The sequence below is a fragment of the Sphingobacterium micropteri genome (assembly GCF_014692515.1).
In the GTDB taxonomy this organism is placed as follows: Bacteria; Bacteroidota; Bacteroidia; order Sphingobacteriales; family Sphingobacteriaceae; genus Sphingobacterium; species Sphingobacterium micropteri.
Genome location: NZ_JACOIK010000011.1, coordinates 114,246 through 171,916, shown reverse-complemented (window position 1 = coordinate 171,916; position 57,671 = coordinate 114,246). Strand labels below are relative to the sequence as shown.

The following is a 57,671-nucleotide window of genomic DNA, read 5'->3' as shown; positions in this document are numbered from 1 at the left end:
ATTTATATCTTCATCTTCCTTGGCATTTTATTGTGGCGCTATAAAATCAGTATATGGCGCGTGTTGGTGTATATCAAAGAAGAGCTCCTCATTGTGTTAGGTACTTCATCGTCCGAATCCGTCCTACCTGCCATTATGGAAAAACTCGAACGAGCCGGCTGCAGTAAGCCGCTTGTGCGACTGGTCATCCCGACAGGCTATTCGTTCAATCTGGATGGAACAGCGATTTATTTAACCATGGCCGCAATTTTCCTATCGCAGGCAATTGGTCAACCTATGGCCTGGAATGAACAATTATTTTTGCTGTTTATACTGACCTTCACCTCTAATGGAGCTGCCGGCGTTACGGGAAGCGGCTTTGTTATCTTAGCCGCGACATTGCCCATCGTGGGACATATCCCGGTAGAATCCATTGCCATCGTATTCGGAATAGATCGTTTTATGAGCGAAGCTCGTGCGCTGACCAACATCATCGGAAATACTTCCGCTGCATTCATTATGGCTAAATGGGAAAAAGAAGTGGACGAAGAGCAGCTGGAACAAGCGCTGTCTAAAAAGTAGTAAATCTACTCCACCCCGACCTTAAAATCCTGAAATACCAGTGCTGCTTCCAGCAACTGACCATCTTTGTTTTTCACCCCTTTCAATGTAGAGGTCTTCCCCTTTTCCAATAGACTTTTCATTTCTTTTTCCTCTAGAAAAACCCCATTTAATGTACGCCAGATCTTAAAATCACATCCTCTGGCATAATGGTCACATTGTGCCACCTTATCAAACAAAAGCATATTCCCCGAGGCGCATTTCGGGCACTTTATTTTTCCTTTTTGCTGCGGCTTTATTTCCTCCTGTTGTATAGCCACGCGCAATTGAAGCAGCTCTTTCGTGATTTTCACGGTATAATCCTTAATATGCTTCATAAAAATAGCATACGACACTTTATTGGCACGCATCTCTTCGAGTTTCTGCTCCCACTTTCCAGTCAATGTAACCTTCGCTATCGACCGATCTTTGATTAGCTGATAAACCGAAAGCCCTTTTTCCGTAGGTATGAGCTTCTTTTTATCACGCTTGATATAATCTCGCTGAAACAGTGTTTCTATAGTTGCTGCCCGCGTAGCCGGTGTACCTAAACCACAATCCTTCATAGCCTGTCGCATTTCGTCATCCTCTATTTCTTTACCAGAAGTTTCCATCGCTTTCAAGAGTGATGCTTCTGTATGTATAGGTTTCGCCTTTGTAAAACGCTCCGCTAATTCCAACGACAAAATCTCAAGCAATTCTTCCGCTGCTAACTTCGGCAACTGCGCATTCTCATTATCTTGATCATCTATATTCTTGTCATCATCGGGAATCTCTACTTGCTCTGCAGACAAACGCCAGCCATACTGCTTGATAACCGTGCCTTTAGCAATCAACTCCACGCCGTGCGCATCCATTGTTACGGTTGTAATATCTTTCAAGCACACATCCGAGAAACTCTCTACCATACGCTTTGCAATCATATTATAAATATGCTGTTGTTCTTTGCGCAATGGCCCGGGTTTTTCCTCCGTCACCAACAAAGCGTGGTGGTCTGTCACTTTCTTATCATCAACCGATCTTTTATTTAATTTCGCGCCGATTAGGTTACGGCTTATCGCTGCAATTTCTTCGTCCGCGGTATTAGCAAGATGCTGAAAAAGTTCCGCTATATTTTCAAAAACATCTTCCCCGATATAACGAGATCCGGTACGCGGATAGGTAATCACTTTATTCTCATACAACGTCTGCGCAATACTCAATGTCTGATCAGCCGAATACCCATATTTTTTATTGGCATCCTGCTGCAGCGATGTCAAATCAAATAGCAAAGGCGGCTGTTCTTTTGTTTCCTTAGCCTCTACTTTAATTACTTTAGCCTCCGTTCCCACAGCGAGTTTTGCTATAGCCGTTTCTGCCTCCTCCTTTTTATCTATTTTAGCAGAGGTTGCCTTAAACCTGATATTATCTTTTTCGAAACCTGCCTGTATTTTGAAGAAAGCTTGCGGCTTAAAATTCTTGTTCTCCATATATCGGGAACAAATCATCGCTAAAGTGGGTGTTTGTACCCGCCCTAAAGATAAGAGCCCCCTGTTTCCCGCTGCCAATGTCAACGCCTGTGTGGCGTTTATTCCAATCAACCAATCCGATTCCGCGCGTGATTTGGCAGACATGTAAAGACTATCGTATTCCGTTCCGTCTTTCAGATTAGCAAACCCCTCTTTTATAGCCCTGTCTGTCTGGGAAGAAATCCAAAGTCTTTTAAAGGGCACTTTTGCCTGGAGATAATAGTATATATTCCGAAAAATCAACTCTCCCTCACGCCCGGCATCCGTCGCCACGATAATCTCCTCCGCCTGCGCAATTAATTCCTTAATAATATTCAATTGCTTACTCGCTCCGGCATCGTCTATCTGCTTCCCATCCCTTTTTATTTTCTTTACTTCCAAACGAAATTCAGATGGTATAATCGGCAGATTAGACACTGTCCATGTAGGGTAACCGTACGCCTGTGGTGTACACAATTGTATCAGATGGCCGAAAGCATATGTAAAAGCATAACCATTACCTGTAATATATCCATCTTTCACTTCCTTTGCCCCCATCACACGAGCCAAATCCCTAGCTACAGATGGCTTTTCCGCTATAACAACTTTCATCAAACTATACCGTTAAATTTATTTCAACGAGGGAATCGATATACCTTTTATTTTACGATACAAATCTACCGCATAAATATCGGTCATCCCCGAAACGTAATCCAACACCGTCCGGATTTTCGCATATGTATCGGTTTGTACCGTGTGGAATTGAGCAGGAATCATCGCCACGATTTTTTTATCAAAATGTCCTTTATCTTCTTTTAAATAGGCTGGAATAAACTCTTCCAACAAGGCATTCATCACCTTAAACCCCGCGATTTCAATTTGCACCACAGTGGAAGCATTGTAGATACGATCTACGGATATTTCCGATATCTTCTTCATCTGTCCCACAATATTTCCATCCAATGCATCCATCAGAGCCATACCAAAAGTACCGTTCAAAAACTTCTCCTGATTTTTCGCAAATACGGTGGCACAACCATGGATTAATGTATTAATAGCTTTCGCCCGCAAGAGTTCGATACGGCTGCCTGTATCCGCCAGCGCATCCAGCCGGCTACGTAAATCTTCGTCTCCACACAAGGGCAACAAAAGATCTTCTACCTCATTATACGAAAGTATTTTTAAATGATGCGCATCTTCCAAATCGATGATATTATAACATATATCATCTGCTGCTTCCACCAGATATACTAGCGGATGCCGTAAATATCCGTTTGGATTTGTAGGATCGGCCTGTAAGCCCAGTTCCTCGGCGATTTTTTTGAAAGCGGCTTTCTCCGTATCAAAATAACCGTACTTCTTCCGGTGATGGTTACCTCTCACGTGCCCTTCTGCTGCCGAACAAGGGTATTTAACAATGGACGCCAGCGTGGCATAGGTCAATGCAAATCCTTTTTCATCTTTCCCGTGAAACGCATGGGTCAATATGCGCAACGCATTGGCGTTGCCCTCAAAATGTGTTAAATCTGCCCATTCTTCGGCACTAACCTTATCTTTATATACCTGTCCATGTCCCTCCGTAAAATAGGAAGAAATGGCTGCCTCTCCCGAATGTCCAAAAGCCGGGTTACCCAAATCATGTGATAAACAAGCCGCAGAAACGATGTTGCCCACCTCTTGCAAAAACGGATTTTCCTGATCGATGTCCGGATTCTCTTTTTTCATAATATTATAAAAAAGACGTCCTAACGACCGCCCCACACTTGCCACCTCCAAACTGTGTGTCAACCTATTGTGCACAAACACGGCTCCCGGCAATGGGAAGACTTGCGTTTTGTTTTGCAATCTTCTAAACGGTGAAGAAAATATCAATCTATCATAATCCCGTTGAAATTCCGAACGCGCATCGATTTGATCACTCACTTCGCGATGTTCATATCCCCAACGTTTTGCAGACAATAACTGTTTCCAATTCATGTAAAGTATACGTTTTACGTTTGGTAACAAAGATAAGGTTATCGAGCGGTAAGACATAGACTCATTTCGATAAAGTGAAGATGGGATTTCACTCCCACCATGCTAACATAGTACCCACATTTTTCAACAATTTGGCCTCTTCCGGACAAAAGCTGATCATACCTTTACTTTCGTAAAGTAACACCCCCGCTTCGCGTATAGCAGCAAATGCGGCCTCCCTATCCTTTCGGTAACATACCGTAGTTGTGATACGTCGGTCTGCCGGCAAACAGCTATAGTCTTTTACCTGAAAGCCATACCAGAGGCTCATCTGTGCGACGAACTCCCGTAAGGGGACGTCCTTATATGTCCGTACAGCTTTCGTCCAGGCCAATACAGCTTTCGTATCTGTAGTCGCTTCGTACCTTAACGTATCCTTAAATACGCCGGGGGATATTGCATACGTCCATATCGAACCCTGTGCTCCATAACAATCCAACGAGACTTTCTCCTCGCTGTCGCCGGTGTGTAAGCTCAACTCTCCTTTTAGCGTTGCTGCTCTCGTGAGATTATCTAAGCTCAACAGCGCAAAATCTCCATAATTCGATTTTACCACGCCATTGCTCGTACCGATCAGCAAAGGCACCGCTTTCATTTTATCCGGCCGTTGTACATAGGCTTCTCCCTGTACCTTTATCTGCTGAGCTTTCTGCTTTTCCGGTGCATACTGTAAGCTCGACTGCGCATTTAACCTTATACGCGTGCCATCCGGCAGCTCGACCATGGCTTGTTGTTGCGCGCCTGTTGCTACCGTTATAGCCCGTTCCGATCCAGTACGTTTCATCACGTTCGCAGATTCCCGTAGCTGAAACACCCCATCTTTCGTTTTGAGAACTTGCACATCGGCTGTTTGCAACACCTCCCCATGCTTTCCTCCTGCTACCTGCATCTCTGCAGTATCCCCCCATCGAAGGGATACCACGGATTCCGTAAGCGGAACGTCCGCATCGGTGGTTAGCCCGGCACAAGGACCATGTAGAAAATCCGGAATCTGCTCACGCCGCGTGGCATACCAATAGGTAAGCAGCGTCACGACCGGTATCAAAACCGCTGCTGCCCATCCCAACTTGCGCCAAATAGGCCGTTTACCGCGACTACGTTGTTCCGCAGTGCGGATAATAGCTGCAATATCCGGCTTCCATCCACCGGTGGAGATAACAGGCCGTTCGTCCTCCTCCATACTTAAGAGTACATCGGCAATCATCTCCTGTATCTCCTCATGCGCATATAACCTCCTGCAAGCATCCAGCTCCCCCGCCTCCCGAGGCGTAAGGATTCCCTTTATCTGCTTTCGGATAAGTTCTTTCACATATTTCTTCTTGTAGATCATCTGTTTACACCTAAATTTTCTTAAACAAATAATGAGAGCACGTTTTTCAACATCCTGCGTAACTTCTTCGTCGCCCGATAAATTGTATTTTTGACCGTCTGTTCGGTGAGATTGAATTTCTGCATCACTTCTTGATTGCTTAGCTCGTCAAATCTGGCTGCCCTAAAAATTTCCCTTTCCCGGGGAGGTAACGTATCCAATGCTTCGTTAATGAGGCCTTCTATTTCCTTTGCTCTGAGTTTACGGTCTGCATGCTCCTCTCCCACCATTTGCAGATACTCATCTTCCCATGCTTGATTATTGTGTTTGCGTTCTTTTCTTAATAAGTACAAGGCCTGCTTTTCCGCCACGCGCTGCATCCAGAAGAAAGGTTTGTCCAACCGTGCTACGATCTCTTTTTTCTGCCAGACGACTATCAAGGTTTCCGAGATCACGACGTTTGTAAATTCGGTGTCCTGTTGAAAGTAGACTTGCACGTATATTCTCAACGCCTCACTATACCGTGCTTGGATGGCCGCAAGGGCTTTCTCCGGCTGTACGAGCAATAAGCGGAAACAGGTAGTATCGTTATGTGGGTTGCTTTTCCCCATCTCTTCATTTTAGCACAATTCTCAAAAAAAAATATCTTTTTGAAAATCAGATCATTATAAAAAATATTACTTTTCAATAGGTACGAAGCCCGCTGTTTTGCAAGTCATATATAGAAGACAAAAAGAAAAAGATTTAATTAGTTCAACCAAAGGTAAAGTAAAAACCAGACAAAAACAAGAAAAAATAAGAATAAATTATTGACTTACAAATAGTTGCAATAAAAAAGCAGCCTGAATTTGTTATGCCTTCCACGTAGCAGTACGTGACTATTAGATGAAGAAATAAAATGAAAAATTAGCTCTATGAAAACAAAAACACATATCATCACCCTGATCAGCATTGCACTGCTATTGTTGTGGATTCCGGCAAGCTTGGATAAGCTAATATATTTCCAAGCATTCAAATCCGGCATCCTCCGTCAACCATTTTCGGATACATTGGGTCAAATGTTGATTTATACATTACCTCTTTTAGAGATCATAGCTGCCATATGCATAGTGAATGGTAGGTTTCGGTTGGTGGGTTTTGGGCTGTCATCGCTATTGATGGCAGCCTTTACCGGCTACATCGGTATCGCCCTACTGGGCGCATGGGAGAAACTACCCTGTGGCTGTGGCTCGGTGATTAGCGGGATGAGCTGGACGCAACACCTCTGGTTCAACCTATTTTTCCTTGCGCTCAGTATATGGGGTTATTTTTTACAACGAGGTTTACATCGAAGCAGCGGCTCCGGGTTAGGCGCTGCAGAGGGCTTGTCGGCCAAAAGACAACATAAAAACAATTTATTAAACATTCTAAATTTAAAAAGATGAAAAAATTCATCCTTAAAAATGCAATGGCTTTAGTAGCTTTAGCCATTGCAACAGGTAGTTACACGTTAATGTCGTTTAAACCGGCACTAGAAACACAGGAGTTCGGACGAGAAATCCCAAATCCCAGTCAGCCCGATCAATTCAATTGGGTCCCGCTGGAAGGACTTGAAGAAGGTGTCGACTATGACTGCAACGCCTCCGACGAAATCTGTAAAGAAGCATTTGAGTCACATCAAATCGATCCGCTTACCAATGCTCCTTATCCGAATGAGACATCTGTGTCATCAACACCAGGAACCTTTGATATGTAATAGTAACATACTATAACCTATCAAAGGTTAACCCCTCGCTTTTCAATCAAGTAGATGACCAAAAGTGAGGGGTTGAGCTATTCCATCTTACCTTTCATTCTGTTCCATATCATTGTAATCCAACTCCATTGCCTTTGGAATAGGGAAAATATAACGTGCCGAATTCGGCACCAATATGATTTCCTTTCCCTCCACCTGTCTATGTAAATATGTTTCGGTACGAGGATCTTTATTTAAGCGCTTCAGATCCGACCATCTCAGATTTCGAAAAGCCAGTTCCTTTCTTCTTTCCTTCAAAACTTCAGCTAAAATAGATTCATCTTCAATCCTATTAGGATCGGGCGCTGCATTTTCAGGATACCTATGCGTCCATAACAATGCTAAATCACGCTTAGCCTGATCATAGTCGCGCCTACGGGCGGCACATTCGGCTCTTATTAAATAAAGCTCCGCCGTCGTGATTCCATCAAATAGCGAAACTCTCCGATTATAAGTTCCGACAAATGAATGATGCCCATTATCCTGTTCAGCAAAAAAGACCTGCTTCCGTAAGTCCATATCGTCGTATAAGTTGTACAATTCCGGAGACACGTAAACAATCGATCTAAAGGACCAACTCGCCATCTGCGAAAAAAAGACAACTTCGGGATTATCATTATCGGGATAGGGACTTGGTATCGGTTTCGCTGCAGATAAGTTCAACGTATTGTAGTCCAACAATACCTCTGTCTCCTGCAACACTTTGTCAGCATATTCATAAGCTTGCTCAAACTCGTTCATAGCGATGTACACCCTTGCCAATAGTGCATTTACCGCATTTCTATCCGGCAGGCTTTTTCGTAAATTGACTTCCGGTACATACACTAAGGAAAGTAAAAGATCAGACACAATCTGATCATAAACGGTTTCCAGATCGGCACGTCCCGAAAGATCAGTTATGCTGGCAGTCAACTTAATTGGTATACCCATTTTTTTCTGCGCGTTTTCATCATACACATCAGCAAAATTTCTCACCAGATTAAAGTGGCCAAGTGCTCGGTAAAAAAGTGCTGTACCCAAAACCCTCGCCCACTGTAGTTCATTTTCCCCGTTCCTTTCAACCTTATCGAGCCCCTCTATAACTACATTGCTATAAAATATCGATTCGTAAGGGTTCTTCCAGTCGCCAATGTACTTTGCGTCTTCAAATAAATCCGGCTCCCATACATAGACATTTTTTTCAATCTTCGTCAGCCCCGTTCCTTTTAGCATATCATCTGTTAGATATACATTGTCTGTCCCCAGTATGCCCAGGCTAGGCGTATTCAGCACATTTATAAATTCGTTGCTGATCAATGCCTCATAATCATTCAAAGCACTTGGAATCAGCAAAGACCTATCCGGCTTAACATCTAAAAAATCAGAACTACAGCCTTCTAGAAGGAATAGTGTTAAAATGAACCCTACTAATCTATACCTTTTCCTATAACATGTTTTTACATTCATCATAACCCAATTTTTGTCCCTATCGATATTTGGAAGGGAAATGGAACATTATTGTTATCCGGTTCTATATTTCTCGAATTTTTCACCCACAACAACCCTAAGTTACTGAACTGCATAAAGTACTGGATTTTAAGTCTTCGATTCCGTTTCAAACCGTAATTATCCGCATAGGCGACCCGTATGTCGCTCAAACGGATATGATCTCCTTTCTCAACCAGTTGTGATCCATAAGTGTAAAAGCGGTCCCGATACAGATCTCCGTTAGCGTCGGGCATGCTCATCACGTAGGTGTGCTGCTCGTCACCAGGTTTCTGCCACCTTTCATATATATCCCCATGACCACCCAGTCCATAATTAAATCCGTAGGAAATTGATTTCATCCGCACATAATACCCAAACCGGTAAGTGATATTTACCGATGCCGACCACTGCCGCCATAAAAATGTATTTCGAAATGCCCCAAACACCGTAGGGAAGGACGGTCCGTTTAATGTTGCATTTTCTAGCGTAGTTCCGGCAATAATATTTCTGTAGTCATCCGAAATCTCTCCATCAAGATATCCCCTCGGGTTACCGTTGGTCGGATCGAGGCCTGCCCATGGAAAACTGTAGATTGCGAATCGGGAAGCTCCCTCAATTGGAAAAGCAGTAGTACCATACTCAATGGCATTGGCCATGACCGAAGGCTTTAGTAAATAACGCGTAATCTTGTCTCTTGCATGAGAGAAAAGTAAGCCTGTTTTCCATTTAAATGCACGGTCTATATTGACGGTATTCACAATCAGCTCTAAACCATTTCCTGCCGTCGAGGCTGTGTTTCCCCTATAAAAATCCACCCCGCTAGAGGGCGCATAGGGACTATCTCCGATCAGATCCAGACCGTTCTTTATGTAATACTCTGCCCCAATATCCAATCGGCCACCGGCCGAAATCCACTGCAGCCCAAAATTGGCGTTCTTTACCCGTTCCCAACGCAGATCTGCATTAGGCGGATTGATAATCTCCGCCCGATTGAGATACGTGGCTGAAGCGGCGAGATAATTTGCCGTAATCTGGGATGACAGCGTATTATCCATATTTCCATTGTAACCAAAAGAAGCCTTAACCCTCCAGATACCTTTCAATTCGTCTGAAAGCCAAGGTTCTTTATGGACATTCCACACTGCACCGATCGAAAAGAGAGGCACTCCCTTTAAATTAGCGCTTACGCCAAAGACATTGCTTTTATCTTTCCGTGCACTGGCCGACAAGGTAACCCGTCCGTCAAACGAATAATTCAAATTTGCATAGTACGACAGGTTCCGGTTCTGTCGATACCGCAGTGACTGAACGAAAGGAATTTCATCCGTTCTACGTGGAAAATACGACATTGCATATGCTTTCGTATAATCTACCACCTGATTAGACATATACTCTTCATCATAACCATAAAACCTCTGCCTACCATTGCGCATGGTACGATCGCGCATTTCCCACCCCAGCATCACATTGATTTCATGCTTACCAAGTGTATTGTCATACTCTAGATTACCACGCAGCGAATTCGACCGGTTCCTTTCGGTGCCTTCATCCAATATGCCGCTACGAGGGATTGGAAAAGTAGGTAATCCGGAATCAGCCAGTTGTGCAAACTTATTGATCAGATCACGCGCAAAATAACTATTGACCGAATAATGGGTTTCTTCTCTTCCGTTATCCGCAGCGTATTGATAAAGCACCTTTAAGCGGAGGTTTGGCAACAGCTTATAAGCAGCACCTAGATTAAACTGGTAATTTTCGGCCATCTTGTTTCGGTCACCGTTTTCCAGTTCATCCAACGGGCGGTACTGCCAGTCCAATAACCCCATATTTTCTGCCTGATCTAACCAAGGTTTCCTGTAAAAACCATATATGGCACGGTGTTTACCGTCGCTGTCTACCAGTCTTTCGTATGGAGACAGCCCCGTATAGATGGAATGACCATCCATTATCTGTTTATGAAACACACCGAAAATATCTGCCTGCACCGTCAGCCTCTTTTCAAAAAAACTAAAAGCGTTGTTGGCGCGAAGTGTCAATCGATCATTAGAAACGCGCAACTGCTGTGGTAGATTACGGTCATAACCTGTCGAAATCGAATACACATGCTGCTCCCCACCCCCTCGTATATTAAGGTTACTTCGCGATGCCACAGTTTTTCTAAATAAAAACTTGCTTATATCCCTTCGTATATCATGCTGCTTCAACCGATCTATACTGCCTTCCAATTTATCCAGACTTATTTCTTTCTCCCGGTGGGCAATCAGGAGTTCCACCACTTCGGACAGGGGAAGCCTGTCTAGATTACTTTCGGTCGCCGTATACCCTCCTTCCTCGAAAACACGTCTCTCCGTATCGATGTAATCACTGACCGACATAGTCGGCGTATAGAAAAGATCAGGTTTATTTCCAACTGTCATATTGCTCTGGAAAGCAATGTCCGGACGTTGCCCGAAAGATCCTTTTTTTGTCGAGATTACAATTACGCCATTGCCTGCCCGTGTCCCCCAGATTGCTGCTGCCGCTGCATCTTTCAACACCGAGATCGTTTCTACATCTTCGGGATTGATGTCATTGATATCCCCTTCATACGGAAAATCATCAACCACAATGAGAGGAGACATATTCCCGTGGATCGAACTAACGCCCCGTATGGTCATGTTGGGATGCCTATCCAGAAGGTTAAGTCCCGGCACAACGTCCTTTAAACGATCCAGTACATTACTCCCCACATTCAGTTCCAGTTGTTCACTATCGAGGTAATAGGCAGATCCGGTCAGCTTATCCTTTCTAATTTTCTGATATCCCGTAGATATTTCTACTTCCTGTAAAACATTGTTACTTTTTTTTAACTGGAAGGCCATACTATGTCTTTCCGCAGTAAACACCCAAGAAAGAGGCTGAAAGCCAACTTTTGAGATCATTATGGTATCACCAGCAGTTCCTCTAATCGAAAACTTTCCCCCGTGATCCGTCTGTACCTGTGTTCTGATGCGACCGTTAATAATGTTCACATTCGGGATCGCTTTACCCTCTTCATCCTTTACGGTTCCTTCCGCTATCTGTTGAGAAAAAACAGTGTTGCCTATCAGCATGAGCAGGAATACGATCCATATTACCCGTATCATGACTGCCCCCCTTTCCTCATACGCGCTTTTAATAGTAAGCGAATATTCTCCCCGTTAATTTCAGAACCATCCGTTATCGCCAAAACCCGTCCTTCACGGTCCAACCAAACCGTATGTGGTAACGATCGATGTGGAAATAGATGGCGGTAGGTGTTATCCTCGATGACCATCGGAAGAACGGTCTCCCTATTCTTGAAAACTTTGGCTACAATTGCCCGGATATCTGTTGCCTTCTGGTACGTAATCGGGATAATCTGTATATGTTCTCCGAATTCGCGTTGGATACTGTCCAGCTTAGGCAGTGCCTCTACACAGGGGCTACACCATGCAGCCCAAAAATCGAGGATAACCAATTTTTTATCCAAGCTAGAAATATCAATTTCACCATCGGAAGGATGGAACAATGCCGAACTGATTCCCTGCGGTATGGTATCGCCGACCTTTAGGTTTGAATCGGTCAGATTGATTTGGCTGTACGATAATAATGGGATCAGCAATGTTATCAAGGGTATCATTTTCATCGTTCGGTCCCTCCTACTAATTTTTCCCAATCAAAACCTCGTATCTGTTCATAGTTACCCGCCTCCAACGGAAGATGGACCGGTTGCTGTCCCGAATCGCTGATGACGAGCATATCGATAGCCTCTATCCCTTTCTCAATCCGTAATCCGTAGGCTTTTAAAGCCTCGTTCAGTTCCGAAACGTTTGATAAAGATGCCTTGATATCTATATCTATTTCACCCGTTATAGCGACCTTATTTATCAGTGGAGGTTCGTTCTGCAAATAATAATGCAAACGTTCCACAAGATAATCTATACCATAGCTGTTGGACATCGAAAAATGGAGTGGAGAATAACTAACTTTTGGATTACCCCCTTTATTCATCAGTGCATCCGTGTTTCCTTCGGCTACCAATAGAAGACATTCCACCGGGCGCTTCTCTATCGATACGTTGTATTGCGGGAAATATTCCGACATATCCCGCTTCATCCTTTTATATATACTTTTTCTTCCTAACGCGAAAGGTGACACCGCCTCATACGTAAACCCATTGCCAGATCTTAACCAATTCTGGTAAGCAGCTCCTCTATCTTTGGTATTTTGGAGCTTCATGGGATCTTTGACCTCAAGCAGTGTTCGGTTACGCGGCATCATGCGCTTGCCATCAAAAGATGCCATCTGGAAAAGACTGAGCAATGTACAATTGTAGCAACCGATCCGATAGGCTTGCATATCATCCAGTCCAGTTCTGGACGCAGCGAATGCCGGCGATGCCAGTATTCTCCTACCTTTTATCCCTTCCTGATAACCCGTTAGCATAGTTTGCATGATCGGCCTGACCTGCCCCATTCCATTGCCTTCACTTCCGAGAGGTCTGTTGATATTATGCTCTAGTATATACTCTACTTTGGGAGTGAGAATGTCAGCTATCTCTGTTTCTAAATTTTCGGTTTGCCCTTCGGCAGTCCGCGGTTCCGCGGACTGCGCCCAGGCGTCTGATAGATCAAACAACATGAAACAAATCAATGCCAGCACAAAAGGCATTGATTTGTTCGTCATTGCCGCTACCACTCTCCTACTTTTACTGTACCGCTGATCTACGCCAGAGGTACATGCATTTAGTATATCTTTAGTAGCTCTCCAGTACCTTTTTAGTACTTCTTTAGTACCTTTTCGGTACACTCCCCGTACACTAACAGTACACTCGCGGTACATTAACCGCACATTTCTTGTGTCATTGTTAGCTGTTTCTTGGGTGTTTGTTGTGTCATCCTTGGGTGATCCTTGTCTATAACCTGTTCTTAGGCTGGGTCGTGCTAGGCTCAAGCTTGGGTCATCCTTGGGTCGTTGTTGGGTGATCCTTAGGTCATCCTTAGGTTGTTCTAGGGTCGTTGTTAGGTCGGAGAACTGTAGCGATCTTCGCGACCAAATTACACTAAAGTGTGTCTTTTTGGGAACACTTTTTGACTTCCCGTGAACCCTTTTTGAGCATTGTATTTCCCTTTTTTGCCAAACGGTGGTACGTTTTGCTGACATGGGAACACCAATCGCGAAATAGGGATCACGTTTTACCAATAAGGGATCACCAATAGCAACATACTGTTCACTTTTCACAAATGTGTGATCCCTTTTCTCTAAAATGGAATCACGAGTGGCTACATACCGTTCACTTTTCACTAAAGTGTGATCACGTTTTCCTAAAAAGGAATCCCGTATTTCTAATAAGGGATCACAAGTAGCAACATACTGTCCACTTCTCACAAAAATGTGATCCTTCTTCCCTAAAATGGGACCATGTTTTTTCAACATGTAGTCACATCTTCTGAACAAGGGAATAGATTTTATCAATAAGGGATCGCGAAAAAGTAAAAGGGGAACACCTATTTGTGCACTGTAACACCTATTTAGTAAAAGGGTAACACTTTCCTCCAAAAAGGGATCACGTTTTTCAAAAAAGGGACCACGAGTTAGAAAAAGGTTCCCCCCTATCTTCAACTTGTGAACCCCTTTTCTGAGAAAGGGTTCACAAAACGCTAAAATCCGTTCCCATATTTGGGGCGTATCGGCGGGAACTGTTCCAAAATTTGCCGAAGGTACTATACAGGAGTGCTGCTCCTTCCAGTCCGATTTAGAGGGCATGGCGCGCCCATTAGCACAAAATTGCTGCATGTTTTAATCGGTTTTATGATTAGTAATAATTTGAAAATCAAAAGAACCGACCTCCTCTCCTTCCGAAAAAAGGAGAAATATGCGCAAAATCATTTTGCAGGATTGGAAAGTAAACGCTATTTTTATTGTGCGACGAATTAAAATGCCATTACTGACCGAAGAAACCATGCAAACAACTGTGCATATTTTGTTTTTGGAGGTCGGTATAGCAGAAAACATCAAGGTGAAATCCGTCCTTAGGGACGAGCGGGCGATGTAGACCACTTTGCGTTTGATCGCGTACCTTGCCCCTCACCTTTTGCTAACTGCTTAGGCTCTTTATTCGGGCGCGCGGATAATGTTCTTTGTTTGTTGTTTACGGGATTGGTGAAGTAGCACCTCGTTGAGGTGGCTTTGGGTACTGATGTTGTGGTTTAAAATCGCTCGTTTCATAATCTTGAAGTTTATGTAGAACGATGACACTGAAGGCCTAAGGAAACTATGGTAAAAACCAAAGGGTGAACCTTAAAGCTTCCGACCTGGCATCGCCAAACGCCAACCTAACCGAAGTTAGGGTTCCCCGAAAGACTGACATAAGGTTCACCCTCTGGTAATGTGTACAAATATACAGATTACGCAGAGATATGGCGAACCTACGGTCATCTCGTGGGAATTTTGGCGATTTCGGTACGAGAGTGACATCGTTGCTAAGTAGACTTTTCAGTCTACGTTAGATATCGCTATCAACTAATTACTAAGCAAATATAACAAACACTTTACAAAATATCAAAATTAAATTTTAAAATGTGTATTCATGAATTGGGAAATTGAGTTATCTAAATTAATAGAGAGAAGTGGATACTCACATATTGAGATATATGCTAGGACAAATATACCTGTCGCTACAATAAGCAATATCAGTAATACAAAGCATAAGTATCTCACCTGTGAACAGTTTATACTATTCAAACTCCTTTTCGAAGAAACACATCATGGGCTTCTGAACAAGCTCTTTGGAAAAGACGCTTTTAGTAAAGTTAAGACGATAGAAAAGTATGGAGAATTAACAAAAATGGGATTATATTTTAGGGATAAGTACCAGTATGAAGTTTTTCCGAAAAAGAAATTAGTAGATTCTACAGACATAAAATCGAGTAGAATTGATTACTTATTTACTAACTCTTTTGAAAACATAAGAATAGATGAAATCACAAAACTTGAATTAGCATCTGGTGAAAAGATCGGCACTCTTTCTAAGTTATTTTTTTCTCACGTCCAATTAAACTGTGAAAAAGAGTATGAAAGATTATTAAGGGAACAAAGAAAGAAAAATATTGAGGCTAACGAAAGACGGAAAAAGACTGAGAAATAGAACGTCAAGCATGTAAGTTACAGATGCTACGTTATAATAAAAGGATTAAAAAAGAAGAAACTGAACCGATAAACCGACTTGCAACCGCAATAAACAAATATTAATTATAAATAATTAGTGCCGCAGCCGCTAATTAAGGAAAACTGTAGAAAGGTTTGAGGGGAAGGAATCGGTAAGTTAGAATAAATGAGGCTTTTTCATCCTCAACAACACGTAGTTTTTTAGTTTTATAACCGGGATATATTAAAAAAATGCATAGTATCTATATTTTAGGTTTTTTTTAATTTACACACCTAAAGATAAAAGAAATACTCAATTAAAACTTAATAAGAAAAAAATGATAAAAGAATGGACATTGTCAAATTTTAAATCTGTCAGTAAGAAGACAACTTTAAACTTTGAGCCTCTTACAATTTTTGCAGGCGCAAACAGTTCAGGTAAAAGTACAATTCTACAAAGCATATTGTTAACTACACAAACAATACAAAGTCCGATTTCTTCAAGATCTGTAATACTAAATGGTCATATATCCAAATTCGGAAATTTTAAAGACCTATCCTCTCACGGTCGCAAAAAGAAAGAAATAGAAATAGGCTTCAAGCTAGAACCAACCACAGAACAGGAGTTTGAAGACGAAACAACCTTCCGCTTCTTCTACTTTGATAACGAGATAAAAAATGTAGAACTTTCGTACAAATTCTTGGCTGGAATCGAGCAACTTGAACAATTAAATCCAACATTAGAAAGTGTAGAGATAAAATCCTCTGATACAGAAAATAAAAGAACGAAAATATCGATTAAAAAATCAAAAAAGACCAATGAGGAAAAAATTCAAGATTACAAAATCAAATCATTTGCTCCATCAGAAAAAAAATCTTTAGATTATGACATTAACATATCTCCTATTAAAAGTCTTGGCCAATATTATCTATATAAGATCCCAAACGAGGGTAAAATCATTGGGACAAACTTAGTTCACTTCATACCAAATAGCATAACATTTATTGATAATGAGTTAGAAAATCAAATAGATTATCTTAGGGCTTTTCTCGAAGGAAAAAATAACAGATTCGAATCAGAGGATTTACATTTCACAGAGGAGATATTTACGACCGAATTTAAGAATTTAATCAACAGTGTTTTGGAAGATTTTGTAAGTGAGACACGTTTCTCTGAAATAGCTACAAAAAAAATAATTTCTGATTTCAGAAGTAGGGTATCTACTTTAAAAAATAATTTTAACAGTGAAAATCTTTTCAAATGTTTAAAATATAAATTCACACAGCGCTACCTATCTACAGCTTTTAATGACCGAAAAGATGAGTTAGATAGTTTGTTTTCAACCATTGATACCAGCGGGTACATTTCTGCTAACTCTGTCCCGCTACATTTACCAGAACTAGGATATATAGAAAATCAATTTAAGAAAAAACTTAAATACCTTGGTCCTTTACGAGATGAACCAAAATCAATATACCCATTAGAAGGCTATATTGACACATTAAATATAGGATTTAAAGGAGAAAACACTGCGGCTGTTCTAGAATTACATAAAAACAAAGAAATAAAATATGTACCATCTAGAGAGTTTTCCTCGAGTAGCATTGAAAAAGAGATAAAAACTGCTTCACTTCAAGCAGCAGTATTGGATTGGTTAATTTATTTAGGTGTTGCTACTCAACTTGAAACTAGAGATATGGGAAAGTTAGGACACGAATTAATGGTATCTATCGATACAGGCCAAGAATTACAAGATCTCACTCATGTTGGGGTAGGTGTAAGCCAAATCCTACCCATTTTGGTTCTATCATTTCTGGCGGGAACCGACTCAACTCTTATATTCGAACAACCAGAATTACACTTACACCCTAAAGTCCAAACTAGACTTGCAGATTTTTTCATCTCTCAGAACATATTAAAAAAGCAATGTATAGTAGAAACTCATAGCGAATACTTAATAAATCGTCTGAGATATTTAATAGCACGCTCAGAAGGCGATTCTTTAAGTAAAGATGCAATATTATATTTCGTCGAAAAAGAAGGTGCAGATTCGATTTACAAAGAGATTAGAATCAACAAATATGGAGTTATTCCAGAATGGCCAAAAGGTTTCTTTGATGAAAGCGAAAAACTTTCATCCCAGTTATTAGAGGCTGGTTTAAAAAAAAGAAGCAAAGAAAAATAACATGAACTTTTATTTTGACCCAAGTGTGTTAACTCTAGACAAAGAGAACACAACAAAAGACCAGTTAGAAGAGTTTATATATTCTTTGATAGATTACAAAAAGATAATGGATTTAAGCTGGGGTGCTTTTTACAAACCTGAATCAACATTCGAGCTTCTTTTCGAACATAATCTTTATCCTCTAGTCGATAATATCAAATATCTGACAAAAGCATACAACATCGACTATATTCAGCCGGAGGAGATAGACAAAATCATTAGTTCAATACTAAACAAAACGTTGTCATATGAAGACCATTTGAATGTAAAAGATGTTCTATATGATGATACTCGCTTCGAAGAAAACAAGACTAGTGCTGAAGGTCTTAACTTTACTACAGTATTACAAAAAATGGCCCTGTGTATAATATTGAGTGCAGAGGCCAATAATAAAGAACTATGCAATTATATCATATTAAGCAAACTTAGTGTCATAGATTTAGATGTTACTATCTCGTTATGCGATGGCGAAGAAGACTATGAACCTCCTTCTTCGGTAAAAACAGAAATAGTTTCCTATCCAAACTTTCATGCTTTTATAACAACATTTGACGCAGTCAACATTTGGACAAATAGTATTAGTGAAATGTGTTTTAGAATTGCTTTAGCAATTCAATTGAAACAAACAGATGTACGTACAGATTTTTATGAATACACCCGCTCTACCGATATTTTAGTCATGAAAACTTTTTTGAGTTCACAGAAATCTTTAAATTTTCAAAATGACAAAAGTAAAGCTCGGATGCTACTCCGATCTTTAACCGAAGAGATACTTAAAACAAACTTGTCTGCAACCCATGAAATCAGAGAAAGCAAAGGAGGAGAGAGCAAACAACTTAAATGGAAAGAATATTGTGCATGGAGGAGAGATATTGACCATGAGTTCCATTTACATTATTGGACGAAAGGTAAGAAAATGGTTTTTACAGATGTTGTACATCACAACAATTATAATATCAGCAAATTTAAAGAAAACTAAGAAAACTTCTTCTACCGTCAATATAATATAGGTGATGGTAGAAGTTCAATAATGTTTGGGAGTGTAAAACAACCTGTGTCAATGGCTCAATTACCGCCCCGCGGTGCGGTAATTGAGCCATTTTTCTTATTGCAAATCTAACACCATTCTTCCCGGAAACCAAATAGCTAATTTCTGTGCCGTTGTTCCCCAATTGGCCAGTGGCATCGTCCATTTCTTCTTAATGTTTTTATGCGCTAAATAGATCAGTTTCAATAATGCCATATCTGAAGTGAATGCACCTTTAGTTTTGGTGACCTTACGGACTTAGCAATGGAACCCCTCGATCGTGTTGGTTGTGTAGATCAATTTTCGGATGGATTTATCGTATCGGAAATAGTTGGTCAAACGTTCCCAGTTACGCCTCCAAGAGTCGATCACCACGGAATATTTTTCCCCCCATTTATCCTGAAGTTCATCCATCCGCAGTCCGGCAAGATCCAATGTATCGGCACGGTAGACAGGCTTTAGATCGTTCATAAACTCCTTTTGGTCCTTACTGGCCACGTACTTTAAGCTGTTACGGATCTGGTGTTACTACACAGGCCTGTACTTCGGTCTCGGGAAAAACACTCTGTATCGCTTCTGAAAACCCTTTTAGATTATCGATGCAGGCAATTAAGATGTCCTCTACGCCTCGGTTCTGTAAGTCGGTCAGTACGCCCAGCCAAAAGCTAGCCCCCTCATTCTCCGAAACATACATACCTAACAGATGCTTATGTCCGTTTCGGTCAATACCAAGAATATTGTATACAGCCCGAGAAACAAAACGATAGTCTTCTTTCACCTTGTAGTGCATGGCATCCATCCAGACAATCGTATAAAGGGAGTCCAGGCTTCTTGATTGCCATTCCTTGACCTCAGGAATGATCTTATCGGTAATGGAAGAAAGTGTACTGTTGTTGATGCCCGTATCGTACATCTCCTTAATGTGATTGGAGATATCCCGAAGACTCATACCAAGACCATACATCCCTAAAATCTTCTTCTCTAGACTCTCAGCTAAAATCGTTTCACGCTTCTTGATCAGCTGCTGCTCGAAGGTAGATCGGCGATCGCGGGGAGTATCCCCATCTCGATCGTGCCCTCAGAGGTGCGGATCGACTTACTGGACTTACCGTTGCGTCGGTTGCCGCTGGAGCGCTCAACTTCGTCCATATATTGCTCTCCATCTCAGCTTCTAAAGCGGCTTCTAAAAATTTCTTCATTAAAGGAGCAAAAGCTCCGTTCTTGCCATAAAGTGATTCACCACTGCGTAACTGTTCCAGGGCTTTGCCCTTCATGGACTCAAAATCAAAATCGTTTTCCTTAATACTCATAATTACTATGTCAAAAATAATACTTCTATTTATTATCCTTGACAGAGTCTATTTTACAGTCTCTAATGTTTTAAAGAAAAACCATCAATGAACGTTTTTGACAAATAACGAAGAGTCTATTTGATAATCCTTTATTTTTTTTTCAAGGGTATTTATTACACAACCTAATAATTTGGCGGCCTGTTGTTTACTTCTGGTAACCTTTAGCACTTTAATAATATGAAGTTTCTCAACAGTTTTTAAATCCATTTTTTGATTATCAACGGGAACCAATAGCCTATGAGGGAGTGCCCTTGCAATAACTGTTTCGGAATTAAAAACATACAAGCTCTCTATAAGATTTTCCAGCTCACGAACATTACCAGGAAATGGATAGTTCAAAATGATGCGCAGTGCTTCTTTATCAAGAACGAGCTGCTTCGACCGTTTAAAGGTTATCTTTTTAGTTTTTAGAAAAAAATCAATCAATTCTTTTCTTTCGCTTTCCTTCCGTTCCCTTAAAGGTGGTAAAATAAGTTCCGTTATCGCAAGTCGATAATATAAGTCCCAACGGAATTTTCCTTCTGCACACAAGGATGATAAATCTTTATTAGTCGCAGCAACAATACGAACGTCAATCTCCACTTCTTTGTTAAATCCAACACCAAGCACTTTTTTTTCTTGGATGACTCTTAACAATGATTGTTGCATATATGGTGAAATGTCACCTATTTCATCCAAAAAAATCGTTCCTCCTCTTGCTTCTTGAAATAAACCCATGTGATCCTCAATTGCTCCAGTAAACGAACCTTTTTTATGACCAAATAATCTAGAACCAAGAAGCTCATCTGTAAAAGCAGAACAATTAATGGCTATGAATGGTTTATCATTTCTAGCAGAACGATTATGGATATAGTTAGCCAAATGCTCTTTCCCTGTTCCACTTTCGCCATAAATTAAAGTTGTTACCTGATCTGCTCCACCTATCATTTCTGCATGACTGTATACTTGTTTTAATGACTCAGTAATGACATAATCTTCTTTATGATGACCGACTCCCTCTTCCTTGATAACACTACCTCCTGGTATCGTTGATTTAATAACTTGCATTTCTAAAAGTTCTGCCCTACCTGTTTTAGAAAATCTCTGAGGACGAACCTGAAACATCTTTGTTGTTAAAAGCTGTGATTCGTGGATTAGATACCAAGAAATTTGCATAGCAGATGTTCCGGGGGAAAAGAAAATATCGATTTGGTCATTTTCGAATTCTCTCAAAAGCAATCCCTCGACCCTGCTCTTTATTTCCTGAATGTTTATGACATCCTTTATTTCCATATATCTCACCTCCACTAAATGATCCGGAAAGTCTTTTATCAAACATGTTCTGAGTCCTTCGACAAGAGGGTCCGGTTCTTTTCCATTGTTAGACGATAATAATATGTGCTTATCGTGAGAAAAGAAACTTTTATGGAAATTGTAATTAGGACCATTTTTATCAACACCAATAAATTTCTTCGATTCTTCGTCCCTTTGAAAATCATGCATTGCTGCAATCCAAGATATAAGTAATTTCATATCAATATTTGATATATTAAAATCAAATATTGACATAAAAAATGGCTAAAACAAGCTAAAATTCAACTTTTCCCGATTGGCATACAAATAGCCATATAGATGGTAAGAAAGGAGATATAAACAAATGGCAAAGAAAACATCTGTACATCGTGATGCAGGAACAGGACAATTCGTAACAAAGACTTATGCGGATAAACATCCTAAAACAACTGTTAAGGAAACAGTAGAAAAATCCAGATAGATAGTCGGAGCTATCTAAGAAAGATAGCTCTATTTTTTAAACCTTATAATTTTTAAGAATATGCCAGTAATAATTACGTACGACATTCCTAATAAACATCGGGAATTTAAAGAAAAGATGTTTGAAATAGGGTACAAGGACAGTATCCCTGGGGTAAAGAATTGTAAAACAATATATCTCCCAAACACAACGCTCTACCACGCGAATAAAACAGCAGAGGCAGCCAGAGACGAAGCACTCTCTACCACTAAATCTTTGGGAGTAAATTTAGAAAGATGTATTTCTACTCAATTTGGCCCAAACTGGGCATCAGTATGTGGGGAACCTTTCAATTAAATTAACATGGGAGAAGATATTAATAAAAAATTCAAAATACTCTCTATAGACGGGGGCGGGATAAGAGGACTTATCCCCGCCAAAGTCTTAGCTGAGCTAGAAGCAGAACTTCAGGAGGAAGAGCCGGAGAAAAAACTATACGAGCATTTTGATCTAATCTGTGGCACATCTACTGGAGCTATCCTAGCAATAGGAATTTCATTGGGAATACCCGCAAAAGATTTGGCAAAATTTTACGAGGACAATGCAAAGATTATCTTCCCGAGGTTTTTCTTTCGGTTTATTCCCCGTAAATGCAGGGCTTTCCTTAATGCGATATACAGTAATAAACAGCTGCTGAAAAAGTTAAGAGAAGTATATGCCGATGCAAATGGAGGCCGAGACCCCTTGATGAATGACCTTAAAGCAAGAGTCTGCGTCCCAGCCTTCAATGGAAACGATGGTGCAATAAACGTATTCAAAACTAGGCACCATCCAGGGTATAGAAGAGATTATAAACTCCCAGCGTACCATGTAGCCATGTCGAGTGCCTCTGCTCCAGTCTATTTCCCTCCCCACACGTTCTCGTTTAAAAACGAATTGGGAGAAGGGACAAATGTCAACATGATTGACGGCGGTGTGTTCGCTAACAATCCGGCACTAATTGGCGTGTTTGAGGCTACAGACAAACTGAACATTTCAATTGGCAATATATCAATCCTATCACTAGGAACAGGGCAAGGAAAGCAGATTATCAAGCGCTCTTGGCGACCAAAGAACGTATTCGATTGGCTATTCCCAAACCCTAAATTAGTAGACTTAGTATTGGACACACAAGCACAAATCACGGAACAATATCTTCTTTTTCTCCAACGTGCCTTGGGTAAAATCGGGAATACTTTTAGTCACCTACGTATCCAACACGATATGAAAGGTGATAACATCGAGCTTAACTCCTCAAAGCAGAAGCATATAGACCGCATGAAGTCTATCGGGGAAGAGTTGGCTAAAAACAGACTAACGGAAATTCTAAACTTTTTAAAACAATAACGATATGGCAAATTGTCACAATTTATTTCAAGATTATCATAGTGATATATCTATAGGCTCAAAAAAGAACGAGAGAATGAAGAACTCTAAAGAAGGTCTTCGGGCAAGGATAAGAAAATGGTTCAAAGAAAATCACCCCGAGTATATCCCATATTTCTATATACAGGGTTCTTATAAAATGAAAAATGGTATCCGTACAGCGGAAGACATCTGCGATTTAGATGATGGTATTTACTTCTTTAGAGCACCTGATGTGGCAGCATCTACACTCAAAGAATGGGTAAGACAGGCTGTTGAAGGATACACAGATACTGCACCGGAGAACCGCAAAAAATGTGTCCGCTCGATTTTCGCTAATGATTACGAGATTGACCATCCTGTATATTGCAAAGAAGATGGAAAAGAATACCAAATCGCGGTGAAAGGAGTGGGTTTTGAGGATAGTGACCCTAAGGCTATGGTAACTTGGTTTGTGTCAAAGAAAGACAAAGAAGGCCGATTGGTACGTAGCATCAAATATCTGAAAGGGTGGGCCGACGACCAGTCATTCAAAATGCCTAGCGGATTAGCCTTGACCATATTAGCAACAAACGCAAAGGAAAGGATTGTTTTGAACGAAAGGGACGACATCACAGTACTCGACATATTGAAAGAGATCAGAAAAGAACTCCGCTTCGATTTCAAATGTATTGTGCCAGCTGTACCGAATGATGACCTGTTGGAGAATTATGCCAATAAAGACAAATTCATGGAGGCACTGAATAAATTCATTGATGATGCAGACTCTGCTATTCGTGCAACGAACCAGTATAAAGCGGGCAAACTATGGCGAAAACATCTTGGAGATAGATTCCCCTTTGGCGAAGATAAGGAAGAGAGCACTTCACGGAGTTCTGTTGCTGCTGCAACTGGGGCGATTACATCATATCCCTTTGGTTATGAATAAAGCTTATATAAACTTCACAGAAGAAGCTACGGAAGCTATAAGGACTTTTCCCGACTTGCAGTTGCGTAGTCGGGAAGGTTCTCTTCCCTTTTTGAAGGGAAAAATCACTTTACGAGATGAATATGGTGCGTCGTATGATGCTTACCACATAAAGATTGATTGCAGCGATGATTATCCAAATAACTTTCCATTGGTTTATGAAACTTCTGGACGTCTACCCAAAAACATTGACTGGCATGTTTACGAAGATGGCCATTTCTGTATTTGTACGCCTATTGAAGAATCCATTCATTGTTCAAAAGGCATCACGGTTGCCACGTTTATTCATGATCACATCCTCCCCTATTTACATAATCAAAGTTTTAGAGAAAAAGAGGGATACTTCCTACACGAAAGATCTCACGGTGTAAAGGGTATTTTAGAATCAATACAGGATATTTTAAAAATTAATGATTTGAAAACAGCGTATTCTTTATTAGTACATATTTATAAAAACGGTACTCCATCACGCACTTCACCATGCTTCTGTGGAAGTGAAAAAAAATATCGTTACTGCCATAGAGAAGCCTACCAATCGCTAAAAAACATCGGACAGGAAAAATTACTTCAAATAATTAGTTTGGTAAAGAGGAGTATTGGATACAACTAGTTCAACAAGCCATAGTAATGCTTCTGCTTCGAAGATCAGCTGGAAGAGAATTCTATGCTACAAAATCTTCTTATATTTACGCCTCACGGAGCTTGAATTTCTTAAACAAGTCAACAATGCTTCCAGCTCATCAGGCAATAAACAGTCAAGAACTTTATAATGGACTTTTTCCAATGGATACTGATCTTGTATAACATGCTTGTCATACATATCAATCTCCTGACCATAAATAGCTGTAAGTACTGGGAATGCAAAACCATTTTGTCCGATTATGCGATCACGGACGAAAAGATAACAATTGATACAACCCTCTGGCACTTCGATACAGCCATGATCTTCTGGAATACGATGAGGGAGATAAATCTTGCTAGTGGGCAATGATGCCAAGATTAATTGACCATCGATATCCTTCAGTACGATGAAGTATTTGTTTTTACTGGCGGCACCATTCTTAAAATAAAACGGCGTAAAATAGAGTATGTTTCCCGGAGTAAACATAAGCGCATTATTTTAAGGACTTAGAAGCATTCAGATATTCGAGATGTTGTGCATAGGCCTCTTGCCCTTCTTCGTCCAGCAACGTATTGAAGTCAATCTTAAAGTCGGTAGTGATCACCCGCTCATTCAACAAATCATCTAAAACACCCTCCTGCTTGGCTGTAATGGTCCAAGGAGAATGCGGACTATGCGTAAGCGCAACCAACTCTTTAGCCGTAAGGTGTCCAAACTGATCGATGACATCATCCAATATAGAAAGCTCTGCATCGGAGAACTCGTCATCCTCAAAATCTCTAATGGCCGATACGTACGTCCTACCCTCTTCCTCGGGGTGCGTCCGCACAAAATCTTTGAGCATGTATTGCTCGGTAGAACTTAGGTCGGAAAACAAATCTTTAGCAACTGGGCCAAGTTTCCAGACTTCAAAGTCTAGATTCAAGAAAGGACGCGCACATTTGCGGATCGAGGTCTCTTCGAGTAGGTAAACGAGCTTTAACAATTTGGTCTTAGACAGATCCGGCACACGCTCTGCAAAATAAACAAGTGTATTGCCAATTTTGGCAATATCGTCTTTGGTATAGATATGCGGCTGGCTCATTGTAGAATTATTGAAAACTGTTTGCGGATACAAAATACGTATTTTTTTTAGGATAAAACAATGAATGAGAGAATAAAGCCCATGACCACAAAATTATTATGATACTGTGCAATCTATCTGCACAGTATTTATTATCTTTAGGAAAATCCAATACGCTTATTATTATGGCGATCAATAAACAGGCACTGATACGACACAGAATTATAGACAACTGCCTATCAAATCCGCAGAAACGATATAGCTTCGAAGACTTACTAGACTGTATAAACAAGGAACTTCAAGAGATAAATGGAGCTAATAGTAGCGTTAGCACAAGGACCTTGCGGGGGGACCTAAAATATCTACGCAGTCGTGAGGGAGGTGAAGCACCAATAGTATCCTATAAAAAAGATGGAAAATCGTACTACAAGTACAGTGATCCAAATTTCAAACTGTATAATCAAGGATTGAACGCTGCGGAAGTACAACAATTGAAAACCGCTATCGAAACCTTATTAAAAATAGAGGGAATACCTCAAATGGGCTGGGTACAGGAACTGGGATCCAAACTGGAAGAAACATTTTTCCTGGAGAAGAGTGATCGGCTGATCATGAGCCATGACAGCAACAGGTACCTTAGAGGCATAGAGCATCTTGGACAATTGTTTCATGCGATTCTAAATAAAACACCACTGCATATTCGTTACCAATCTTACAAGAGCGCAAAAGAAACCATTTTCGAACTATCGCCCTATCATCTGCGTGAATATAACAACCGATGGTTTCTTTTTGGAAGAAATAAAGATTATGCTAATTTAACCAATTTGGCACTAGACCGCATCATATCTATAGAGTACGGAAACCACCCATACATTGAAAATGAAGAATGGGATTTCGACGAGTATTTTGAAGACATTGTGGGTGTATCATTTGAATCGGATAAAGTCCAAAAAATACGACTGTGGTTTACCGCATCTGCCGCTCCGTACGTGATTTCAAAACCGCCTCATGGGTCACTAAGGAAAATATCGAATGACGAAACTGGCCTGATCATCGAGATCGAGGTGATACCTAATTTTGAATTAGAAACACTAATCTTATCCTACGGCGAGCGAACGAAAGTATTATCTCCCGAAAGCTTTAGAAACAAAATCAAGTGCCGTGTAGACGCAATGATGAAGAACTATCTTGACACCACTAGCGCCGAATCTTGATTCCATAAAATTACAATGGGATATGGTTTCCCATTTTGCGTATGCTCAAAGCGCCATCGACAACGTACTTAACGGCTTTGACATCCGTCAATACGCAACAAGCAATGTAGTAAACGTCTTTTAAAGACCTACGCGTACGCTTAGAATTTCTGGGGTCTTGCGGCACACCTTATTCGCATGTTGTTCGGAAGATTACTGACATTTTACCGATAAGTTACCGGGGATTTACCGTGTGCCGCACGGTAAATCCCCGGTAGATCCCCGGTAAATACACGGTAAATCATCATTGAATGGGCGAATAGCGTCCGAATAGTGTATAAACAAAAGGCTGTTGCGAAAATCAGTAGAAAGCAAGAAAGACAAGTTTTTTGAGCTTATCAAGCTTATTCCCTATATTTATGGCGTAAATCCTACATAGCATGGTTATCTACTCACTTCCGGATTATCAAGATTTTGAACATAAAATCGACGGTAAAAAAACACATCTCTTTATTTTAAAGAATCGCACAGGGATGCAAGTGGCCTTTACAGATTATGGCGCCCGCATTGTCAGCATCTTAGTTCCTGATAAGGCCGGAAATCTCCGAGATGTGGTATTGGGATTTAATTCTATTCACGCGTATCTGCAAGCTGACGAGCAGTACCATGGTGCAACGATAGGACGGTTTGCCAATCGTATTGCCCACGGCAGTTTTCATTTGGACGGCGAAAAGTATACCCTACAACAAAATAACGGCCGCAACTGTCTGCATGGTGGCCCAACGGGATTCCACACTAGAGTGTGGGATAGACGTACATCTTTCAAAAAGAAAATAGATTTTTGCTATGTTTCTCCAGATGGCGAAGAAGGATTTCCCGGAAACTTGAAAGTAACCGTTTCCTATGAATTGACAGAAGATAATGAAATTATTATCAGATATAAAGCGGAGACAGACAAAAAAACCGTTATCAATCTTACAAATCACGCTTATTTCAACTTAAATGGCGAAGGCCAGGATGATGTGCTCCATCACATCCTACATCTTCCTTCCGACCATTTTCTGCCTATTGACGAAAATCAGATACCATTGGACAGTGAAGCACCAGTAGATGGAACTGCATTTGATTTTCGTACACCTAAGAAAATATCAGCGGACATCGATAAAGATGAAGAACAATTAACACGAGGGAACGGCTACGACCACACTTTGGTGAATCAACAACCGATTTCAGAAGTAGCTGCCTCTGCTTATTCTCCCGATTCGGGGATTCGCTTAGAAGTATTCACTACCGAACCGGGGATACAACTTTATACAGGGAATTTTTTATCCGGCAAAGATATTGGCAAATCCGGCCGTTCATATTCATCGCGATCCGCATTCTGTTTTGAAACACAGCATTATCCTGACAGTCCGAACCGTCCGCAATTTCCATCCGTTCTATTGGAACCTGGGCAAGTTTTCGAATCGGAAACGATATATAAATTTTCCATAAAAAAGGAGATGTAAATCATCTCCCTTTTTATATTTATAGCTTATTTTACAAGTTTATCCAGGGCTTTCTCCACTTTGTCAAAGCCAAATGCCGCTTTTACCTCCTCAAACATCCGCGCGATCTCATCGTTACAAAGATTTCCTATACTACCTTCATGCGTATGATGCACCTCTTTTGAGGGCTGAAATGTTCCGTTATCAATATCCAACCCTATCTGGCGGTAAGCCTCTCGAAAAGGAACACCTTCTAATACCGCATTATTGACAACTTCTACACTAAACAAATAATCATATTTAGGATCGTCCAAAATATTTTCCTTTACAGAGATATGCTCTAGCATAAAAGCTGTAATTTCTAAACAATCGCTTAATGATTGGAATGCCGGAAAAAGATTCTCTTTCAATAGTTGCAAATCCCGATGGTAGCCTGACGGCAAATTTGTCGTCATGAGTGCGATTTCGTTTGGTAGCGCTTGAATCTTGTTACAACGTGACCGTATCAGTTCAAACACATCCGGATTCTTTTTATGGGGCATAATACTGGATCCGGTCGTTAAGTGAGCAGGGAAAGATATAAAGCCAAAATTTTGGTTGATAAACAGACATACGTCCATCGCAAATTTGGCTAACGTAGCGGCTATAGCACTCATTCCCTGCGCTAATATACGCTCTGTTTTTCCTCGCCCCATTTGTGCATAGACTACGTTATAGTTCAAATCATCAAAACCTAATAATTCCGTCGTCAATTTACGGTTAAGCGGAAAGGAGGATCCATACCCAGCGGCGGAACCCAATGGATTTTTATTACACACCTTCCATGCCGCTTTTAACATTTCCAGATCGTCCACCAAACTTTCTGCGTAAGCTCCAAACCACAAACCGAACGAGGAAGGCATAGCAATCTGTAAATGCGTATAACCCGGAATTAACACCTGTTTATATTGCTCGCTAAGCTGTATCAGTTTCTGAAAGAGTGTATCGGTTTGCTCGACTAAACGTTGGATTTCGGAACGAAAATAGAGTTTGAGGTCAACCAGAACCTGATCGTTTCTAGATCTTCCCGAATGAATTTTCTTTCCGGCCTCTCCCACACGTTGTGTAAGCAACATCTCAATTTGGGAATGCACATCTTCCACCGAATCTTCTATGGTAAAATCTCCCGCTACAATATCTTGATAAATCTGTTTTAATTCATGCTGAACAACCGCTAAATCAGCGTCACTCATCAAATTTATACTGTTCAACATTTGCGTGTGCGCCAATGAGCCTAACACATCGGCCATCGCCAAATGCAAATCCATTTCTCGGTCGTTACCGACTGTAAAGGTTTCTACAAACGAATCTACATCAATGTTCTTCTGCCAAATCTTCATTTAGTTCTTGTTTTTTTATGAGAGCAAACACCCTTTTATTAGGTAATATAATTCCCTTTTCTGTCACAAATTTATTGAATCTTCCCCAATAAACATAAGGTCTATTTAGTACTTCTAAAAACACCAACCGTGATCATATAAAAAGTGATCACTTACTTTTTTTTAAAAAATGTCTTTGCGTGAATAATTTATATCCCTATGTTTGTAGGCGTAAAGGGGAAATGGAAAAATAAAAATAAAGACAAGTGAGTTAATACTCACACTTTATTTTCACCAAAGCTAACAAACTAAAATGTGATAGACGGAGGTCTTAAAACTTGAAAGAAATAAGGCTGACCACTTATAAACAAATTTTGTTCTGAAGCGTATCACGGAGAGGGTGATACGCTTTTTTTTATATATAATTTATGTAGTACCTTTGTGATGGCATTGTAATCAATACAAATATGGGAACAGAGAGCAAAAGACAACAACGATTTGCAGGAGTCATTCAAGAAGATCTTGCGGCACTACTTCAACGAGATGGCCATTCTTGGGCCCCAGGAGCTTTTATTACCGTAACAAAAGTACGGGTTACGCCAGATTTGGCCATCGCCCGTATCTATTTAAGTTTCTTAAATACGAAAACAGCAAAAGACGATTTAAAACAGATTCAAAGCAAGACCAGTGAGATACGCTATAAGTTGGGCATGAGAATTAAAAACCAAGCTCGGATTGTTCCGGAGTTGGAATTTTTCCTGGACGACACCAATGAATATGTGGAGCACATGGACAAATTATTTGAAAAAATAAGCAAGGAACCTAGACAACCGGATTAATCAACCCGTTATCGTACTTCCTTATGCCTTATTCTTTGGACGACCGTCTTCTATTTCCTCATCCTTCGCTGGCGGATGACGATGGTTTACTCGCCATTGGCGGAGATTTGAGCGCCGAACGATTGTTATTAGCGTACGAGCATGGTATTTTTCCGTGGTTTTCTACAGAAACGCCTATTTTATGGTATGCTCCGCATGAACGCTTTATACTCGATCCAAAGGAACTGAAAATAACAAAGAGCATGCGCCAATTTATACGCAGCTCCTCTTTTCATACGACACATAATACGGCATTTACGGAGGTCATAAAACAATGTGCAACGATCGAACGAAAGGACCAACAAGGCACATGGATTACAACGGACATGCAGGAAGCTTATATTCGTCTACATACATTGGGCTACGCGCACAGCATAGAAACATACGATGAAAGTGGGTCGCTAGTTGGTGGACTTTACGGGGTACAGATTGGTTCGATATTCTGTGGAGAAAGTATGTTTTCGAATGTATCCAATGCGTCTAAACTAGCCTTGATTTATCTCTGTCAACAATTTAATTTCGAATTAATTGATTGCCAGATATACAGTGAACACTTAGCTTCTTTAGGCGCAAAGTTCGTTGCCGGCTCGGCCTACTATGAACTTCTGCAAAAACAAAAAGCTGAACCGTTTGCTTTATAGATTATAATATAATTAGACATGAAATCGATCCCGATCTTATCCGGAGCGTTCTCATGAGCCACTAAAAAGAAAATAAATAGATGAAATTTAAAATTGGAGATTTTGTTCGCTTTGTAGACGAACCCATTGAAGGGCACATCACTTCTTTTCAGAACAATGATATTATTGGGGTGACGGATGATTCTGGTTTTGAAATCCCTGTCCCTGTCAATAAGATTACGTTGGTACACGGCAATATGCGCCGAGACGATGATGAAATGACAGAAACAAAAATAACGACAACCAATGCTCCTTTCGTAGATCGTGGAATTTATCTAGGTATAGCCGGCGAACAAAAAGATGGTCTTGCCAAGTTTTTCTTTATTAACCATACTTCTTATGATATTTTGATAATCGCAAATGAAATTAACGGTACAAAACGTACAGGAATATTCGCAGAGAAGATATTAGCTAGCGATTTCGTCCAGTTTTATTCCGCAAATTTTACGACCGTCGGTAAATGGCCAAATTTTGAAATACAAATCCTTCGTTACAGTGTATTACCGCACAATGCAACCCCCATCCTACATAAGGAGTTTCGCGTAAAACCCCTCGACCTCCTTCATGCTAAAGAAAATGACAGCCTTTTAGGAATAAAAGTATGGCGTTATGAATTGGATAAACCAGAGGAAAACATTGGGTTAGACAAACTGAAGGAGCATTTTATCTCCCACCGTCCAAATCAACGTTAAATAGGTATAATGTCGGTAAAAAAATAATGACCAATCTCATTTATTACTATTTGAATTTATGATTCTAATCACGTTGCTAAAACCATAAACACATAACATATTAATAAACAACATATTAACAAATATTTAACACTATTTAAAACCATTCTAAATTCATTGTATTGACAGATTTTTGACAGAAAACAAGGGGTTTTAGTCTACATTTGCAGGGATAAAATAATGGAGCAAGATCTAGGCCTTGAAGAATTTAAAAGTAATAGCATTTACCCATAAGCATGTCGAATTAAAAGACTTGGGGAATTTGGTCATCTGCAACGAAGAGTTAGAAGATCGCTTAGTGAATCTGAAAACTACGTTGGATATTCCGGAGATTTTCTATATCGCAACGTGTAACCGCGTTGAATTTGTTTTTTGTGGGGGACATGAATTAAATGATGAATTTGTGGCTGATTTCCTGCAACAAATGAACTTCTGCGTCCCTGCAGAGCGCCTGCAATGCTATTTAGGACAGGTTACCCGTTATACGGATACCGATGCACTGAATCATCTATTTCGTATGTCTTGCTCGCTAGAAAGTCTGGTTGTTGGCGAAAAAGAAATTCTGGCACAGGTACGCCGTGCCTATGAAAGATGCCGAAAAGCCGGTTTTACAGGCGACTATTTACGCTTGGTTATGGATCGTTTGGTTAAGACGGCTAAAGAAGTCTACACCTACACAAATATCTCTCGTAACCCTATCTCCGTCGTTTCGTTAGCTTATCGTAAATTAAAAGAAACGAAACTACCGCCAAATCCTCGCATTCTAGTTATCGGCTCGGGAGAAACGAATCAAAATTTGGCGAAATACTTAAAGAAGCATCAACATTCAAATTTTGTTGTTTTCAACCGCACCTTGAAAAATGCGCAGAAATTAGCGCGGGAATTAAATGCAGAGGCTTATTCTTTATCAGAATTGGCGCATTACAAAAAAGGATTTGATGTCATGATTGTATGTACTGGTGCGCCAGAAGCAATCATTAATACGCACCTTTATCAATCCCTGCTTCAAGGAGAAACGGACAGAAAAGTAGTTGTTGACTTAGCGGTGCCTAATGATGTCGACGCCGAAGTAGTGGCACAGTTTCCTATGCAATACATCGAAGTCAGCAGTTTGCAAGCTATTGCCGAAAAAAACAAACAAGACCGTTACGCCGAACTGGAAAATGCCGATGCGATTATCCAACAAAATATTCAGGAATTTTTACCGGTTGTGAAGCAGCGCCGTGTCGAAGTTGCGATGCGTGAGGTACCCGAAAAAATCAAAGAGATCCGGGCCTTTGCCGTAAATGAAGTGTTTGCCCAAGACCTTCAAAATCTCGATCCTCAAGCACGCGAAATATTGGAAAAGGTCATCAGCTACATGGAAAAAAAATATATTAAAGTACCCATGGTTATGGCCAAAGAAATTTTGGTTCAAAACTCCCAAACGGAGATCAACTAATATCGCGTAAAGAAAAAATATACCATAATTCTGACAAAGACAGTCGGGATTGTATCCCTATTTGGTTAAATTTACTCCCACAAATATTTTCAAACCATTTAAGCAGCAGTAAACAGTGAACAGAAAACTTATTATCGGAACTAGAGGCAGCCAACTGGCTTTATGGCAGGCGGAGTTTATCAAAGCAAGGTTGGCGGATATTGGTGTAGAATCCGAATTAAAAGTCATTAAAACCCAAGGGGATATCATTCAACATTTGCGATTGGATAAGTTGGAGGGTAAAGGATTCTTTACCAAGGAGCTCGAAGAAGAGTTACTAACAGCGCAAATTGATTTGGCTGTTCACTCCCACAAAGACTTGCCGACAGTCAATCCTCCGGGGCTAATCATTGCGGCCGTATCGGAGCGGGAAGATCCGTCGGAACTGCTAATTGTTCACAAGGACTGTGTAGATATAAAAAAAAGACTGTCGCTGAAACACAATGCCTCCGTCGGCACCTCCTCCAATCGACGTAAAGCCCAATTATTATCTTTGCGGCCTGACTTAGAGTTCACGGACCTGCGTGGTAATCTACAAACACGTGTCCAGAAATTACGCGATGAGAAATATGATGCTATTGTTTTGGCAAAGGCGGGTATCTCCCGCATAGAGATGGATTTATCCGATTTTCACATGGAGGAAATTCCACCTATAGAGGTTATTCCTGCTCCAGCACAAGGTGTCTTAGCCGTACAGATTCGGGAAACGGACCAGGAGCTGTTTGATCTTTTGCAGAAAATACATGATAAAAACGTGGCGGACGTCATCGCCGTGGAACGAAAAGTACTGAATTTATTCGATGGCGGTTGTCATGCTCCATTAGGTTGCTATTGTCGTGAAACAGACGATGGTCAATACGAAGCTTGGACATCTATTGCGGAAGACAATGAAGATTTCCCAAATCGTCTATATACACGGGCAGAAAGCACCAATGGAATGGCTGATCGTATTTTTGCGAAATTCCAAAAGGAAAGAAAGCTGCCAAGTAGTGTTTTCATTACACGCGACTTGGACGAAAATTCCTATTTGGGTCGCTATTTGGCGAAACATAACATTCAGGTGGATGCACGTTCGTTAATCAAAATTTATCCGACGATCAATAAGCTAGATTCTTTTATCCTCAAACGGGCGGATTGGATTTTCTTTAATAGCAAAAATGCTATTGAGCATTTCTTCAAATTAGAACCTTGGATCTTAAAAAAAACCAAACTTGCCGTATTAGGCAGAGGTTCAGAAGACGCTTTACGTAAGTATGGTCGTGTAGCTGATTTTTCTGGCGATAATTTAGGGATCAAGACAGAAGATATTGCGAAAGAATTCGCTAAACTTGTTGATGGTCAAACGGTTTTTATTCCCCGGGCGAAAGATTCTTTAATGTCTATCCAAAACGCGCTTACGCCCGAGACGACAGTGATTGATATGCCTTTCTATGAAACTGTAGTACAGGAAAATGTGGGTAAAACCAATGCTGAGGTGCTTATTTTTACAAGTCCCAGCAATGTTATGGCCTATTTCCAAGAAAACCTCATCGATCCCGGACAAAAAATTATTTGCATTGGCCATTCTACGGCTAAAGCAATAGAGGCTATGGGATTACCTTATACACTTCCTTTCACACCCGATGAAATAGGCTTATCCGAAGCTATTTTTGGACTAGACTATGAATAGGTTTAAAACACGAGAAGTAGAAACACATCACAAACATCTAAATACCACTAACATGTTGCAACGTCCAAGAAGAAATAGAAAATCTGCGGTTATTCGGGATATGATTCAAGAACATCATCTCTCGGCTGCCAATCTTATTTTCCCCCTATTTATCATAGAAGGACAAAACCAGAAAACCGAAGTTTCTTCCATGCCTGGGATATATAGACATTCTATAGATAATTTGCTACGCGAGGTAGAAAGTTGTATGAAGCTTGGGTTATACGCCTTCGATCTTTTCCCCAACATAGACGATTCACTGAAAGATAAATATGCCACGGTAAGTTATAAAAAGGGAAATTTATATTTAAGAGCTATCGAGGAGGTAAAGAAAAATTTCCCCGAAGCCTGTGTGGTAACGGATGTTGCGATGGATCCGTATAGCTCGGACGGACACGATGGTATTGTAGAGAATGGGGTTATTTTGAACGACGAAACATTAGCTGTTTTAGGCAACATGGCTCTTGCTCATGCAGAAGCAGGTGCAGACATTATTGCACCATCCGATATGATGGATGGACGCATCGGTTATATCCGCCAGTTGCTTGACGAAAACGGATTTTCACACGTTTCGCTTATGTCATATACCGCAAAATATGCTTCAGCTTTTTATGGCCCCTTCCGCGACGCGCTTAATTCGGCACCAAAGGCCGGAGACAAAAAGACCTATCAGATGAATCCGGCAAATTCACGCGAGGCGCTCATCGAAGCCCAGCTGGACGCGGAAGAAGGGGCCGATTTCCTCATGGTTAAACCCGGACTTCCCTATTTGGATATTATTAAATTATTGCACGATAATTTTGATCTACCGATTGCGGCATACAATGTTTCCGGTGAATACGCTATGTTGAAAGCCGCTATTCGTAATGGTTGGTTGGATGAAGAACGTGCTATTATGGAAACATTAATGAGTTTTCGTCGTGCTGGTGCAACTTCGATCTTAACGTATCATGCGAAGGAGGTGTTGGAAAAGAAATGGTTATAGTATGTTCTTTTTCCCGTAAAAAGAACCAAAACCTCGTCGCTTAAAACCTTTGGCATAAGGGATATTACAATAATGGTATTTCTACATCCGCCAAAGCTTTTGATGCGACATCAGGTGTTAAGGATGGTGTAGTACAACCCTTAAAACCTAATAAAGTTTATAATTAACAAATTGCAAAATGAAACAACTACAAGATATTTCCCGAAAAAAATCCGCCGAACTTTTTGAGAAGGCAAAAAATTATTTCCCCGGGGGGGTAAACTCTCCCGTCCGGGCATTTAAATCAGTATTTGGTACGCCGCTTTTTATTGAACGGGGCGATAAATCCCGGATATGGGATGCTGATGGTAATGAATTTATCGATTATTGCTGTTCGTGGGGTCCGCTAATTTTAGGGCACAACCATGATCAGGTACGCGAAGCGGTATCCCAACAGTTAAACAAAGGTCTGAGTTTTGGTGCGCCGACCCGATTGGAAAACGAGCTAGCGGAATTGATTTTAACCCATAATCGCTACATCGAGAAAATTCGTTTTGTGAGCTCCGGAACAGAAGCCGTCATGTCTGCTATCCGTTTGGCAAGAGGTTATACAAAAAGGGACAAAATTGTAAAATTTGAGGGCTGTTATCACGGTCATTCTGATTCCTTATTGGTGAAAGCCGGTTCTGGATTAGTGACGTTCGGTGAAACATCCTCTGCCGGTGTGCCGAAAGCATTTGCTGACGAAACAATCGTCATTGCACTAAACGATAAGCAGGCTCTAGAAGAGGTTTTCACCTCGTTTCCCGAGCAGATAGCCGCCGTTATCATCGAGGGTATTCCCGCAAACAATGGCCTGCTTATTCAAGATAAAGACTATATTCATTTCTTACGTCAAATTACGAAAGAACAAGGGGCTTTACTCATTTTCGATGAGGTAATCACTGGTTTTCGCTTAGGCTTCGAAGGAGCAGCAAAATACTACGATATACAACCAGATATTATTACCTACGGAAAAATTATTGGAGGAGGTATGCCCGTCGGCGCATATGGAGCTTCCAAAGAACTTATGGCACATATTTCGCCTGACGGCGGTGTATATCAAGCGGGCACCCTATCCGGAAACCCCGTTGCTATGTCCGCGGGTATTGCCGCGCTACGCGTATTAGCAGAGCCCGACTTTTATACCAAACAGGAAACAAAAACTCAAGAGTTTGTCGAAGCCATACGCACTTATATAAAACAGAAAAACTATGCGGTACAGATTTTCACGGTTGGCTCTATTTTCTGGTTTGCTTTTACCGATCAAACAAGTATCAAGCGAGCCGACGAAATTGATCCACTTTCCATGGAAAAATATAAAGTGATGCACCGTTCGCTGCTGAACCAAGGGATATACTTCGGTCCGTCAGGATACGAAGTCGGGTTCATTTCCAGTGCACACACCGCTGCAGATTTGGACCAAACGATCGCGGCCATTCAAATCGCTTTAGATTCCGTTTTTGCATAGTAAAACTTTTTTCCGTTATATTTGTTCAATAACAGAAGTAGTAAATCATAAAAATAATTAAATCAAAAGGTATGAAAATGACCAATTTGAAAACTGCCTTAGCATTTGTTGCTGCATCAGCAACGCTTGTGGCATGTAATCCTACCACCAAGAATACTGATGGTGAAACGCAAGACACCACGGCTCTAGCTGACTCTGTTGGAAGTATTGGGGTAAATCCCTTAGCACATTCCAAGGAGTTCCCGGGGGCAACATTAAAGATATCGTCTATCACTGCTGAAAAAGTAGGAACAGATTCTGCAAAAGTTACCGTTAAATATGATGTAAGTAATTTTGAGTTAACGGCTCAAACAGAGCACGATCACCATATGGCAAATTCACATGAGGGTCAGCATATTCATTTCATTTTAGATAATGCGCCCTATGCGGCATTATATAAGCCTGAACATAGCGTGACGGTCGCCCTTAACTCCGAGCACTATTTGATGTCATTTTTATCACGCTCTTTTCATGAGTCGATCAAAACAAATGACGCTTCCAAATTAGTAAAGTTTAAAGTTACTGCGGATGCTAAAATTGAAGAGTTACCTGATTCAGGACAAGCGGCTCTATTCTATAGTCGCCCGAAAGGTGAATACAAAGGAGATGACACAAAATCCTTACTATTAGACTTTTTCATTGTTAATGGTTCTTTAGGTGCAGATGGCAATAAGGTTAAAGCAGACATTAACGGACAAGAATTCTTGTTGGACCAGTGGGTGCCTTACGAAGTATTGAACCTCCCTATGGGTGAAAGTACATTTAAATTGACACTTGTTGATAAAGATGGTAATGCTGTAACGGGTGATAACGTTTCTGTAGAACGAAAAATTACGCTTGCTGCGGAGTAAGCATTAAAATCAACAAAAAATTAAAGGCAGACTAGACGTCTGCCTTTAATTTTTTGTTTGTATACCGAAAAATAGATAGCGCTCCTAGCCCTACGATAATGCCAATAGATAAGGTAATCCATAACGCTTTATGGTCTGCAATAAGCGCTAACACAATAAAGATCAACGATGTGATAACCATGGTACGGGCCAAGACTTTTAAACCATAACGGTTTTGCTCTTCACTGCTCTGTTCCTCTGCATCTTCTTCCTCTGGTTGGTTTGCGATACGTTGTTGCTCTTCCTTATAATGTATATAATCACGAGCAATTTCCTTCCGACTCCTTGCCCATACCTCATATCCAGCTAACAATGCAAAAGGAATTATAGCACCGGCTAACATCTCCTCTGCCCTACTTAACGAAATACCGGTTAACAGCGGATGTAAAAATTTCAAGTAAACATTGATTGCCAATCCTAAAATCGTACACCAAAGAATAGAAGGCCCCGTATGATACTTAGAAAATAATGCCCATATCGGTGGTCCATATAACGAACAACCCGTTACGGCTCCCACACTCAATACAATCTCTACAATACCACCGGCCGAAGGTACCATCAAGGCTACCAAAATCGTTATAATACCAAACATAATAACGGCAGTCTTTGCAATCAACATTAATTGCTTCGGCTTAGTCTGCGGACGGAAAGATTTATACAAATCGTTCTTAAATACCGCAGCTGCAAGATTTAGGGTGGTGTTTACCGAACTTGCTGTAGCGAATACCATACCACCCAACATGAGCCCGATAAGTCCCTTCGGGAGCACTTCCTTACACATCATTAAGTAAGCCCCTTCGTTCTCTAACCCAGATAACTCCGGATTGACAATTCTGTAAATCATCGGGGGCAACATCCAGATAAAGGGGCTAATAAGATAAAGACCGGCAAACAGATACCCTACTTTACTGGCTGATTTAGGGCTGTCCACCGTCGTATAACGTTGCACATAAGCCCAGTTTCCCCCAATGAATATTCCATTGTAGATAGCAAATGCTAACAGAAAAAGCCAGGAATATTCTTCGTTCACGATATTAAAAAAGTCTGGTGGCGCATTTGTAATCAATGCGTCGACACCGCCTATGCGGTCACAGGCCAATGGAACAACAATAATAACCGCAGCCGTCAGCACAATAAATTGAACAACATCTGTTATCATAACGCCCCAAAGCCCCCCAACTACCGTATACAAGATAATAAGGACACCCAATACCAAAATACAAGCTTCAATAGAAAAGCCAGTGGAAACATTGATAATTTTCGCAACCGGATACAGAAAAGCCCCAGTATACATCAACGAAATTAGGAGAATCAGGTAGCTATAAAACTTTTGTACACGGATGCCTAACCGACGCGATACAAATTCCGCCGCTGTCAACGCATGGGACTTCTGCCAAGCAGGTGCTATAAACATCCCAACGGCAAGGCCTCCCAAGCACATCGTCATCTGAATGGCAATCGCGACAAAACCATGTTGATAAGCAATGGATCCCCAAACTACAAATGTACCTGCCGAGAAAAACTTTCTTCCGTGAAAACCCCGCCCCTGTTCTAAATAAAATACCGCCACATAAACGCATCGTGATTGACCACAACGAGCATGGCCTGGAAGGCACATACAGCTGTATTTATCAGGACCATAAATCTGATCTGGTTGACTCTTTAACCACCTTATTACCACAACTGGAAAAGTATAAACGCCTAGTACTTGTTGCTCCATTGGAGGCTTTTCATGCCCAAGATTTAATTGCGGGATTCGAGGCATTTTCCAAAGAGCATAAGAAAAACCACAAAATCATTCATCAGGTCCAACCTGATTCTTTTAAGAAAGGCGATGCCTACATCACATTTAGCCGATATGATCAGGATGATGTGGATATTATCAAACTCTGCCGGGAAAAGAACTGGAAGCTCGGCGAAGACATTGGGTTGATTTCTTACAACGATACAGCCGTAAAAGAAGTGTTGGAAGAAGGCATTACCGTGATCAGCACCGATTTCCGTAAAATGGGAGAAGAAGCGGCAAATGCGATTTTAAATGAAACAGCTGTGACTTTACGTGATCCAGCTACGGTCATTATCAGGAACTCTTTATAAAGGTTAAGAACTGTACTATCCCTAACAATTAATGTCTCCTCCGGATATTTGAAGGCTGTAGAAATTTAATGCATGCACGAACCTCGTATTTCAAATATCCGCAGAGACGAGTTTATGAACACGCGTTTGTTTTGGTGTTCATGAGCTCACTTTGCTCGGTTTGCTCCACTTTTGACCGCAAAAGTGGAAATTAAATTTAAAATCCTGCTGGCTTTAAGTTAAGCCCCGCCCTTTCATCCAGACCGAACATTAAGTTCATATTCTGAACAGCTTGGCCTGATGCACCTTTTAACAAGTTGTCGGTTGCATTTAGAATCAACAATTGATTGCCGTGTTTTTCCAAATGCATAATGCTCTTATTGGTATTCACGACCTGTTTCAAATCAATATTCGCCTTACTCACCCAAGTAAACGGGTGGTTTGCGTAATATTCCTCATAAAGGGCATAAGCCTCATCTTCGGCTAATGCAGAAGCTACATATATAGCTGAAAAAATCCCTCTTGGAAATGCGCCGCGTTGTGGGATCATATTGATCCGCTGCATAGCCCGTTCGAGTAAAGATTGATCAGATTGCGGTAGAAAATTCGGTTGGAGCTGGCTCAACGATTCGGACACTTCCTGTAGATGTTGATGTTCGAACGATTTATAAGCAGAAAGATTGCCACTACGCCAGGAAAAATGGGAAGTAGGCGAAGGTTTCTGCCCTGCCCCTGTGGAACCTGTTGTAGCATTAATATGAATCTGTTCGGGCAACAAGCCTTTAGCAGCTAAAGGAAGCAATGCCAATTGTAGATTAGTAGCAAAACATCCCGGGTTGGCAATATATTGTGCCGATTTTATCGCTTCCCTGTTGAGTTCGGGGAGACCATACACAAAATGTCCACCTTGATAAGCCGTATTAGCTTTCAACCGATAATCTTGCGATAGGTCGATGATTTTTACAGAAGGATCTACCGGATGCGCTTCCAAAAATTTTCGCGCATCGCCATGCCCTACACAGAGAAATAGCACATCGATATCCGAGTGAAAATCGGCAGAAAATTCCAATTCAGTATCGCCAAATAAATCGTTGTGAACCACATAGACTTTGTTCCCGGCATTGGAAGCGCTATTTGCAAAAACAACTTCTACATCAGGGTGATAAATCAATACACGGAGCAATTCACCTCCTGTATATCCTGCAGAACCTACTATACCTACTCTTATCATTCCGCTCCCCCACTATTAACTTTGTGCCAGATGATAGTTTGATTACCAAATATTTTGGCAAAACCTTTTACATCATCACCGGTATAGCCTTCATTCATTTCACCATAGCTACCAAATTTAGTGGACATCAAGTCGTGCTCAGACTCGATACCTACAACGATAAACCGATACGGATGTAATTCGACAATAACTCGCCCGGTCACCGTTTCTTGTGAAGAACGCAAGAATGCCTCCATATCCCGCATAACCGGGTCATGCATTTGTCCTTCGTGCATATAGTTACCATAAAATCCCGAGATCTGGTCTTTCCAGGACAACTGCCATTTAGTGAGCGTATGTTTTTCTAGTGTATGATGAGCTTTGATAAGAATAAGCGGCCCGGCTGCCTCAAAACCAACACGCCCCTTAATACCGATAATCGTATCTCCGACGTGTATATCGCGCCCGATACCATACGGCTGGGCTAGATCTTGTAATTGCTGAATAACTTTAACCGCGCCGATCGGCTCGCCATTGAGCGCAACAGGCTCTCCTTTAACGAAGTCTATCGTCACCGTCTGTGGTTCGGATGACGTCACTGGCGTAGGCCATGCCGCTTCCGGAAGATATTTATTCGAAGTCAAGGTTTCTGCACCGCCAACGGAAGTACCCCACAACCCTTTGTTGATGGAGTATTTCGCTTTTTCAGCATTAATCTCTACCCCATGCTTAGCTAAATAAGCTATTTCTTCCTCCCGGGATAATTTGAGATCCCGAATCGGCGTAATAATCTCTACCCCAGGAATTAGGGTATTAAAGATCATGTCAAAACGAACCTGATCATTCCCTGCCCCCGTAGAACCATGTGCTACACAACCTGCACCGATTTTTTTTGCATAATTGGCAATTGCAGTCGCTTGACAAACACGCTCCGCCGATACCGAAAGCGGATAGGTCGCATTTTTTAATACATTCCCAAAAATGAGATATTTTATAGTGTCACGATAGTAGTTTTCTGTCTCATCGATCGTGCTATGGGATTTCACCCCTAAAGCATAAGCGCGTTCTTCTATAGCTTTTAACTCCTCTTTCGAGAAACCTCCTGTGTTAACGACCACCGAATGTATTTCCAACCCTAATTCTTTCGACAAATAAATACAACAGAAGGAGGTGTCTAAACCACCACTAAACGCTAATACTACTTTTTTCATCCGTATATAATTTTTTCTTGTTACTCATCATGCAATGAGGTCAAACCTAAATAAAATGCGTGGCATTCACGAATTCTTTAAAAGAAAATGAATTTATTTCGCTCTCCTCTGCCATCAAGGGCTATTTTATAGAGGAAATATAGTCATTATATATTTTTTGCGAGACCGATACCTACAGGGAACACGGCGGCAACAATCTTTCTGGACGATTTCCACAATTTAGCTTCAATACGTTTCAAAAGCGATTGCTTTTTCACAATACGATCCAACCGTTCTTTCGCTTCGGCACGACGCTGAATTTTTTCTTTGAGTTCACGTTCTTTCTCGACAGGATCCCACAGCATAGCGGTACACATACAGTTCTTCCGCTCCTTGCTGACAAGAATATCAAAGTTCACACAAGATTGACAACCTTTCCAAAATTCTTCATCTTGGGTTAGTTCGCCATATGTTACCGGTTCATAGCCTAAATCTGAATTTATTTTCATAACAGCCAAACCGGTGGTTAAACCAAATATTTTCGCTTTCGGATATTTTTCGCGTGATAAATCAAAGACACGTTTCTTAATCGCTTTCGCCAATCCTACTTTCCTAAATTCAGGGCTTACAATCAAACCGGAATTGGCCACATAATCCCCGTGACTCCATGTCTCGATATAACAAAAGCCGGCCCAACGCCCATCCTTATGTAAGGCAATGACCGCTTTGCCCTCCTCTATCTTGCGTACAATATATTCTGGCTTACGGCGAGCAATGCCTGTTCCGCGCGCTTTCGCAGATTCAAACATTTCATTGCAAATCGTCTCTGCATATCCTATATGTGCAGAAGTGGCAGGAATAACTAAAAAATCTGAAAGTGTCATCGAAGATGTCGACCTAATAAATTACACATAAATGTGTTCTCAACAAAACTCTATTAATTAACGATTGAGAAACCACTGAGCCGAGTGATTGTTCATAATGGATGTTGTCCTGCCTCCCAATCAAGCTCGAGGCAGAATAGGTCGTCGGAATCGTAATATAGGACAATTGAATCCCTTCAATGTATACAACATATCCTTTACAAACTTCTTCGGAAGTTGCACCGGAATATACGTATAACATGTGAACGTGTTCATTTGTCTATCTATTAACTATTAACAGGACAAAAGTAAAAAATTATTTTTTTCTTTTATGCAATAGGCGTCTAGTTTTTTTGTCAAAAAAATACCCATTGCAGTATTCTCCCATCAATATGATAATTAGACCGCATTTTTGCTAAAAGGTTTAAAAGAAATGACGTGGCGCTAATATCTCTTTTTTTAGGTACTTTTGTCTCGGTTTAAAATTCTCCGAACGATGGTTGGTCCAAGTATTATTTTTTATATCTTTTTTGCGGTTCCCTATATTTTCCTGATGTACTGGTTAGTTAAACAGGACAAAAAGAAATATGTATGGGGATTAGCAATCGTTACGGTTATCGCTATCATCGGCATTATCGTTTCCTTAAAAGCGAGCAAGGTGGCTATTGAAAACTACAAACAGCATCAGATTGATGCACGGGAGATAGAGCGGGAGAATCAACTGGATTCATTAAAATAAAAAATAGCCGGTGTGTTACAACAGGCAACACACCGGCTATTTTTTACTCGGTAATCCCCTCCAACTTGAATAAGAACGCATAGTTCAGTGCGACATCTTTCAGATAATCAAACCTGCCGGAAGCCCCACCGTGTCCGTAGGACATATCTGTTTTGAACAATACCACTTGATTCCCTTGCTTTATTTCACGCAACTTCGCCACCCATTTCGCGGGTTCGAAATATTGCACCTGACTATCATGAAGACCTGTAGTAACCAGTAGGTTCGGATACGCCTTTGCTTCTATATTCTCATAGGGCGAATACGACTTCATATACGCATAAGCAGCTTGCTCATTCGGATTTCCCCATTCGTCATATTCGTTTGTCGTTAATGGAATTGTCTCATCCAGCATGGTGTTGACCACATCGACAAAAGGAACCTGCGCAATAACACCATTCCATAGTTCGGGCGCCATGTTGATAACCGCCCCCATTAATAATCCACCCGCACTACCTCCTTGTGCATACAGATGGTCCGAACTTGTATATTTTTGGGAAATCAAATAGTTGGCGCAGTCGATAAAATCTGTAAAAGTATTTTTCTTATTCATCATTTTACCATCCTCATACCATTGCCTTCCCATCTCCTCTCCACCACGTATATGGGCAATGGCATACGCAAAACCTCGATCCAACAGGCTCAGTCTCGACGAATTAAACGTAGGATCCATGGACATCCCATACGAACCGTACCCGTACAACAACAGGGGTGATTTCCCATTTTTAGGGAACCCTTTTTTATAGACCAACGAAATAGGAACTTGTGTACCATCAGCAACTGTGGCAAACAAACGCTCCGTTACATAGTGGTCTGCGTCATACCCACCAACAATCTCCTGTTGTTTCCGAAGGGTCTTTTCTTTGGTACTCATGTTATAGTCAAACGTAGAAGACGGTGTGACAAGTGAAGTGTAACCATAACGAACCATATCGGTATTATATTCTACATTTGTACTTGGATATACCGTATACGCCGCCTCGCCGAAATCCAGATAATGCTGATGCCCGTCTTTTAAAGAGCGTACAGCCATTTGTGTCAAGCCATTCTTACGTTCCGAAATCACGATGTAATCCTTGAATTCATCAATATCAGAAACAAGCACGTCTTTCCGATGCGGAATAAATTCTTTCCAATATTCTTTGGTAGTTTTGTCTAACGGACATTCCATCACCTGGAAGTTTTTCGCTCCGTCATTCGTCAAAATTAAGAACCGGTCGGCGAGCGCCGTCACCGAATACAGAACTTCTTTCATCCTAGGTTGAAATACTTTGAATACACCATTCGGATGATCAGCATCCAACAAGTGGACTTCTGACGATAGTGTTCCGCCAGAATAAATCATAATATGTTTGCCGTTTTTGGATTTGCCGACACCGATATAGTTGGTGTTGTCTTTTTCCTCATATACAACAACGTCCCCTTCTGCTCCTAAACCCAATGTATAACGCCGGATTTTCTCACTCAGTAAAGTTACCGGATTTTTTGCAGTATAGAACAGTGTTTTGTTATCATTTGCCCAAGTTGCTCCACCGGAAGTACGATCTATTTTATCGGGTAACAGCTCGCCTGTCTCCAAGTTTTTCACATAAATTGTGTATTCTCTTCGGGATACCGTATCCACGCCAAAAGCAAGCAATTTATTATCCGGACTTATGGAAAAGCCACTCGCTGCATAATAGGCATAGCCTTCTGCCATATCGTCCACGTCCAGCAATACTTCCTCTGGTGCATCCAAACTCCCTTTTTTTCGACAGAATTTATAGTATTGTTTACCTTCTTCCGTACGGCTGTAATAATAGTAACCATTCTTGAGATACGGGACAGACTCATCTTTCTCCTTTATACGTCCTTTCATTTCGTGGAAAAGTGTTTCCTGAAACTTTTCAGTATCTTGTAACATCGCCGCAGTATAGCTGTTCTCCGCTTCCAGATAAGCAATAACTTCAGCAGAATCTGGCCCTTTTTTAAAATAGTCATTCATCCAGTAGTAATCATCCGCGACCGTATCATGATGAATGATGCGGTTGTGTATTTTCTTTTGCGCTACAGGAGCGGTAACTGTCGGCCAAGACGCGGTATTTTTCGTCGTTTTATCAGAACAAGAGATTGTCATAGCTCCAATAATAATCATATAGTTCCAGTTTTTATGCATCAACAAGCAAGTTTTGGACATAAAGTTAATGTAAAAAGAATAGTGATTTATATTTTTTTAACAACATCGACTCTAGAGTTACCTTATATTTGTCTCTTGACGAAACAAAAACATATGATTAAAACATGGAAACGGGTTGCTTTATTAGGTGTATGTATACTTCCGTTATGGGGAAATGCACAATCTAAAGGTACGAATCCCCCAAATTGGTATAATCTGGATTACGCAACAGACGGTGTGCGCGGAATTAGTACCGAAAAAGCGTACGAACTGTTGACAGGCCGGGAATCGACGCCTGTCGTCGTAGGTGTGCTAGACGGCGGTATTGATTATGAGCACGAAGATTTAAAAGATGTCATGTGGACAAACCCTAAGGAAGTTGCCGGGAATGCGGAAGATGATGATAATAATGGCTATATTGACGATGTACATGGATGGAACTTTATGGGAAATGCGGAAGGCGAAAATGTGCACTACGACAATCTGGAAGTCACCCGTTTAATCCGCCTTTACGAGCCCAAATATATCTCGGTATTACCTTCGACACCGCTGCGTGAAGACGAGCGACGGGAATTTGTAGCGTACCAACGAATGATCAGCGATTATACCAGTAAGCTCGATCAAGCAAATTTTGGCAACCTCAATTACGGTCGCCTAAAAGATGAAATTGATGCGATCACCAACAGCATAGGCAAAGATATCAAAGATATGACCAAAGCCGATATCGATGCCTTCAAACCAAAGACAGATCGTCAAAAATTGGCTATTCGCATGACGAAAAGAGAACTCAACGACGACAAGAGCTTTGAAGATTTTTATAAAGAACTGGAGGATGGGGTTAAATACTACCGGGCACAGGTAGACTATCATCTAAATAAATCTTATGATTCCAGGCATATCGTTGGCGACAATTATGAAGATGCAGATGAACGTTTTTATGGAAATGCGGATATCAAAGGCCCCGACGCTGATCATGGCACACATGTGGCGGGTATCATCGGTGCTAAACGGCACAACGGAATAGGCGTTGACGGCATCGCAGATAACGTACAGATTATGGGTGTGCGGATAGTCCCTGATGGGGACGAACGGGATAAAGACGTGGCAAATGGTATACGCTATGCTGTGGATAACGGTGCAAAAGTGATTAATATGAGTTTCGGAAAAGGGTATGTATACAATAAAAAGACCGTAGATGAAGCCGTAAAATATGCGGAGGAAAAGGATGTACTTCTCGTACATGCGGCAGGCAACGACGCCAAAGATATCGACATGGTCAAGAACTACCCGATGAAGTATTACACAGACAGCCTTGATGCTGTAACAGGAGAAGCCTCCAATTGGATTACAGTAGGCGCTACATCCTCGGGGCTTGATGGTGATTTACTAGCCGAATTCTCCAATTTCGGGTATCGGTCAGTAGATGTGTTTGCACCGGGCGTAAAAATTAACTCTACGATGCCCGAATCGACATATAAGGAACAAAATGGCACCAGTATGGCTGCTCCGGTGGTATCTGGATTAGCGGCTTTATTACGCTCCTATTATCCGGAACTGACTGCCAAAGAGGTGAAAGATATTATCTTAAAATCGGTAACTAAGGTAGACGAAAAAGTAAAGATTAGTGTAGACGGGTCTACCAAAAAGGTTTACTTAGATGAGATCAGTGTTTCGGGCGGAATGGTAAATGCCAAAGCCGCTATTGAAGAGGCCGATCGATATATTCTAGAAAAAAAGTAAAAAAATGTTAAATCTTACATACTATAAACTTTTATCTGGCGTTTAATATATACTTACATAATTAAAACGCTTATGGTCGAATTCTTTACAAAGGAACATGATACGGAATTAAGCGAGGAAAGGGTGAGCATGGTAGAGATAGTTGATGAAACATTTGAACAAAATCTGAAATCCAATTTACAGAAATTGGTGAAAGATCCCAGCCCCAAAGTCCTAGAGAATATATTGAACTATTCTCGTAGCTTAAGAAAGTAAAATGGCAAAGTCTCTAAATTTATTAGAGACTTTGTTTTTTAAAGCGGTATTACTTCTCTTTTGTGCTTTGTCTTTTACGTTTTACTTTTTAATTTCTAATTTTGTTCATGCTGAAAAAAGAACGGTATCAGGAATTTGTAAAGTATTTTTCGACACACAGCCCTGATGCACAAACAGAATTAAATTATAGTAACCCATACGAGCTCTTGGTGGCGGTCATTTTATCTGCACAGTGTACAGACAAACGCATCAACCTAGTGACCCCCAAGCTCTTCGAACGCTTCCCCGACGCTCCGTCATTAGCGGCTAGTACCACAGATGAAGTATTTACATATATCCGATCAGTGAGCTATCCAAATAATAAAGCCAAACATCTAGTGGGAATGGCCAAAAAATTGCTGGAAGAGTTTCAGGGCGAAGTACCCGAAAAAGTAGAAGATCTTATCAAATTACCTGGTGTAGGAAGAAAAACGGCTAACGTGATCTCATCTGTGGTATACAACAAACCGGCTATGGCCGTAGATACGCATGTTTTTCGGGTGAGCAATCGTTTAGGATTAACAAGCCGTGCCACGACCCCGTTGGCTGTGGAAAAGCAATTGGTCAAATATCTCCCAGAGGATACGATCGCTATCGCACATCATTGGCTTATCCTTCATGGACGGTATATCTGTGTAGCGAGGCGCCCTAAATGTGAGATATGTCCTATTACCTATTTCTGCAAGTATTTTGAAACGCATTATACCAAAACGGCAAGGAACGCATAAGCTAAATAGATAGGCTAAAAATATTAGCATATTAATTTGGTGATTTTAAATTTTAATCTTATTTTTGACTAGACAATACTAAAAATATGAGTAACGCAGACAAACTAAAAGCTTTACAGCTAACTTTAGATAAATTGGAGAAATCGTATGGAAAAGGTACGATTATGAAATTGGGGGATTCAGCAGTAGAGCCCATCGAGGCGATCTCAACAGGTTCTCTTGGCCTAGACATAGCATTGGGTATCGGAGGAGTACCTAAAGGTCGTATTATTGAGATTTATGGACCGGAATCTTCAGGTAAAACCACCTTGGCTACGCATATTGTTGCTGAAGCTCAAAAAAAAGGAGGAATAGCGGCTATCATTGATGCGGAGCACGCTTTTGATAAATACTACGCACAAAAGCTAGGGGTAGATGTCGAAAATCTACTTATCTCTCAACCCGACAATGGAGAACAGGCATTGGAAATTGCCGACAACCTTATCCGTTCGGGTGCGATCGATGTTATTGTGATCGATTCCGTTGCAGCGTTAGTGCCTAAAGGAGAAATTGAGGGGGAAATGGGAGATTCCAAAATGGGTCTCCAAGCCCGTTTGATGTCGCAGGCTTTGCGGAAACTAACCGGGACAATCTCTAAAACCAATTGCTGTTGTATTTTTATCAACCAATTGCGGGAGAAAATTGGTGTTATGTTTGGAAACCCAGAAACGACCACGGGTGGAAATGCATTGAAATTCTATGCCTCCGTTCGTTTGGATATTCGCAGAACTTCCCAAATTAAAGATAGCGACGAAGTAGCGGGTAACCGTGTTAAAGTAAAAATTGTAAAAAATAAAGTAGCGCCACCATTCCGTTTAGCAGAATTTGACATTATGTTTGGTGAAGGAATCTCTAAAGTAGGTGAAATCATAGACCTAGGTGTAGAATATGGCATCATCAAAAAGTCTGGCTCATGGTTTAGTTATGGTGACACCAAATTAGGGCAAGGGCGTGATGCTGTCAAGAGCTTACTACTGGACAATCCCGATTTAAGCGACGAACTCGAAGCTAAAATCCGGGCAGAAGTTAGTGGTAGTGATCTTGATGAACATATCGCCGGAACAGAAGAATAAAAAAAGCCTGGGAAAATTTCCCAGGCTTTTTTTATTTCAGACGCTTACTTCGCTTCTTGATAGCGTTTCGCTACAGCATCCCAATCGATAACGTTGAAAATCGCATCAAGGTAGGCAGGACGTTTGTTCTGATATTTCAAATAGTACGCATGTTCCCATACATCAATACCCAAAATAGGTGTGCCCTGTACTTCTGCTACGTCCATCAATGGATTATCTTGATTCGGAGTAGATGTTACAGCGAGTTGTCCATCTGCTTTCACAACTAGCCACGCCCAACCAGAACCAAAACGCGTAGCACCTGCATTCTGTAATTGTGTCTTCAATTCTGAGAATGAGCCAAACGCTTGGTTGATAGCCTCTGCTAACTCACCCGTAGGCTCGCCGCCGCCATTTGCACTCAAAATAGTCCAAAAAAGCTTATGGTTAAAATGTCCTCCACCATTGTTGCGAACAGCAGCAGGATATTTAGAAATGTTTTTGTTGATTTCTTCTAAAGATAAGTTTTCAGCATCTGTCCCTGCAATCGCTTTATTTAAGTTGTCTACATAGGCTTGGTGGTGACGATCATGGTGAATTTCCATGGTTTCTTTGTCAATGTGCGGCTCCAACGCATTGCTGGCGTATGGTAAAGCTTCTAATTCAAATGCCATAATATTTCTGTTTTTTGATTATAATTAAATAAGAACACGAATATAACAATTTCAATGGGCTTCGGTTTTATTTACCTCTCAAAAGTTTTTTTTCTTCATCTTTTATTACGAAAAAATGATTTTATCAGATTAGCGCATTCCGTCGCCAGCACACCCGAAGTCACCTCTGTTTTGGGATGATAAAGATTACCATAGCGGGAAGCTCCCCTTTTTTCATCCTCCGCTCCATACACAATCTTGGCGATTTGTGCCCAATAGGATGCCCCGGCACACATCACACAGGGTTCTACCGTAACATACAAGGTACAATCTTTTAAATATTTCCCTCCCATATAATTAGAGGCGGCGGTAAAAGCCTGCATTTCAGCATGCGCGGTCACATCATTCAATCGTTCCGTAAGATTATATCCCTTTCCTATGATCTTACCTTGACTAACGATAATAGCCCCAATAGGAATTTCATCCTCTTCATAGGCCTTTTGCGCTAGCTTTAGCGCCTCTCGCATATAAGCTTCATCTGTTGCTACAGGACCAAAGTCCGTCGGTTCAAAATTATATATTTTCATATTAATCTCGTGCCATTTGGGACCTTCCGCTCTATCGAACTCAATACGATATCCCCATTCTCGTCCGGTAACCCTGTTACCAAGCATTCTGACATAAAATCGGCTATTTGCTTTTTCGGGAAATTGACGACCGCTATAATTTGCCGGCCTATTAAGTCCTCTTTTTTATAGTGTGCTGTAATCTGTGCACTAGATTTCAATATACCCAACTTACCAAAATCGATACGCAATTGATAAGCTGGTTTACGTGCTTTCGGAAAATCTTCCACGTCTATTATCGTTCCGGCACGCAAATCCACGCTTTCAAAATCGGTCCATGTAATCAATTCTGCCATTCCTACAAACGATTTGATTCTAGATTTGACAATTCTTTTGCCAATGTAAATGCAATATATTCCTTATCGCGCCGAAGTCTCTTTGCAAGGCGAGCTACCAACGCATCCTCTTCTCCGGGCGTATAGGCTAAATCCCCAGTTGTTAAGTGGTTATATTTTCTACTCAATTTTATTTTCAAGATTTCCCAGGCTTCGGCTGTTATTTTTAACACACTCATATATCAAATTTTAAAACAAATATCTTATTATTGTAGTTGTAATAAAATAAACAAATATTTTCCACATGAAAAAATCTATACTTACTTTAATTTGTTTGATCGCCGCTATCGGCATTTCACAAGCACAATTATTCCCTACATTTAAAGTGGGATTAAAGGGCGGATTAGGCTTCTCTAGTCTGCGGTCCGAAGGAAGATTTCTTAATTCAGATACGAAAACAGGATTCCAATTGGGAGCGTGGGGTCGCGTGGGAATAGCAGGGTTCCATGTACAACCTGAAGCTTATTATGCCAGTAAAAAAGTAGGCATTCAAACAGAAGATGGTCAAAATGGCGATGCTACCTTTAAAAGTTTTGATGTACCCGTTTTACTCGGAACAAGAATCGGACTCGGTCCCATTGGTGCTCGGATTCAAGCCGGCCCTGTATTCTCTTTTGGACAAAACGAGGACATAAGTTTCACAAAACCGGCAGAATGGTCAAACTATAAAAAAAGCTCCACAGGTATCATCGGTGGTATTGGAGCTGATATTAGCAGCTTTACCGTTGACCTACGTTACGAACACGGATTGAGCAATTTGAACGAAACCGGTAATCAAAAAATAAGGATGTGGACTATCGGAGTTGGGTTCTCCTTTTTATAGACTTTAAATCATTATATAAACATACAAAGAGGTTGTTCAGCAGGGCAACCTCTTTTTTGATTAGAAACGTTCTAAATTGTTTGTTTTCCACACTACTTTGTCATATTTATGTTAGCAAATAAATAGATTTGCGAAAATATATATAAACATCTAGGATAATGAGTAATTCAAAGCCAGTTTTAAATTCTTCACTTGGAAGAAAACTAATCATGAGCTTGACGGGGATTTTTTTATGTCTGTTCCTGATCGTTCATTTGATTGGTAACTTGCAGCTATTTAAAAACGATGCGGGGTACGCTTTCAACCAGTATGCGTATTTCATGACCCACTTTACCCCTATTAAAGTAGTATCATATCTACTTTACGCTTCAATCATTTTACATGCTATTTATGCCTTAGTCTTGACGATGAAAAACAAGGCTGCTCGTCCTATCGGCTATGCACAGTTTAATGGTGCTGCAAATAGTAAGTGGAATTCCCGTAACATGGGAATCTTGGGCACAATCATCTTGGTTTTCCTCGCCACACACATGTATAATTTCTGGTGGAAATACCATAACGATCAAGTACCCTATGTGGAATATCGCACGGATTTGGCAACAGGTGAAACCGCTGTACAGGAGATACAAGCTACTGAATTTAATGATTATCAGGTTACGGTTGAGAACAATGTGGAAATCATCAAAGCACGGGACCTTTACAAACAGGTAGATTTTGCTTTTCAGAATATCGGAATCGTGATCTTCTATGTCCTAGCCATGGCGGCCCTGTCGTTTCACTTGATCCACGGATTCAAGTCGGCGTTCCAGACGTTAGGTGTTTCTCATAAAAAATACGTACCTATCATTGAGTTTTTAGGTGTTTGGGTATTCGGTGTTATTATTCCGATTGGTTTTGCATTGATGCCACTATATTTTTATTTCGTTAAATAATATTTTAGGATATATCCATATCTGTTAAATATAAATTATTTAAAATATGTTAGATTCGAAAGTACCTGCAGGCCCATTAGCCGAGAAATGGTCAAAACATAAATTCAACATGAAGCTGGTCAACCCAGCCAACAAGCGTAAGTTCACTATCATTGTGGTGGGTACAGGTTTGGCAGGAGCATCGGCAGCAGCTTCATTGGCAGAACTTGGTTACAATGTCAAAACATTTTGTTATCAGGACTCTCCACGTCGTGCGCACTCTATTGCGGCACAAGGGGGTATAAATGCTGCTAAAAACTACCAAAATGATGGGGACTCCGTGTTTCGTTTATTCTACGACACGATTAAAGGAGGAGATTATCGCGCACGCGAAGCCAATGTATATCGTTTAGCAGAAGTTTCCGTCAATATTATTGACCAATGTGTGGCACAAGGTGTTCCTTTTGCCCGCGAATATGGTGGATTGTTGGATAACCGTTCTTTTGGTGGGGCACAGGTATCCCGTACATTCTATGCACGTGGACAAACCGGACAGCAATTATTATTAGGTGCATATTCTGCCTTAAACCGTCAGATCAGAAAAGGGAAAGTAAAGTCGTATACGCGCCACGAGATGTTAGATTTGGTAAAGATCGACGGACATGCGCGTGGTATTATCACCCGTGACCTGGTAACAGGTAAAATAGAAGCACACGAAGGACATGCGGTATTGTTGTGTACCGGTGGTTATGGAAACGTTTTCTTCCTGTCAACCAATGCTATGGGGTGTAACGTTACAGCTGCTTGGAGAGCACACAAACGCGGAGCTTTCTTTGCCAACCCTTGTTACACACAAATCCACCCTACTTGTATTCCCGTAACCGGTGATCATCAATCGAAACTGACCTTGATGTCAGAATCGCTTCGTAATGATGGGCGGGTTTGGGTTCCAAAAACAAAAGAACTTTCTGAAAAATTACGTCAGGGACAATTAAAACCAGCAGATATTAAAGAAGAGGATCGGGATTACTTCTTGGAAAGAAAATATCCTTCTTTCGGTAACTTGGTACCACGTGACGTGGCTTCCCGCAATGCGAAAGAAATGGTCGACGACGGCCGGGGTGTTGGTAAATCTGGTGTAGCTGTGTTCTTAGATTTCGCCGACGCTATCAAACGTTTAGGAAAAGATACGGTAGAAGCTAAATACGGTAACTTGTTTGACATGTATTACCAAATTACAGACGAAAATCCGTATGAGCAACCGATGCGTATCTATCCTGCCGTACATTACACGATGGGAGGCATCTGGGTAGATTACAACTTAATGACCACAGTACCAGGATTGTATGCGTTGGGTGAATGTAACTTCTCTGACCATGGCGCTAACCGCTTGGGTGCATCGGCACTTATGCAAGGTTTATCTGACGGATATTTCGTTATTCCTTACACCGTAGGTGATTATTTAGCAAATTTGGGAAGCTTTGCGCCAGTTGATAAAAATAACCCTGCCTTCGAACAAACACGTAAGGAAGTCCAAAACAAAGTAAACGCGTTACTAAACTTGAAAGGTTCGAAAACTGTAGATGATATTCACAAGAAATTGGGAAATATCATGTGGGAATACTGTGGTATGGCCCGTACAGCAGAAGGCTTAACAAAAGCAAAAGGCTTAATTCAGGAATTGAAAAAAGAATTCTGGTCGGACGTAAAAGTGTTGGGAGAAAACGAAGAGCTGAATATGTCGTTGGAAAAAGCGGGACGTGTAGCAGACTTTCTGGAATTAGGAGAACTGATGGTAGACGATGCATTAAACCGTGCTGAATCCTGTGGAGGACATTTCCGTTTGGAATCACAAACGGAAGAGGGAGAAGCTAAGCGTGATGACGAGAACTTTACTTTTGTGTCTGCTTGGGAATTCCGAGGAGAGAATCAACCAGAAGCTTTACATAAGGAAGAGTTAGTTTTCGAAAACGTTAAATTAACACAAAGAAGTTACAAATAGTAGGGAGATATATTATCATGGCACAACATATGAATTTAACGCTAAAAATTTGGCGTCAGAAAAATGATAAAACCAAGGGTAAATTTGTCACTATCCAAGCGAAGGACATCGCAGATGACATGTCTTTCTTAGAAATGCTGGATGTGGTAAACGAAGACCTTACACGCAAGGGAGAAGACCCTATATATTTTGATCACGATTGTCGTGAAGGTATTTGTGGTATGTGTTCATTAGTTATCAACGGTCGTCCACACGGACCAAAATACGGTATCACAACCTGTCAATTGCATATGCGTTCTTTCCATGACGGACAGACTATCGTCATCGAGCCATGGAGAGCAGCGGCGTTCCCTGTATTAAAAGATCTAGCAGTTGATCGTACATCCTTTGATCGTATTCAACAGGCTGGTGGATATGTAAATGTAAATACCGGAGGTGTTCCTGATGCTAATACGATTCCTATCCCAAAACGTATTGCCGACGAAGCATTTGAGTCTGCAACATGTATCGGATGTGGGGCTTGCGTAGCTGCATGTAAAAATGCATCTGCCATGCTGTTCGTATCGGCAAAGATCTCTCAATTTGCATTATTACCACAAGGCCAAACAGAACGCTACGAAAGAGCACAGGCCATGATTGACCAAATGGATGCAGAAGGATTCGGTAACTGTACGAATACAGGTGCCTGCGAGGCAGAATGTCCCAAAGGCATCAAATTATCGAATATTGCGCGGATGAACCGGGAATATTTTGGGGCAAAATTCTTTCGCGAAGAAGATGTACATACGCATTCCTAAGGCGTAGTGTCATAATAAAAAAAAGTCCTCGTTATGTATACATAACGAGGACTTTTTTTTATATTTCCTCTATACAAAGAGACCTTGATGGCCGAGGAGCGCTAAATAAATTCATCTTTATATGCAATTAATTGCATATAAAGATGAATTTATTTAGGTTTACATCCATCGTACGGAAAAGAATGGAGATGCTTACAAAAATTCGATTTTTGCTTTTGGTGTTAACACTATCCCTGATGGGTACAGCACTCACCATTCACTTCACCATTACGGATGAAGACATGCTCGAGCTGGATGAAAAAAAACTTACA

At 40.9% G+C, this 57,671-nt stretch carries 52 protein-coding genes and 1 pseudogene (2 of these 53 cut by a window edge); 31 read left to right on the top strand and 22 right to left on the bottom strand.

The features are described 5' to 3' along the window. Nucleotides 1–561, top strand: the 3' end of a protein-coding gene (dctA, locus tag H8B06_RS16155) for a C4-dicarboxylate transporter DctA (RefSeq protein ID WP_190995245.1). 693 nt of this gene lie to the left of the window's left edge; the window shows 561 of its 1,254 coding nt (coding positions 694–1,254); its start codon lies off the left edge, out of view; its stop codon occupies nucleotides 559–561. A 5-nt stretch (nucleotides 562–566) separates the two neighbouring features. On the opposite strand, the gene H8B06_RS16150 is transcribed toward dctA, so the two are convergent. The 4 genes from H8B06_RS16150 to H8B06_RS16135 all read right to left on the bottom strand — a co-directional run bounded on the left by H8B06_RS16150 (nucleotide 567) and on the right by H8B06_RS16135 (nucleotide 6,002). Next, nucleotides 567–2,678 (bottom strand): type IA DNA topoisomerase, encoded by a 2,112-nt coding sequence (locus tag H8B06_RS16150; RefSeq protein WP_190995244.1) that lies wholly within the window; start codon nucleotides 2,676–2,678, stop codon nucleotides 567–569. Between the two features lie 18 nt (nucleotides 2,679–2,696). Continuing rightward, nucleotides 2,697–4,043 carry a deoxyguanosinetriphosphate triphosphohydrolase gene (locus H8B06_RS16145; RefSeq protein ID WP_190995243.1) on the bottom strand — a complete coding sequence of 449 codons (1,347 nt, stop codon included), beginning with the start codon at nucleotides 4,041–4,043 and terminating at the stop codon, nucleotides 2,697–2,699. 88 nt (nucleotides 4,044–4,131) lie between these two features. After that, a complete protein-coding gene (locus tag H8B06_RS16140) occupies nucleotides 4,132–5,412 on the bottom strand; it encodes a FecR domain-containing protein (RefSeq protein WP_190995242.1) in 1,281 nt (426 codons plus the stop codon). A 20-nt stretch (nucleotides 5,413–5,432) separates the two neighbouring features. After that, entirely contained in the window at nucleotides 5,433–6,002 is a 570-nt protein-coding gene (locus H8B06_RS16135) for an RNA polymerase sigma factor (protein ID WP_190995241.1), read from the bottom strand. A gap of 303 nt (nucleotides 6,003–6,305) precedes the next feature. On the opposite strand from H8B06_RS16135, the gene H8B06_RS16130 reads away from it, so the two are divergent. Both H8B06_RS16130 and H8B06_RS16125 read left to right on the top strand, forming a co-directional pair. Then, entirely contained in the window at nucleotides 6,306–6,815 is a 510-nt protein-coding gene (locus tag H8B06_RS16130; RefSeq protein ID WP_190995240.1) for a MauE/DoxX family redox-associated membrane protein, read from the top strand. Between the two features lie 23 nt (nucleotides 6,816–6,838). Beyond that, on the top strand, nucleotides 6,839–7,126 hold the full coding sequence (locus H8B06_RS16125; protein ID WP_190995239.1) for a hypothetical protein: 288 nt from the start codon (nucleotides 6,839–6,841) through the stop codon (nucleotides 7,124–7,126). 87 nt (nucleotides 7,127–7,213) lie between these two features. Here H8B06_RS16125 and H8B06_RS16120 read toward each other — a convergent pair whose 3' ends face one another. From H8B06_RS16120 to H8B06_RS21025, 4 genes are read right to left on the bottom strand one after another with little or no spacing between them, the layout of a single operon-like run. After that, on the bottom strand, nucleotides 7,214–8,614 hold the full coding sequence (locus H8B06_RS16120; protein ID WP_190995238.1) for a RagB/SusD family nutrient uptake outer membrane protein: 1,401 nt from the start codon (nucleotides 8,612–8,614) through the stop codon (nucleotides 7,214–7,216). Continuing rightward, nucleotides 8,611–11,757: a SusC/RagA family TonB-linked outer membrane protein gene (locus H8B06_RS16115; RefSeq protein ID WP_190995237.1), complete on the bottom strand. Its 3,147-nt coding sequence runs from the start codon at nucleotides 11,755–11,757 to the stop codon at nucleotides 8,611–8,613. Before H8B06_RS16115 ends, H8B06_RS16120 begins: the two co-directional genes overlap by 4 nt. Then, nucleotides 11,754–12,278, bottom strand: a complete 525-nt coding sequence (locus tag H8B06_RS16110; protein ID WP_190995236.1) for a TlpA family protein disulfide reductase — start codon at nucleotides 12,276–12,278, stop codon at nucleotides 11,754–11,756. Before H8B06_RS16110 ends, H8B06_RS16115 begins: the two co-directional genes overlap by 4 nt. Continuing rightward, nucleotides 12,275–14,068 carry a hypothetical protein gene (locus H8B06_RS21025; protein WP_237225596.1) on the bottom strand — a complete coding sequence of 598 codons (1,794 nt, stop codon included), beginning with the start codon at nucleotides 14,066–14,068 and terminating at the stop codon, nucleotides 12,275–12,277. Before H8B06_RS21025 ends, H8B06_RS16110 begins: the two co-directional genes overlap by 4 nt. Before the next feature lie 439 nt (nucleotides 14,069–14,507). Between H8B06_RS21025 and H8B06_RS16100 the strand changes: the two genes are divergently transcribed. From H8B06_RS16100 to H8B06_RS16085, 4 genes are all read left to right on the top strand, one after another. Then, nucleotides 14,508–14,687: a hypothetical protein gene (locus H8B06_RS16100; RefSeq protein WP_190995235.1), complete on the top strand. Its 180-nt coding sequence runs from the start codon at nucleotides 14,508–14,510 to the stop codon at nucleotides 14,685–14,687. A 534-nt stretch (nucleotides 14,688–15,221) separates the two neighbouring features. Beyond that, on the top strand, nucleotides 15,222–15,779 hold the full coding sequence (locus tag H8B06_RS16095) for a hypothetical protein (protein ID WP_190995234.1): 558 nt from the start codon (nucleotides 15,222–15,224) through the stop codon (nucleotides 15,777–15,779). A gap of 337 nt (nucleotides 15,780–16,116) precedes the next feature. After that, complete coding sequence (locus tag H8B06_RS16090; protein WP_190995233.1) at nucleotides 16,117–17,964, top strand: DUF3696 domain-containing protein; 1,848 nt, start codon at nucleotides 16,117–16,119, stop codon at nucleotides 17,962–17,964. 1 nt (nucleotide 17,965) lies between these two features. Continuing rightward, nucleotides 17,966–18,982 (top strand): hypothetical protein, encoded by a 1,017-nt coding sequence (locus H8B06_RS16085; protein ID WP_190995232.1) that lies wholly within the window; start codon nucleotides 17,966–17,968, stop codon nucleotides 18,980–18,982. Nucleotides 18,983–19,108: 126 nt separating this feature from the next. Here the strand turns inward: H8B06_RS16085 and H8B06_RS16080 are convergent. Both H8B06_RS16080 and H8B06_RS16075 read right to left on the bottom strand, forming a co-directional pair. After that, nucleotides 19,109–20,340, bottom strand: a pseudogene (locus tag H8B06_RS16080) (IS256 family transposase). An 84-nt stretch (nucleotides 20,341–20,424) separates the two neighbouring features. Beyond that, on the bottom strand, nucleotides 20,425–21,930 hold the full coding sequence (locus tag H8B06_RS16075; protein WP_190995231.1) for an RNA repair transcriptional activator RtcR family protein: 1,506 nt from the start codon (nucleotides 21,928–21,930) through the stop codon (nucleotides 20,425–20,427). 547 nt (nucleotides 21,931–22,477) lie between these two features. On the opposite strand from H8B06_RS16075, the gene H8B06_RS16070 reads away from it, so the two are divergent. From H8B06_RS16070 to H8B06_RS16060, 3 genes are read left to right on the top strand one after another with little or no spacing between them, the layout of a single operon-like run. Beyond that, nucleotides 22,478–23,500: a CBASS cGAMP-activated phospholipase gene (locus H8B06_RS16070; protein ID WP_190995230.1), complete on the top strand. Its 1,023-nt coding sequence runs from the start codon at nucleotides 22,478–22,480 to the stop codon at nucleotides 23,498–23,500. A 4-nt stretch (nucleotides 23,501–23,504) separates the two neighbouring features. Continuing rightward, nucleotides 23,505–24,446, top strand: a complete 942-nt coding sequence (locus H8B06_RS16065) for a cyclic GMP-AMP synthase DncV-like nucleotidyltransferase (RefSeq protein ID WP_190995229.1) — start codon at nucleotides 23,505–23,507, stop codon at nucleotides 24,444–24,446. Then, on the top strand, nucleotides 24,439–25,095 hold the full coding sequence (locus H8B06_RS16060; RefSeq protein ID WP_190995228.1) for an SEC-C metal-binding domain-containing protein: 657 nt from the start codon (nucleotides 24,439–24,441) through the stop codon (nucleotides 25,093–25,095). Before H8B06_RS16065 ends, H8B06_RS16060 begins: the two co-directional genes overlap by 8 nt. A 57-nt stretch (nucleotides 25,096–25,152) precedes the next feature. Here the strand turns inward: H8B06_RS16060 and H8B06_RS16055 are convergent, their stop codons facing one another. Together H8B06_RS16055 and H8B06_RS16050 are read right to left on the bottom strand one after the other, a co-directional pair. Beyond that, nucleotides 25,153–25,593, bottom strand: a complete 441-nt coding sequence (locus tag H8B06_RS16055) for a hypothetical protein (protein ID WP_190995227.1) — start codon at nucleotides 25,591–25,593, stop codon at nucleotides 25,153–25,155. 7 nt (nucleotides 25,594–25,600) lie between these two features. Beyond that, the gene (locus H8B06_RS16050; protein ID WP_190995226.1) at nucleotides 25,601–26,191 is read right to left on the bottom strand and encodes a Panacea domain-containing protein; all 591 of its coding nucleotides are present in this window, start codon (nucleotides 26,189–26,191) and stop codon (nucleotides 25,601–25,603) included. A 98-nt stretch (nucleotides 26,192–26,289) separates the two neighbouring features. Between H8B06_RS16050 and H8B06_RS16045 the strand changes: the two genes are divergently transcribed. Next, entirely contained in the window at nucleotides 26,290–27,384 is a 1,095-nt protein-coding gene (locus tag H8B06_RS16045) for a helix-turn-helix transcriptional regulator (protein WP_190995225.1), read from the top strand. Between the two features lie 419 nt (nucleotides 27,385–27,803). Further along, a complete protein-coding gene (locus H8B06_RS16040; RefSeq protein WP_190995224.1) occupies nucleotides 27,804–28,871 on the top strand; it encodes an aldose epimerase family protein in 1,068 nt (355 codons plus the stop codon). Nucleotides 28,872–28,897: 26 nt separating this feature from the next. Here the strand turns inward: H8B06_RS16040 and argH are convergent, their stop codons facing one another. After that, nucleotides 28,898–30,229 (bottom strand): argininosuccinate lyase, encoded by a 1,332-nt coding sequence (gene argH, locus H8B06_RS16035; RefSeq protein ID WP_190995223.1) that lies wholly within the window; start codon nucleotides 30,227–30,229, stop codon nucleotides 28,898–28,900. Between the two features lie 446 nt (nucleotides 30,230–30,675). On the opposite strand from argH, the gene rbfA reads away from it, so the two are divergent. The 8 genes from rbfA to H8B06_RS15995 all read left to right on the top strand — a co-directional run bounded on the left by rbfA (nucleotide 30,676) and on the right by H8B06_RS15995 (nucleotide 39,049). After that, on the top strand, nucleotides 30,676–31,047 hold the full coding sequence (gene rbfA, locus H8B06_RS16030; protein ID WP_130143110.1) for a 30S ribosome-binding factor RbfA: 372 nt from the start codon (nucleotides 30,676–30,678) through the stop codon (nucleotides 31,045–31,047). Nucleotides 31,048–31,070: 23 nt separating this feature from the next. Then, nucleotides 31,071–31,727: a leucyl/phenylalanyl-tRNA--protein transferase gene (gene aat / locus H8B06_RS16025; RefSeq protein WP_190995222.1), complete on the top strand. Its 657-nt coding sequence runs from the start codon at nucleotides 31,071–31,073 to the stop codon at nucleotides 31,725–31,727. Between the two features lie 80 nt (nucleotides 31,728–31,807). After that, entirely contained in the window at nucleotides 31,808–32,458 is a 651-nt protein-coding gene (locus H8B06_RS16020; protein WP_190995221.1) for a hypothetical protein, read from the top strand. Between the two features lie 238 nt (nucleotides 32,459–32,696). Beyond that, nucleotides 32,697–33,938, top strand: coding sequence for a glutamyl-tRNA reductase (gene hemA, locus H8B06_RS16015; protein WP_190995220.1), 1,242 nt, complete (start codon nucleotides 32,697–32,699; stop codon nucleotides 33,936–33,938). A gap of 115 nt (nucleotides 33,939–34,053) precedes the next feature. Further along, a complete protein-coding gene (hemC, locus tag H8B06_RS16010; protein WP_190995219.1) occupies nucleotides 34,054–35,646 on the top strand; it encodes a hydroxymethylbilane synthase in 1,593 nt (530 codons plus the stop codon). A gap of 52 nt (nucleotides 35,647–35,698) precedes the next feature. Next, on the top strand, nucleotides 35,699–36,670 hold the full coding sequence (hemB, locus tag H8B06_RS16005) for a porphobilinogen synthase (RefSeq protein WP_190995256.1): 972 nt from the start codon (nucleotides 35,699–35,701) through the stop codon (nucleotides 36,668–36,670). A 178-nt stretch (nucleotides 36,671–36,848) separates the two neighbouring features. Beyond that, a complete protein-coding gene (gene hemL, locus H8B06_RS16000) occupies nucleotides 36,849–38,159 on the top strand; it encodes a glutamate-1-semialdehyde 2,1-aminomutase (protein ID WP_190995218.1) in 1,311 nt (436 codons plus the stop codon). Nucleotides 38,160–38,230: 71 nt separating this feature from the next. Further along, complete coding sequence (locus tag H8B06_RS15995) at nucleotides 38,231–39,049, top strand: hypothetical protein (RefSeq protein ID WP_190995217.1); 819 nt, start codon at nucleotides 38,231–38,233, stop codon at nucleotides 39,047–39,049. Nucleotides 39,050–39,080: 31 nt separating this feature from the next. Here the strand turns inward: H8B06_RS15995 and H8B06_RS15990 are convergent, their stop codons facing one another. After that, nucleotides 39,081–40,658: a sodium:solute symporter family protein gene (locus H8B06_RS15990; RefSeq protein WP_317170940.1), complete on the bottom strand. Its 1,578-nt coding sequence runs from the start codon at nucleotides 40,656–40,658 to the stop codon at nucleotides 39,081–39,083. A gap of 11 nt (nucleotides 40,659–40,669) precedes the next feature. Here H8B06_RS15990 and H8B06_RS15985 point away from each other — a divergent pair, with 11 nt between their 5' ends. After that, the gene (locus H8B06_RS15985) at nucleotides 40,670–41,185 is read left to right on the top strand and encodes a substrate-binding domain-containing protein (protein WP_317170939.1); all 516 of its coding nucleotides are present in this window, start codon (nucleotides 40,670–40,672) and stop codon (nucleotides 41,183–41,185) included. A 196-nt stretch (nucleotides 41,186–41,381) separates the two neighbouring features. On the opposite strand, the gene argC is transcribed toward H8B06_RS15985, so the two are convergent. From argC to H8B06_RS15970, 3 genes are all read right to left on the bottom strand, one after another. Next, nucleotides 41,382–42,395 carry an N-acetyl-gamma-glutamyl-phosphate reductase gene (argC, locus tag H8B06_RS15980; RefSeq protein ID WP_190995214.1) on the bottom strand — a complete coding sequence of 338 codons (1,014 nt, stop codon included), beginning with the start codon at nucleotides 42,393–42,395 and terminating at the stop codon, nucleotides 41,382–41,384. Further along, nucleotides 42,392–43,585, bottom strand: coding sequence for an argininosuccinate synthase (argG, locus tag H8B06_RS15975; protein ID WP_190995213.1), 1,194 nt, complete (start codon nucleotides 43,583–43,585; stop codon nucleotides 42,392–42,394). Before argG ends, argC begins: the two co-directional genes overlap by 4 nt. Before the next feature lie 146 nt (nucleotides 43,586–43,731). Continuing rightward, nucleotides 43,732–44,448 (bottom strand): GNAT family N-acetyltransferase, encoded by a 717-nt coding sequence (locus tag H8B06_RS15970; RefSeq protein WP_190995212.1) that lies wholly within the window; start codon nucleotides 44,446–44,448, stop codon nucleotides 43,732–43,734. Nucleotides 44,449–44,980: 532 nt separating this feature from the next. Here H8B06_RS15970 and H8B06_RS15965 point away from each other — a divergent pair. Beyond that, nucleotides 44,981–45,166 (top strand): hypothetical protein, encoded by a 186-nt coding sequence (locus tag H8B06_RS15965; protein ID WP_223857715.1) that lies wholly within the window; start codon nucleotides 44,981–44,983, stop codon nucleotides 45,164–45,166. 43 nt (nucleotides 45,167–45,209) lie between these two features. Here H8B06_RS15965 and H8B06_RS15960 read toward each other — a convergent pair whose 3' ends face one another. Next, entirely contained in the window at nucleotides 45,210–47,339 is a 2,130-nt protein-coding gene (locus H8B06_RS15960; RefSeq protein WP_317170938.1) for a S9 family peptidase, read from the bottom strand. 135 nt (nucleotides 47,340–47,474) lie between these two features. Between H8B06_RS15960 and H8B06_RS15955 the strand changes: the two genes are divergently transcribed. The 4 genes from H8B06_RS15955 to recA all read left to right on the top strand — a co-directional run bounded on the left by H8B06_RS15955 (nucleotide 47,475) and on the right by recA (nucleotide 51,234). Then, nucleotides 47,475–49,100: a S8 family peptidase gene (locus H8B06_RS15955; RefSeq protein WP_190995210.1), complete on the top strand. Its 1,626-nt coding sequence runs from the start codon at nucleotides 47,475–47,477 to the stop codon at nucleotides 49,098–49,100. 72 nt (nucleotides 49,101–49,172) lie between these two features. Continuing rightward, the gene (locus H8B06_RS15950; protein ID WP_130143090.1) at nucleotides 49,173–49,355 is read left to right on the top strand and encodes a hypothetical protein; all 183 of its coding nucleotides are present in this window, start codon (nucleotides 49,173–49,175) and stop codon (nucleotides 49,353–49,355) included. Between the two features lie 107 nt (nucleotides 49,356–49,462). After that, nucleotides 49,463–50,122, top strand: a complete 660-nt coding sequence (gene nth / locus H8B06_RS15945) for an endonuclease III (protein ID WP_190995209.1) — start codon at nucleotides 49,463–49,465, stop codon at nucleotides 50,120–50,122. An 86-nt stretch (nucleotides 50,123–50,208) separates the two neighbouring features. Further along, nucleotides 50,209–51,234 (top strand): recombinase RecA, encoded by a 1,026-nt coding sequence (recA, locus tag H8B06_RS15940; protein ID WP_190995208.1) that lies wholly within the window; start codon nucleotides 50,209–50,211, stop codon nucleotides 51,232–51,234. A 44-nt stretch (nucleotides 51,235–51,278) separates the two neighbouring features. Here recA and H8B06_RS15935 read toward each other — a convergent pair whose 3' ends face one another. The 4 genes from H8B06_RS15935 to H8B06_RS15920 all read right to left on the bottom strand — a co-directional run bounded on the left by H8B06_RS15935 (nucleotide 51,279) and on the right by H8B06_RS15920 (nucleotide 53,006). Continuing rightward, nucleotides 51,279–51,887, bottom strand: coding sequence for a superoxide dismutase (locus tag H8B06_RS15935; protein WP_223857714.1), 609 nt, complete (start codon nucleotides 51,885–51,887; stop codon nucleotides 51,279–51,281). 95 nt (nucleotides 51,888–51,982) lie between these two features. After that, nucleotides 51,983–52,453, bottom strand: a complete 471-nt coding sequence (locus H8B06_RS15930; RefSeq protein ID WP_190995207.1) for a nucleoside deaminase — start codon at nucleotides 52,451–52,453, stop codon at nucleotides 51,983–51,985. Beyond that, complete coding sequence (locus H8B06_RS15925; protein WP_190995206.1) at nucleotides 52,450–52,788, bottom strand: tRNA-binding protein; 339 nt, start codon at nucleotides 52,786–52,788, stop codon at nucleotides 52,450–52,452. The genes H8B06_RS15930 and H8B06_RS15925 overlap by 4 nt, the downstream gene beginning before the upstream one ends. Nucleotides 52,789–52,790: 2 nt before the next feature. Further along, the gene (locus H8B06_RS15920) at nucleotides 52,791–53,006 is read right to left on the bottom strand and encodes a hypothetical protein (protein ID WP_130143084.1); all 216 of its coding nucleotides are present in this window, start codon (nucleotides 53,004–53,006) and stop codon (nucleotides 52,791–52,793) included. 65 nt (nucleotides 53,007–53,071) lie between these two features. Here H8B06_RS15920 and H8B06_RS15915 point away from each other — a divergent pair, with 65 nt between their 5' ends. The 5 genes from H8B06_RS15915 to H8B06_RS15895 form a co-directional block, all read left to right on the top strand. Continuing rightward, entirely contained in the window at nucleotides 53,072–53,650 is a 579-nt protein-coding gene (locus tag H8B06_RS15915) for an outer membrane beta-barrel protein (RefSeq protein ID WP_190995205.1), read from the top strand. A 158-nt stretch (nucleotides 53,651–53,808) separates the two neighbouring features. After that, nucleotides 53,809–54,582 (top strand): succinate dehydrogenase cytochrome b subunit, encoded by a 774-nt coding sequence (locus H8B06_RS15910; RefSeq protein ID WP_190995204.1) that lies wholly within the window; start codon nucleotides 53,809–53,811, stop codon nucleotides 54,580–54,582. 46 nt (nucleotides 54,583–54,628) lie between these two features. Beyond that, nucleotides 54,629–56,563: a fumarate reductase/succinate dehydrogenase flavoprotein subunit gene (locus H8B06_RS15905; protein ID WP_190995203.1), complete on the top strand. Its 1,935-nt coding sequence runs from the start codon at nucleotides 54,629–54,631 to the stop codon at nucleotides 56,561–56,563. Nucleotides 56,564–56,580: 17 nt separating this feature from the next. Further along, nucleotides 56,581–57,360, top strand: coding sequence for a succinate dehydrogenase/fumarate reductase iron-sulfur subunit (locus tag H8B06_RS15900; protein ID WP_190995202.1), 780 nt, complete (start codon nucleotides 56,581–56,583; stop codon nucleotides 57,358–57,360). 188 nt (nucleotides 57,361–57,548) lie between these two features. Continuing rightward, nucleotides 57,549–57,671, top strand: the start of a protein-coding gene (locus H8B06_RS15895; RefSeq protein ID WP_223857713.1) for an ATP-binding protein. The gene runs 3,627 nt beyond the window's last position; only the first 123 of its 3,750 coding nucleotides appear in the window; the start codon lies at nucleotides 57,549–57,551; its stop codon lies beyond the right edge, outside the window.

Bases quoted from the DNA above. Each gene is read 5' to 3' on its own strand.
- H8B06_RS16150 (WP_190995244.1), bottom strand. From the start codon at position 2,678: ATGAAAGTTGTTATAGCGGAAAAGCCATCTGTAGCTAGGGATTTGGCT.
- H8B06_RS16145 (WP_190995243.1), bottom strand. From the start codon at position 4,043: ATGAATTGGAAACAGTTATTGTCTGCAAAACGTTGGGGATATGAACAT.
- H8B06_RS16140 (WP_190995242.1), bottom strand. From the start codon at position 5,412: ATGATCTACAAGAAGAAATATGTGAAAGAACTTATCCGAAAGCAGATA.
- H8B06_RS16135 (WP_190995241.1), bottom strand. From the start codon at position 6,002: ATGGGGAAAAGCAACCCACATAACGATACTACCTGTTTCCGCTTATTG.
- H8B06_RS16130 (WP_190995240.1), top strand. From the start codon at position 6,306: ATGAAAACAAAAACACATATCATCACCCTGATCAGCATTGCACTGCTA.
- H8B06_RS16125 (WP_190995239.1), top strand. From the start codon at position 6,839: ATGGCTTTAGTAGCTTTAGCCATTGCAACAGGTAGTTACACGTTAATG.
- H8B06_RS16120 (WP_190995238.1), bottom strand. From the start codon at position 8,614: ATGATGAATGTAAAAACATGTTATAGGAAAAGGTATAGATTAGTAGGG.
- H8B06_RS16115 (WP_190995237.1), bottom strand. From the start codon at position 11,757: ATGATACGGGTAATATGGATCGTATTCCTGCTCATGCTGATAGGCAAC.
- H8B06_RS16110 (WP_190995236.1), bottom strand. From the start codon at position 12,278: ATGAAAATGATACCCTTGATAACATTGCTGATCCCATTATTATCGTAC.
- H8B06_RS21025 (WP_237225596.1), bottom strand. From the start codon at position 14,068: ATGTTGAAAAAACATGGTCCCATTTTAGGGAAGAAGGATCACATTTTT.
- H8B06_RS16100 (WP_190995235.1), top strand. From the start codon at position 14,508: ATGCGCAAAATCATTTTGCAGGATTGGAAAGTAAACGCTATTTTTATT.
- H8B06_RS16095 (WP_190995234.1), top strand. From the start codon at position 15,222: ATGAATTGGGAAATTGAGTTATCTAAATTAATAGAGAGAAGTGGATAC.
- H8B06_RS16090 (WP_190995233.1), top strand. From the start codon at position 16,117: ATGATAAAAGAATGGACATTGTCAAATTTTAAATCTGTCAGTAAGAAG.
- H8B06_RS16085 (WP_190995232.1), top strand. From the start codon at position 17,966: ATGAACTTTTATTTTGACCCAAGTGTGTTAACTCTAGACAAAGAGAAC.
- H8B06_RS16075 (WP_190995231.1), bottom strand. From the start codon at position 21,930: ATGTCAATATTTGATTTTAATATATCAAATATTGATATGAAATTACTT.
- H8B06_RS16070 (WP_190995230.1), top strand. From the start codon at position 22,478: ATGGGAGAAGATATTAATAAAAAATTCAAAATACTCTCTATAGACGGG.
- H8B06_RS16065 (WP_190995229.1), top strand. From the start codon at position 23,505: ATGGCAAATTGTCACAATTTATTTCAAGATTATCATAGTGATATATCT.
- H8B06_RS16060 (WP_190995228.1), top strand. From the start codon at position 24,439: ATGAATAAAGCTTATATAAACTTCACAGAAGAAGCTACGGAAGCTATA.
- H8B06_RS16055 (WP_190995227.1), bottom strand. From the start codon at position 25,593: ATGTTTACTCCGGGAAACATACTCTATTTTACGCCGTTTTATTTTAAG.
- H8B06_RS16050 (WP_190995226.1), bottom strand. From the start codon at position 26,191: ATGAGCCAGCCGCATATCTATACCAAAGACGATATTGCCAAAATTGGC.
- H8B06_RS16045 (WP_190995225.1), top strand. From the start codon at position 26,290: ATGATACTGTGCAATCTATCTGCACAGTATTTATTATCTTTAGGAAAA.
- H8B06_RS16040 (WP_190995224.1), top strand. From the start codon at position 27,804: ATGGTTATCTACTCACTTCCGGATTATCAAGATTTTGAACATAAAATC.
- argH (WP_190995223.1), bottom strand. From the start codon at position 30,229: ATGAAGATTTGGCAGAAGAACATTGATGTAGATTCGTTTGTAGAAACC.
- rbfA (WP_130143110.1), top strand. From the start codon at position 30,676: ATGGGAACAGAGAGCAAAAGACAACAACGATTTGCAGGAGTCATTCAA.
- aat (WP_190995222.1), top strand. From the start codon at position 31,071: ATGCCTTATTCTTTGGACGACCGTCTTCTATTTCCTCATCCTTCGCTG.
- H8B06_RS16020 (WP_190995221.1), top strand. From the start codon at position 31,808: ATGAAATTTAAAATTGGAGATTTTGTTCGCTTTGTAGACGAACCCATT.
- hemB (WP_190995256.1), top strand. From the start codon at position 35,699: ATGTTGCAACGTCCAAGAAGAAATAGAAAATCTGCGGTTATTCGGGAT.
- hemL (WP_190995218.1), top strand. From the start codon at position 36,849: ATGAAACAACTACAAGATATTTCCCGAAAAAAATCCGCCGAACTTTTT.
- H8B06_RS15995 (WP_190995217.1), top strand. From the start codon at position 38,231: ATGAAAATGACCAATTTGAAAACTGCCTTAGCATTTGTTGCTGCATCA.
- argC (WP_190995214.1), bottom strand. From the start codon at position 42,395: ATGATAAGAGTAGGTATAGTAGGTTCTGCAGGATATACAGGAGGTGAA.
- argG (WP_190995213.1), bottom strand. From the start codon at position 43,585: ATGAAAAAAGTAGTATTAGCGTTTAGTGGTGGTTTAGACACCTCCTTC.
- H8B06_RS15970 (WP_190995212.1), bottom strand. From the start codon at position 44,448: ATGACACTTTCAGATTTTTTAGTTATTCCTGCCACTTCTGCACATATA.
- H8B06_RS15965 (WP_223857715.1), top strand. From the start codon at position 44,981: ATGTACTGGTTAGTTAAACAGGACAAAAAGAAATATGTATGGGGATTA.
- H8B06_RS15960 (WP_317170938.1), bottom strand. From the start codon at position 47,339: ATGATTATTATTGGAGCTATGACAATCTCTTGTTCTGATAAAACGACG.
- H8B06_RS15955 (WP_190995210.1), top strand. From the start codon at position 47,475: ATGATTAAAACATGGAAACGGGTTGCTTTATTAGGTGTATGTATACTT.
- H8B06_RS15950 (WP_130143090.1), top strand. From the start codon at position 49,173: ATGGTCGAATTCTTTACAAAGGAACATGATACGGAATTAAGCGAGGAA.
- nth (WP_190995209.1), top strand. From the start codon at position 49,463: ATGCTGAAAAAAGAACGGTATCAGGAATTTGTAAAGTATTTTTCGACA.
- recA (WP_190995208.1), top strand. From the start codon at position 50,209: ATGAGTAACGCAGACAAACTAAAAGCTTTACAGCTAACTTTAGATAAA.
- H8B06_RS15935 (WP_223857714.1), bottom strand. From the start codon at position 51,887: ATGGCATTTGAATTAGAAGCTTTACCATACGCCAGCAATGCGTTGGAG.
- H8B06_RS15930 (WP_190995207.1), bottom strand. From the start codon at position 52,453: ATGAAAATATATAATTTTGAACCGACGGACTTTGGTCCTGTAGCAACA.
- H8B06_RS15925 (WP_190995206.1), bottom strand. From the start codon at position 52,788: ATGGCAGAATTGATTACATGGACCGATTTTGAAAGCGTGGATTTGCGT.
- H8B06_RS15920 (WP_130143084.1), bottom strand. From the start codon at position 53,006: ATGAGTGTGTTAAAAATAACAGCCGAAGCCTGGGAAATCTTGAAAATA.
- H8B06_RS15915 (WP_190995205.1), top strand. From the start codon at position 53,072: ATGAAAAAATCTATACTTACTTTAATTTGTTTGATCGCCGCTATCGGC.
- H8B06_RS15910 (WP_190995204.1), top strand. From the start codon at position 53,809: ATGAGTAATTCAAAGCCAGTTTTAAATTCTTCACTTGGAAGAAAACTA.
- H8B06_RS15905 (WP_190995203.1), top strand. From the start codon at position 54,629: ATGTTAGATTCGAAAGTACCTGCAGGCCCATTAGCCGAGAAATGGTCA.
- H8B06_RS15900 (WP_190995202.1), top strand. From the start codon at position 56,581: ATGGCACAACATATGAATTTAACGCTAAAAATTTGGCGTCAGAAAAAT.